We start from the raw sequence: 57,671 nt of genomic DNA, 5'->3' as shown, positions 1-57,671 counted from the left end.
TCTTCTCGGTGATGACGTCGAAGGAGACGAAGTGCAGCCGGTCCTGCGCCGGGGTGACGATGCCCGCCTGGTGCTCGCCATAGAAGGGGACCGCGTCGGAGACGGAGGCGACCGTGGTGGGCGCGGGCTCGCCACCGATCCCGCGCACCGCGATCACACCCGCGCCGGCGACCGCCACGCCGGCCGCGCCCATGCCGAACAGCTTCCTGCGGCTGATCCGCTCGCTCATCGAACCCCCTCTACGACAGGTCGCTCGTTACTTCGCCACCACCGCGGCGATCTTACTGATCGGCTCGGCGAGTGCGTTGATCGCGTCCGACAACTTCTTGAGGTCGTCCTTGGACAGCTCGGTGTGCAGCTTCCAGCCGTCGCCCTTCTGGTGCGCGCCGAGCGCGGCCTCGGCCCCGGCGAACTTCTCGTCCAGCGTCTTCACCAGCTCCGGGGCGCGTTCCTCCAGAACGGGGCGGAGCGCCTGCACCGCGGCCTTGGAACCCTGCAGGTTGGCGTCGAAGTCCCACAGGTCGGTGTGCGAGTAGCGGTCCTCCTCACCGGTGATCTTCCCGGAGGCCACCTCGTCGAGCAGGCCCTTGGCGCCGTTGGCCAGCAGCACCGGCGACAGCTCGGCGGAGTTGGACTGCTCCACGATGGTCTTGATGTCGGCCATCAGCTTGTCGGCGATCGGGCCGTCCTTGCTGACATCCTTCTTGACCCAGAGGTCCTTCTCGATCCGGTGGAAGCCGGTCCACTCCTCCCCCTCGGCCACGTCGTTCTCCCGGGCGTCGATGGCCGGGTCGAGGTCGCCGAAGATCTCCGCGACCGGCTCGATCCGCTCCCAGTAGGTGCGGGAGACCGGGAAGAGCGCCTTGGCCTTGTCGATGTCCTCGGCCTTGACCGCGTCGACGAACTCCTGCGCCTTGACCAGCAGCGTGTCGCTCTGCGACTTGATGTAGCGCTTGTAGCTGGCGGTCGCCTCGGCGAGCTGGGCGTCGTCGCTGAGCGGCTTGTGCTCGCCGGTGACCTTGAGCGGGCCGCGGACGCCCTTGCCGACCATGCCGGGCTTGCAGGCGGTCTCGTAGCTGCCGGCCGGCAACTCGACGATCACCTCGCGGGTCAGGCCCGGCACGATGTTCTCCACCTCCCCCATGACCCGGTCGCCGGGGGCGTAGACGTAGAACTCGGTCACCTTGGTGCCACCGTTGGTGATCGCGAATGTCGAGGTGCCCGCGGCCACCTCGGTGACGGCGACCTTGCACTCGGTGTCGGTGGCGGCCACCGCGACGGGACCGCCCTTGGCCGGAGCCGCGGAGGCACCCGCGTCCGTGGCCGGGGTGGGCTCGGAGGAGCAGGCCGCGAGGCCGGTGAGGGCGAGTGCGCCCGCGGCGATGGCAAGGGAAGTACGCATGATCGTCCTGTTCAGGCGGTTTCAGCCCGCGGGCTGCGGGTCGGTCGAGGGGGTGGCGGGTGAGGGGGTCGGGCGGCTGCGCCACGGCTGCAGGAAGAGGATGAGCGTGGGCACCGCGTAGGCGGCCCAGGCCACCGTCTCCAGCACGCTCGGCTGCGGGGTGATGTTGAACATCCCGGCCAGCAGGGCACCGTACCAGGAGTCGGCGGGCAACACGCCGCTGATGTCGAAGGCGTAGCTGGACAGGCCCGGCAGGACGGCCGCCTCCTGCAGGTCGTGCACGCCGTACTTGAAGATTCCGGCGGCGACCAGGATCAGCAGCAGGCCGGTCCAGGTGAAGAACCTGGTCAGGTTGATCCGCATCGCGCTGCGGTAGATGGCCCAGCCCAGCAGGACCGCGGTGATCAGCCCCAGGCTGATCCCGATCAGCGGGACCGCGGTGGTGGTGGCGCCCTGCACCGAGGCGAAGAACAGCAGCGCGGTCTCCAGGCCCTCGCGCGCCACGGCGAGGAAGGCCATCACGACCACCGCGATCGCGCCGACCTCCAGGGCCTCGCTCAGCTTGGCGCGCAGGTCACCGGAGATCGTACGGGCGGCACCCCGCATCCAGAAGATCATCCAGGTGACGAACACGGTGGCCAGCAGCGAGGTGACCGCCTCGAACAACTCCTGCTGCCGGTATTCCAGATGGGCGACGGTGAAGGTGAGCAGCGCACCGAACGCGATCGACAGCACGAGAGCGGCGCCGACCCCGGCCCAGACGAGGGGAAGCCGGTCACGTCGATCACTTTTGACGAGGAGGGCGACGAGCACGGAGACGACGAGCGCGGCCTCCAGACCTTCGCGTAGTCCGATGAGATAGCTGGCGAACACCGTCACTCCATGAGATGGAAAGGCTTGCCTAAATTAGGGCAGGGCAACCTTACTCTTCACAAGGAGATAATTCCCACTGGGGTACGAAAGACATGAACAGCCCGGTGATAATGCCGTATGCGTACGATCAAGCGGTTCACCCCGTCTTTGGGCGTTCCACGCTTGGCACCTCGTACCCTCTCCTACCTCGCCATCGGAGCCTCGGCGGCCCGCAGGGATCGCCAGATCCGCTCGGGAAGCAGTCGGGACGCCTCGTCCAGGTCGATGCCGGGGGCCCCGGCCAGCCAGCGGCGGGCCGTCTCCGCGACCGGGCCGACGACCAGCATCTCGATCAGCTCGTCGGGCAGCCCCACGACCAGCCCCGCCCTGATGTACGGTCGCAGCCAGCCCAGGATCCCGGCCAGCCTGGGCTCCTTCTCCTCCGCGATCAGATCCGCGTGCGCGGCCAGGAAGTCGGCGTAGGCGGAGGTGTGGACGAAGCGCGCGGCGGCCGCGTGCTCGCGGGTGAAACCGAGATATCCGGTGACCACGGCCCGGACGCCGGCGGCGGCCCGCGCCTCCGTGCCGTCGCGGGGGCTGCCCTCCCGCTCCTGCGGCACCGCGTCGAGTGCGGCGATGACGGCGTCGAGCAGGTCGGACAGGCAGCGCGCGTAGAGGGCGGCCGCCAGCCCGTCGAAGCTGCCGAAGTGGTGGTAGAGGCTTCCGACGCTGACGCCGCTGGTAGCGGTCACCGCCGTCATGGTGAAGCCGTCGGCGCCCTTCTCCGCGTAGAGGTCCAGTGCCGCCGCCAGCAGCCGCTCCCGGGTCTGCTCCCCGCGCCGCTGCCTAGGCGACACCGGTCAGCTCCGCGGCCTGCGCCCACAGTTCCCCCGCCCGTTCGGGATCGGCGGCCACCGGGGCGAGGGGCAGTTCGCGGTCGACGTCGAAGTACCGTCCGGTGCCGGCCCGGTCGAGCGCCAGCCGTACGACCGGGGCCGCACCGTCGGCCGGCGCCTTCCCCAGCCGCTTCGCGGCCCTCAGCAGCACCCCCGCGAGGCCGCTCCGGTCACCGAGCCCGGTCCTGATCACTCCGGGGTGGACGGCGTCGATCGTGATGCCCCGCGGCTTCCAGCGCTCGGCCCACAGCGGCATCAGCGCCAGGTTGCAGAGCTTGGTGTTGGCATAGGTGCGCAGCGGAGAGAAGTCCGCTCCGGCCGGGGTGCGCGCGAGGTCGACCCGGCCCGTGCCGTACAGGCCGGCGGTGACCTGGACGACCCTGCTCAGGCGATCTTCCAGCAGGTGGTTGAGCAGGAAGGGCGCCAGGTGGTTGACGGCGAAGGACTCCTCGAAGCCGTCCTCGGTGAGCCGCCGCGCCGATGGCCAGATCCCGGCGTTGTGCACCAGCACGTCGAGCCGCGGGCAGGTTCCGGCCAGCGCCTCGGCGACGGCCCGGACCCCCTTCAACGTCGAGAGGTCTCCGGCGACCAGATCGGCGCCGAGCCGTGCGGCCTCGCCCGCCGCGGCGGGGTTCCTGGCCACGACCACCACCCGGTGATCGCGGCGGGCGAACTCCTCGGCCGTGGCCAGGCCGATCCCGCGGTTGCCACCGGTGATGACGACAGTAGGTCCCATGGAGAAATCGTAGCCGATTCTAGAGAGACTCTCTAGAATCGGGAGGCCGCCGGACGGCATCTCGAAAAGGTGAGCGGCGGGGCCTCGCGGGAAGATCCGGCGGCCGTCGCCGGAGAGGCACGGGCCACCCTCATGTCGTCCATCTCACCGTGCCCGGCTCGTACCCGATCCGGTTCCTCCCGCAGGAGGAGGGACCGGGCAGAGGTGAAACACGGGTAGCACCGCGGGTTCCTCTCCGTGGAGGAGGGAACGGGCGGGCCGTTTCCCTAGATTCGGAAACATGAAGGACGAAGAGCCCCCGAACACCCGGGTACGGCCCGGCAGGTGGCGACCACGAAGGCTGCTGCTGCGGATCACCGCCTGGGGCGCGGGACTGGTCGTGCTGACGGCGGGGGCCGGGTTCCTCTACGAGACGGCCGCCCGGCAGGACGACGCAGGACGACACCTGCCACCGGGGCGGCTGGTCAACGTGGGTGGCCACCGCCTCCACCTGCACTGCACCGGGAGGGGCGCGCCCACCGTCGTGCTTGAGGCGGGACTGGCGGAGTCGAGCGCGAGCTGGGAGACGATCCAGCGCGGGCTCGCCACCGGCAACCGGGTGTGCTCCTACGACCGGGCCGGATACGCCTGGAGCGAGGACAGCCCCCTGCCGCGTACGGCGGAGCACCTCGCCGAAGAGCTGCGCACGTTACTGGCCGTCGCCGGGGAGGCAGGACCGTACGTCCTGATCGGGCACTCCTACGGCGGCAACACCGTCCGCGTCTTCGCCGACCGGTGGCGGAACCTGACCGCCGGGCTGGTACTGATCGACGTCACCGACGAGACGGCCGAGACCGCGCTGAGGATCTCCCGGCCGCTGATCTCGGCCCAGTTCACCCTCAGCCAGCTGATCGCCCGGCTCGGCCTGCTCCGGCTGCTGGACGACGTCTTCGTACCTGCCGACGCCACCGCGACGGCCCGCGCCCACGCCACCGTCGTCTACGGTTCCAGCAGCATGGCAGCCGGCCGCGCCGAGGCCTGGGCCTCGGTGGACAGCGCCGCCCAGATCCGCGCGACGGTCCGTCCGAAGGCCTGGGGCGACCTGCCGGTAGTGGTCATCTCCGCGGGAGGCCAGCCGCCCGAGGCCGTCGCGCACGCCCGGAGCCTGGCCGCGCTGTCGGCCCGGGGCCGCCTGGTCGTCGCGGACACGACCGAGCACTATGTTCAGAACGCCCAGCCCGACCTCGTCCTCGACGCGATCGGCGAGGTCGTCGCCGCCCACCGGAAGAGCTGACCCGCCCCGCGCCGCCGAACACACGCAGGCCGGCGACGAGGGAACCCTGTCCACCTCCGGCACCGTCGCCCTGCCGCGACGGACCGATCATGAGGATGCCTCTCGGTTCAGCGGGCGGCCCGGCGATAGACACCCGGGGTGATGCCGTACCAGCGGACGAACCAGCGGGTCAGGTGACTCTGATCGGCGAAACCGGTCTCCGCGGCGACGGCCGCGATCGGCGTGCCCCGCGACAGCAGCCCACGAGCCACCCGCAGACGAACCTGCCGCTGGTAATCGCTCGGCGCCATCCCGTACGCCGCCCGGAAGGCCCGGTAGACGGTGAACCTGCTGGATCCGGACACGGCGGCCAGGGAGTCGGCGGTGTGGTCGGTCCGGTAGTCGTCCTCGAGCAGTTCCGCCACCCGCCCGGCGACGCTCGCCGCGCCCCGGCTCCCCGCCCGGAACCGCGGGCCCCTCGCGGCGGGACCGCTGAGGGCCGCGCGGCGGACCAGGGCGGGGATGACCGCGTCCAGCAGCTCGTCGGCGACCAGGGCGGGGGCTCCGCCGAGAAGCGCGGCGTGCAGGCGGCCCAGCCCTCCGGCGAGCACCGGGTCGTGGACGACCGGCTCGGCGAACAGCGGCAGCCCGGCCGCGGCCCGCGAACCCGGCCAGCGCACCGGAGACGAGCTCGGGGCCGATGTGCACGATCCGGTAGGTGAAACCGAGCTCGTCGGCCGCCCGACCGTCGTGCGGGTCGTCCGGGTTGAACGCCAGCACCATCCCCGCCGTGCTCGTGTGGCCCGCACCCCGGCAGGTGAACGCCTGTCGGCCGTCGTCGGTGATCCCGAAGGAGTAGGTCTCGTGGCTGTGCCGGTGGTAGGTGTGCCGCTCGAAGTGGGCGTGCATCGCCTCCAGCCCCGGCCGGGGCCGGGGCCGGGGCGAGCACCAGTAGCGCGACCAGTCACCTGACATGGGGCCAGTCAGCTTCTCGGCCCTGAAGGGCCGAGCTTGCAGTTCCTCGCCGTCGATGGATTCGACGGTTCAGGCCACGTCGTCGGCAGCGTGACTCACTGCCCAGCTCGCAACGCCGCGTGAGGCGATGTTGCGGGCCGCGTTGACGTCGGCGTGCTCAGCGAAGCCGCACGACGTGCAGGCGAAGGTGGCCTGATCGGGCCGGTTCTTCCTGTCGATGTGGCCGCACGCCGAACACCCTTGGGAGGTATAGCGCGGGTCCACATAGACCACCGGCACCCCGGCCCGGGTCGCCTTGTAGGCGATGAAGGCGCCGAGCTGGGCGAAGGCCCAGGAGTGCAGCGTGACCCGCTGGGGCTTGCGGAGCCGGACCCTTTCGCGAAGGCCGCCCAGGTCTTCCAGGGCGATGCCGCGAGAGGTGCGTTGGGCCTCGGTCACGATCTGCTTGGAGATGCGGTGGTTGGTGTCGGCGGCGAAGCGTGCTTCCCGGCCGGAGAGGTTACGCAGGAGCCGCTTGGCGGATTTGGTGCCCTTGGCCTGGAGGCGCTTGCGCAGGCGGCGGTTGCGATGGCGGACCTGGTTCAGGTGCTTGCCCGCGTGGACGCTGCCGTCGCCGGTGGTGGCGATGTTGGCGATGCCGAGGTCGACGCCGAGGAAGCCGTTCGGCTCGATCGGTTCGGGCTCGGGAGTGTCGCAGGTGGCGTACAGGTACCACTGGCCGCCCCGGTAGACGAGGTCGCTCTCGCCCTGACGGTGCTCGGTGAGCGTCTTCAACTGCTCGGGGGAGCATGCGAAGGGGATGCGGCCGAAGCGCCCGCGCACGGTCCAGATCGAGACGGTGCGGGCGTCCATCTGCCAGGACAGGCATCGGTCGTCGAACGGCTGGGCGGCGTCCTTGCGGAACCGGATCGGCTTCGACTCGGCGGTCGTTCGCCGCTTCGATCCCTCGCTGCCGTAGTTCCCGGCCTTAGGTTCGCCTTCAGCGTCGCGTAGGCCCCGGCGGTCTTGCGGGCTGCGTGGATCGCGGGCTGAGCCGACAGGCCCATCTCCTTCAGCTCCCCGTACACGAGGCGCTGCAACGAGGTCTTGCCTTTTGTCCCGGTGTCGAACGCGCGGCGGGAGGCGTGGTTCGCGGCCTGGTTGCAGGCACGAAGCCTCTCCCGGAGGGCCGGCTCGGTGGCCTCGTCCGGGAGCGGCTTCACCTGCACCACGATCTTCACACCCGCATCGTAACGTCTTGTCCATGTCACCACGATGGGAATCAGATCCCCTGGTCAGGCGTGGCCGGAGCGTCGTATGCAACCTTCATGTGCATCTCGTCTTTGTCACGAAGTGCCGGCGGGATGTCCTCGACGACGCCATGCTCACCCGTTGCGAGGACGCCATACGGGGCGTGTGCGCCCAGCTCGGCGCAGAGCTGCGGGAGTCCGACGGAGAGGACGACCACGTCCACCTACTCGTGCACTACCCGCCCAAGCTCCCGATCACGACCTTGGTCAACCGGCTCAAGGGCGTCTTCGCGCACTACCTGCGTAAGGAGTTCACCGGCCGAATCAGCCGACACATCATGCACGGCCACCTGTGGTCACCTTCGTACTTCGCCGGATCCTGCGGCGGCGCACCGCTTCAGATCATCCGCGAGTACATCGAGAACCAGAAGCGGCCGCAATGACCGGTGGCACTGCGCGCCACCGGGACCAAGGATGCGATTCCTCCCGGCCCTGAAGGACCGAAATTCCTCGCAAAGATTCTTGTTGAATCGCTTCCCGGTCACGGTTCCGGTGTTCGGAACGGTCAGGGCTTGGCCGTCGCCCACCTCGACCGGCCGGCGCGCACGGAGCCGACCGCGGGTGTCCCTGGTTAGGGCACGACGACATCCCGGCCGTCCGGGCCGTACGAGCGGACGGGGTTCGGCGGGACACACGGTCGCCGTTGCCGCACCGCGGGGTGAGTACGGCTAGCGCGGCCAGTTGGCGACGGTCTCGGCACGGATGACGTCGACATGGCAGTGCGAGGTTCTGCGTCTCCCCCGGTCCAGCACGCAGACCCTGACGTCCACCCGGGTGATCTCCCCGTCCGAGGACAGCCTGAACAGGTCGTTCGCGTGGCAGGTCGAGCGCGGCCGGGCCCAGCCCGTACCGCCTCCGGTGTAGTGGAACCTGGCGCGGATGTAGGCGCAGTGGCCGCGGTGCCCGTCGCGGTCGTGGAGCGTCCCGGACACGGTGAACGTCTCGGCGCCGAAGTCCGTGATCCACACGTTGGCCCTGGCATACCCGCCGTGCCCGCCCGCCGACCGGACCGGCCCCCAGTGGAGCAGGTCCCCGCTCACCGCTCCCGCGGTGGCCTTCTCCGTCGTGGCCTCCGCCGCCACGGCCGGTCCCCCGGCGAGCAGCGCCGTCAACATCACACCGATCAATCCCTTACGCATGGCTAAAGGGATATCCCCGTCGACTTGGAAGCCCCTTGCGTCTGGCTTGTCCCGGGACGGGCTCCGGGACGAGAAGGTCTCAGCCCGGCCGGAGCCGTCCGGACGGCCGCACCGGGTGGCCGTCCGGACGGCCACCCGGTGTGCCGCCGAAAACCTCGCGGCGAGCTTTCCCCAGCGTGGACGGCACGATCACACGCACCCGGTCCACGATGTCCGGCTCCGCCTCAGGGCTTGGTGATCTGGGCGGGCGGTGTCCCCTCGGGCTTGGGAACACGGATGGTGTCGGAGGGCTTCTCCCCCTTGTTGCGCGCGGCCAGGGTCGGATAGCAGTCGTAGTAACAGTAGTAGGCGTCGCAGTACCGCAGGTAGCAGATCCAGCCGTCCGTAGCCGTGGGCGAGCAGGCGACCGCCGGCGTGACCTGGGACGACGCGGCGTGGGCACCGGTCACGGGAAGTACGCCGAGCAGGCCGACGCCGGCCAGAACCGCCCCTGCCAGGCCGATGCGGACACTGCGGGTGAAGGTGTTCATGATCCTCCTCGGTTACCTACGGAGCATGGCACCACCAAAGGTAATCAAGTGAACACATGGAGTCACGCAGCCGATCACCCCGTGTCGGGACGTTCCGCGCCCGAGCGGGCCGAGGAGTCCGGCGCCGCCTTCCGGAACGCCGGTTACGACTCGGCCCCCTGGGGGACCCCCGCCGAGCGCCGGGCGATGGAGCGCACGATCTCTCCGGTGCGGACGGCGGTCATGGACAGCAGCGAGGAGGCGATCCCGTGGGTGTCCTCGGTGGCTCCCTGGAGGTAGACGCCCCAGGTCCGGCCTGGGGCGGTGGCGACCCGGTAGTCGCGCTCCACCAGCAGCGCGCCCGTCTCACCCGTGAGGCAGTGCTCGCCCGCCTCGCCGAGCAGGTCTCGCGGATCGCGCTCGCGGTAGCCGGTCGCGCAGACGACAGCGTCGGCCTCGATCGTGCTCACCTCGCCCGTGGGCAGGAAGCACATCCTGACGCGGGCGCCGTCGCCGTCGCCGTCCACGCCGAGCAGACGGGAGGCGTTCAGCATGCGCAGCCGCTCGACACCGGCGACCTTCTCCGCGTAGGAACGCCGGTAGAGCTCGTCGATGAGGTCGAGGTCCACCACCGAGTAGTTGGTGTTCCTGGAGTAGGTGAGCAGCATGCGCTTCACCTCCTCGGGGGCGGCGAAGAAGTGGTCGACGGCCTGCGGGTCGAAGATGCGGTTGGCGAAGGGGCTGTCGTCGGCCGGCGAGTAGCCGTACCTGGTGAAGACGGCACAGACCTCCGCGGACGGGTAGGTGCGGTGCAGGTGCTCGGCGGCCTCGGCCGCGCTCTGCCCGGCACCGACCACGACGAACCGTGCCGGGACGCGCTCGCCGAGGGATTCGAGCCTGGCCAGCAGTTCCTCGGTGTGCCAGATCCGCTCGCCCTGCCGCACGCCGTCGGGCAGCACGGGTTCGAGTCCGGCCGCGATCACGAGGTTACGCGTCAGGCAGGTGTGCAGCTCGTCGCCGCGTTCCACGACGACCTCGAGGGTGTCGTCGTCGTACGGACGCACCGCGACGACCTCGGAGTCGTAGCGCGCCAAGCCGGCGAAGGAGGCGGCGACCCATTCCAGGTAGTCGTGGAACTCCAGCCGGGTGGGAAACATGGTCTTGTGGTTGATGAAGTCGACCAGCCTCCCCCTGTCCTGGAGGTAGGACAGAAAGGAGTAGGAGCTTGTCGGGTTGCGCAGGGTGACCAGGTCCTTGAGGAAGTGCACCTGCATTGTGGCGCCCTCGATGAGCATGTTGCGGTGCCAGCCGAACCTGGGTTGCCTCTCGAAGAAGACCGCGTTCACATCGGAGCCGCACTCCTCTTCCAGGGCCACCGCGAGCGCGAGGTTGGAAGGGCCGAAACCGATGCCCACGACGTCATAGACCGGGCTCGACATGTTCGCCTCTCACATATTGAGGAGATGGTCCCCGCCACCGAGGCGGCGGGGGGAGGGGGCGGGGTGTGTCAGGACGCGCCGGCGGCCTTGGCCGCCTCGGCGACCCGCGGCACGACCTGGTCGATCACGTAGGGGACCGCCAGCGGCGTCGGCGTGCGCAGCGGCCAGAACGCGGTGAGGTCCAGCGGCACGTAGGAGCCCCGCCTGACCACGTCGAGGCCGGCGAAGAGCTTGTTGGCCTCGATCTTCTTCTGCGTGGCGGCGTCGTCGTTGTAGTGGCTGAGCAGCAGGTCGACGTCGAGGACCTTGACCTTTTCCATGCTCAGCTCGGCCGCGAAGCCGTCGCCGGGAAGCGTCCTGATCTCCTCGGGCAGCACCAGCCCGAACTGCTCGAAGAGCTGGACGCTGATATCGGTTTCGGACTTCAGCACGCCGATGTTCCCCGAGGGGAAGACGCTGGTCAGCGCGAACTTCTTGCCGGACAGCTCGGGATAGGCGGTCTTGACAGAGTCGATCTTCGCTTCGACGTCGGTGACGAGCTTCTCGCCCTCGTCGGTCCTGCCGACCGCCTTGGCGACCTGGCGGGCCACCGTCTGCCAGGAGTCCTCGGCGGGGCCGGTCTGGTAGGCGGTGGTCGGCGCGAGCTGGGAGAGGTTGGCGTACTCCTTGTCGATGTAGTAGTCGCCACCCGCGAGGATCAGGTCGGGCTTGAGCGCGGCGATCTGCTCCAGCGAGAAACCCGACTCGCCGGCCTTCAGCAGCGTCGGCTTGGCTCCGGAGATCCTGGGCGCGGTCCAGGGGGCGAGCCCGTCGGCCTGGACGCCGGTCAGTTCGGCCATCGCGATCGGCTGCACGCCCAGGGCGAGCAGGGTGTCCTGGTCCACCTCGCCGAGGGCGACGATGCGCTGGGGGGCGGATTCGATCGTGGTGGTGCCGAGCTTGTGCGTGATGGTGACCGGGAACCCGGAGGCGTCCTGGGTCGCGGGGGTGCTCGCGGCGGGCTGTTCGCCGCCGTCACCGGCGCACGCGCCCACCAGGCCGAGGCCCAGCAGCAGCGTTCCTGTCGCGGCCAGGCGGCGCATCGTGTCGCGCATAGGTGTGGGTTTCCTTCCAGAGCCGGCAAAGGCTCTCAGCATTAGGTAAGGCTAACCTAACTTAGCAATCTTTGAGGGCCGTGTGAAGCGCCTCATTCCAGCCGGTTCACGAGTTCGGCGACAGTCTGGGCGGTCATGAGGGTCGCGATCCTCACTCCGGCGCAGCCCGGCTCCCTGCGGATCCGGCGCACCAGCTCCATGGCGAGCAGCGAGTGACCGCCCAGCTCGAAGAAGTTGTCGTGCGGCCCGACCGCGTCCACCTCCAGGACCTCGGCGAACGCACGGCACAGCAGCGCCTCGCGGTCGTCGTCGCGCCGGGCGGCGTACCCGGTGCCGGCCTGGGTGACCGTACGGGCCTGGAGCGCCACCGGCAGGTCGCTCAGCCGCGTCTCCGGGTCGTCCGCGACGGTCTCCAGCACGTCGACGAGCGCCCGGAGCATCGTGTCGATCGTGGCCGGGTCGAACAGGTCGGCCGAGTAGTCGACGACGAGATGGAGCTCCTCGCCCCGTTCCCTGAAGATGAAGTCCAGATCGAACTTGGCCGCGGGCGGGCTGAAGAGCGCCTCCCGCTGCCGCAGCCCGGGGAAGCGCACCTCGCCCATGGCCTGGTTCTCGTAGCCGACCATCACCTGGAAGAGCGGGTTGCGGCCGGGCACCCGGGGGGGCCGCAGCGCCTCGACGAGCGCCTCGAACGGCAGGTCCTGGTTGGCCAGACCGGCCAGGTCGGTGTCGCGGACGCGGGCGAGCAGCTCGGCGAAGGAGGGATCGCCCGAGGCGTCGGCGCGGAGCACCAGCGTGTTGACGAAGAAGCCGACCAGGTCGCCGGCCGCCTCGTCGGTGCGGCCCGCGACGGGACTGCCCAGCGGGATGTCATCCCCCGCGCCCGCGCGGTGCAGCAGCGCGGCGACCGCGCTCTGGCAGACCATGAACATGCTCCCCCGGGCCTCGCGCGCGAGCCCGCGGAGCCGCTCGACCAGCGCCTGGGGCAGCCGCCTGGTCACGGTCGCGCCGCGCTGGCCGACGGTGGCCGGCCTGGGCCGGTCCACCGGCAGCGGGATCTCCGCCGGCATGCCCGACAGCGCCTTCGCCCAGTAGGCGAGCTGGCGGGCGTGCGGGCTGCCCGGGTCGACCGGATCGCCGAGCAGCTCACGCTGCCAGAGCGTGTAGTCGGCGTACTGCACCGCGGAGGGCTCCCCCGCGGGCGCCGCTCCGTCCAGCCGCGCGGCGTAGGCCCGTGCCACGTCCCTGGCGAACGGCCCGAAGGACCACTCGTCGAACGCGATGTGGTGGAAGACCGCGAGCAGTAGGTGCTCGTTCTCCCCCTCCGGGATGAGTGCGACCCGCAGCGGGATCTGGGTGGCCAGGTCGAACGGACGCGCGATCACCTCCTCCGGCGAGCAGGCCGTGATCTCCAGGGCGGGGCGTGCCGACTCCGGCGGCAGGACCCGCTGGTACGGCACGCCCTCGTGCTCGGCGAAGACGGTCCGCAGGCTCTCGTGCCTGGCCGTCACGTCGCCGAGCGCGGCCTCCAGCGCGGCCACGTCGATCTCGCCGCTCAGGCGCACGGCCAGCGGCAGGTGGTACGCCTCGCGGGGCCCCTCGTCCTCGCGCAGGATCTGGTCGAGCAGCCAGAGCCGGCGCTGCGCGTACGACAGCGGGATGCGTTCGGGACGCCGCCAGGGAGTCAGCGGTGGCCTGAGCGCGACACCGGCCCTGTCGTGCAACCGGGTGGCGAGCTCGGCGACGTTCGGCGCCTCGAACAGGTCCCGGATCGCGAGCTCGGCGCGGAGCACCGCGCGGACCCTGCCGACCAGCCGGGTCGCCAGCAGCGAGTGCCCGCCCAGCTCGAAGAAGTCGTCGTCGATCCCGACGCCGGCGACGTCGAGCACCTCGCCGAAGAGCGTGCACAGCAGCTGTTCCACCGCGGTCCTGGCGGCGCGGCCCCTGCCGCGCGGCCCCTGCCGGTCGGGGGCGGGCAGTGCCCGCCGGTCCAGCTTGCCGTTGACGGTCAGCGGGAGCGCGTCCAGCGTCATGACCGCGCTCGGCACCATGTAGCCGGGCAGCCGCCGCCTGAGCCCCTCGCGCACCCGGGCGGCGAGCGCCCCGTGGTCGCGGGCCGTCGCCGGGTTGTTCGCGTACGACGCGGGCCTGCGTTCCGGATCGGCCGGCAGGAAGGCGGCCCCGCCGCCGAAGACCGCGTCGTAGTGACCGATCTCGGCCGAGGGGGTGGTCACCACGCCCGGGTCGAGCGCGTACAGCAGTTCGGGTTCGACGCCTCGCGGGGATGCCCGCAGCAGCTCGCGCGCCTCCTCCGCGAGGGCCCCGCCCTCGATCGCGCGTAGCGCGGCGAGCTCGGCGGAGAGCCTGGGGTCGGGGATGGCACGCACCCTGAGCGGCCCGGGAAGACCGCCGGACAGCCGGGTGGCCAGGTCGTCGAGGCCCGCCCAGTCCAGCACCGAGGTCTCGATGGGGGGCACGGCGGGTGACTTCCAGAGCGTCACGTCGTAGCGGTGCCTGCTGAGCTCGTTGTGGTGGACGCCGCGCTTGGTACGGACCTCCACCCGCGCGGCCAGGTCGAGGGCGGCGAAGAACTCGGGGTCGAGGAGGAGTTCCTTCTCCATCCGCACCGCCCGGTCGATCGCCGCCGCACCGATGCCGCCGCCGTCGCCACCGCCCCTGCCGAGCTGGATCGCCGCGTGCAGGCAACGCACCGACCGCAGGTCGCGCACATCGCCGATGAACAGCGCACCGCCGGGGGCGAGCAGGTCCATCGCGGCGGCGATCACGTCGGCGAGGTATCCGGCACTCGGGAAGTACTGGACCACGGAGTTGACGACCACCGTGTCGAAGTGACCGGCGGGCAACCCCGCGGTGTCGTGGGCGGGCCGGCAGCTCAGGCGTACCGGCGAGTCGGGGCCGAGGTCCGCCTGGAGCTTGGCGATGACGGGGGCCGCGAAGTCGGTACCCCAGTACTCCTGGCAGCCGGGGGCGAGCCGCGACAGCAGCAGGCCGGTGCCGACGCCGATCTCCAGCACCCGCCGGGGGTTGAGGGCCTGGACGCGGGCCACCGTGGTGTCGCGCCACTCGCGCATGTGCGCAAGCGGGATGGGCAGCCCGTCGTAGCTGCTGTCCCAGCCCGCGAAGTCCTCGGTGTGCACCGCCGTGCCGATCTCGGTGTACTCGGCGTCGTAGATCTGCCGCCACTCCGCCAGGTGCTCGCGCTCGGCGTCGGGCCGCGCGGCGCCGTCGGGCACCACGTAGCCGATGAGGCGCTTCACACCGGGCACGTCGGTGCCGACCGCGATGACGGCCGCCTGCCCGACGCCGGGCTCGGCCGCCAGCGCGCTCTCGACCTCCTCGAGCTCGACCCGGTAGCCGCGGATCTTCACCTGCTCGTCGGTGCGGCCCAGGAAGTCGATGTTGCCGTCCTGGCGCACCCGCACCAGGTCGCCGGTCCGATACATCCGGCCGCCGCCGAACGGGTCGGCCACGAACCGTTCGGCGGTCAGGCCGGGCCGGTCGAGGTAGCCGCGGGCCAGGCCCGCGCCCGCGATGTAGAGCTCCCCCGGCGCGCCCGGCGGCACCGGCCGCAGCCAGCCGTCGAGCACGTAGCCGCGGGTGTTCCAGATCGGCCTGCCGACCGTGGGCGTGGCGCTGTCCTCGGTGCCGCCGCCCAGCGTGTTGATCGTGTACTCGGTCGGGCCGTAGAGGTTGTAGCCGAGCACCCCCTCGGCCCGCGCGAGCCGGTCCCAGACCGCCGCGGGGACGGCCTCGCCGCCCAGCAGCACCAGCGGCGGGCGGTGCTCCCCTTCCAGCAGCCCCTCCTCCAGGAGTTGCTGCGCGTAGGTCGGCGTCACGTTGATCACGTCGATCCGGTGACGCCGCAGGTACTCGGTGAGCGCCTCGGCGTCGCGCCGCAACTCCTCGTCGCAGACGTGCACCTCGTGGCCCTCGATGAGCCAGAGCAGCTCCTCCCACGACATGTCGAAGGAGAACGACACGGTGTGCGCGATCCGCAGCCTTCGCCCGGCCGAGGCCACCACCGGGTCGAAGATGTTGGCCCGGTGGTTGAACTGCATGTTGGTCAGACCCCGGTAGGGGGTGACCACGCCCTTGGGGCGCCCGGTGGAACCGGAGGTGTAGATCACGTACGCCGGGTGGTCCAGCCGGCCCGGCACGCCCCTGCCGAAATCGGGCAGTTCCTCCCCGGTGAGCCCGGCGCCGGGCAACGCGGCCAGCCGCTCCTGTACGGCCGGGTCGTCGAGCAGGATCGAGGCCCCCGGGCAGGTCAGTCCGGCGGCGATGTCGCGGTGCGAGACCAGGCAGACCGGGGCGGCGTCGGCCAGCATGAAGTCCAGCCGCTCGGCCGGGTAGTCCAGCTCCAGGGGCAGGTAGGCGGCGCCCGTCTTGAGCACCGCGAACAGCGCGACGACCATCTCCGCCGACCGGGGCAGCGCCAGGGCGACCACCCGCTCGGGGCCCGCCCCGTACGCCCTGAGCAGCCTGGCCAGGCGGTTGACCGCGGCGTCCAGCTCGGCGTAGGTGAGCCGCACGTCGGGCTGGGAGACCAGGGCGGGCTCGTGCGGGGTGCGCTCGGCCTGCTCGGCGAGCAGCTCGGCGATGGTGAGGTCGGGCACCGGCCGTTCGGCCTCGGCCCAGTCGCGGCGCAGCCGGTCGTGCTCGTCGGGCAGGAGCAGGTCGAGCCGGTGGCAGGGGGTCTCGGGCGCGGCGGCGAGCGTCTCCAGGACCCGCACGTACCGGTCGGTGAGACGTTCGGTCTCGGCCTCGGTGAAGGCGTCGCCCTGGTACATGACGCGCAGGCCCGCACCGGGTTCGACGACCATGGTGATCGGGTAGTGGGTCGCGTCGCGGACCTGGCGGCCGAGCACCCGCACGTCGCCTCCGGGGCCGAAGCCGCGGTCGGTGGGCATGCCGGGGAAGTTCTGGAACACGAAGAGGGTGTCGAAGAGGGTCCCGAGGCCCGTCACCCGCTGCACGTCGGCGAGCGCGACGTAGGAGTGGTCGAACAGCTCCGACTGGAAGGTCTGCGTCCGTTCCAGTACGGCACGCAACGGGTCCGCCGCGGCGGCCCGCACCCGGACGGGGACCGTGTTGAACAGCAGCCCGACGACGGACTCGACGCCGTCCACGTCGGGGTGACGACCGGACACCGAGACGCCGAAGACCACGTCGTCACGGCCGGTGAGGCCCGCCAGCAGCAGCCCCCAGGCACTCTCGTACAGGGCGGCGAGGGTGAGCCCGGACTCTCGGGCGAGGGCACCGAGCCGGGCGGTGAGGTCCTCGGGCAGCGCGCGGTGGATCTCCCCGGCACCGGCGAGGTCGGCGGGACGGTCGGCCGACTCGGGCCTGAGCAGAGTCGGCTCGTCGATCCCGTCCAGAGCGCGGCCCCAGGACTTGGTCGCGGCCTGCCGGTCCTGCCCGTTCACCCAGTCGAGGTAGGTGTGGAAACCGACCACGGGACGGTTCCGCTCGGCGTCGGCGTCGGTGTAGAACTCCAGCAGCGAGGTGACCAGCAGGCCCCCCGACCAGCCGTCCAGCAGGATCAGCTCGGAGGTGAGCACCAGCCGGAAGTCGTCCTCGCCCACCCTGGCCAGCGCGAAGCGGATCAGCGGCGGGGAGTCGGGGACGAACGGCCGGGCGCGCTGTGCCTCGACGAACGCCTCCAGCGCCTCCGCCTCGCCGGTCTCGGCATAGGTCCAGTCGACCTCGAACCGCTCCGGGACGAACTGCACCGCCCGGCCGCCGTCGGTGCGGAACCCGGCCCGCAGGTTGGGGAACTTCAGCAGCACCTGGCGCGCGGCCTCGGCGAGGCGGCCGGGGTCGACGGGCCCCGACAGGGTCACCACGGCCTGCTGGACGTAGACGTCGCGGTCCCCGCCGGCCAGCATCAGGTGGAACAGCAGCCCTTCCTGCAGCGGCGAGAGCGGCAGTTCGGCGCGCGACTCGGACGACCCGCCCGAGGGTGCCGTCACGCTCTCGGGGTGGACCCGCGCGGCGTCGGCGGGCACATCGGCGGGCAGGGCCACCGCGATCCGGGCCAGGGCCTCGACGGTACGCGACCGGAAGACGTCGCGGACCGTGAAGGAGAGGCCCGCGCGGCGGGCGCGTCCCACCAGCAGGGCCGCGCTGATGCTGTCGCCGCCGGTGCGGAAGAAGTCGTCGTCGGCGTTGACGCCGTCCCGCCCGAGGGTCTCGGCGACGAGCCCGGCGAGGCCGCGCTCGGCGTCGGTCCGCGGCGCCCGGCCCTCACGGGCCGCCGGCTCGGGCAGCGCCCGCCGATCCAGCTTGCCGTTGGGTGTGAGCGGCAGCCGGTCGAGGCCGACGAGCACCGAGGGGACCAGGTGGTCCGGCAGGATCTCAGCGAGCCCGGCGTGCAATGCGTCGAGGTCGAGGCCGGTCTCACCCACGATGTAGCCGACCAGGCGCGGGCCCGGGCGGGCCGCCACGGCCGCCTGCCGCACGCCGGGCCGGGCGGCGAGCACCGCCTCGACCTCACCGGGTTCGACCCGGAAGCCACGTATCTTGATCTGGTCGTCGGCCCTGCCCAGGAAGTCCAGGCTGCCGTCGCGGCGGCGGCGCACCCGGTCGCCGGTGCGGTAGAGCCGCGAGCCCGGCGGGCCGAAGGGGTTGGCCACGAACCGCTCGGCGGTGCGGGCCGGGTCACCGAGATACCCGCGCGCCAGGCCGTCTCCGGCCAGGTAGAGCTCGCCGACCGGCGCCTCGCGAAGCCCGGCGTCCAGCACGTACTCGACGGTGTTGGCGATCGGGACCAGCCCGCCGCCGCCCTCGGCGATCAGGCTGTCCCCGGCCGCCTCCGAGCAGCCGTACAGGTTGACCAGCCGGGAGGGGACCCGCTCGGCCAGGGCGGTGGGCAGGGCCTCGCCGCTGCTCACCCACGTGGTCACCGAGCCGAACTCTCCGGTCTCCAGGAGCGCGGCCAGCAGACTCGGCACGACGGTCACCAGGTTCACCCCGTGGCCGCGGATCAGTTCGGCCAGGGCGAGCGCGTCAGTGGCGGTCTCGTCGTCCGCGACGACGACGGTGTCACCGGCGATGAGGCCGCCGAGCAGTTCGGTGCTGCCGTCGATGAAGGCCGGGGAGCTCTTGGCCACCCGCACGCCGACCGCGGCGAGATCGGCGCCCCAGGCGAGCCGGTTGGCCAGCGCCCGCTGGGTTCCGACGACGGCCTTGGGCGTCCCGGTGGACCCCGAGGTGAAGATCACGTACGCGGGGTGGTCGGGGTGGGGCCGGTGCCGGGCGCGGGGCGGCGCGTCCAGGGGCGGCTCGTCGGCGCCGACCACCAGCAGGGGCCGGGCGACTCCGAGCATCATCTCGATCCGGGAGCGGGGATAGGTCGTGTCGACGGGCAGGTAGGCCGCACCGGTCTTGAGCACGGCGAGCAACGCCACGACGAACTCGGCCGAGCGGGGCAGCGCGATCGCGACGATCTTCTCGGGGCCCGCTCCCGCCGCGGCGAGCCGGTCGGCGAGGGCCTCGGCCCGCTCGTCCAGTTCGGCGTAGTCGAGCACGGTGCCGCCGCAGACGACGGCCGTGGCGTGCGGGGTGCGCGCCACCTGTGCCTCGATCCGCTCGGCGACGGTGAGCGGGGGGAACTCGCGGACGGTGTCGGGCCTGGTGACCGGGGCACCGAGCGACGACAGGCGCCGCGCCGGGTCCTCGGTGACCCGATCGAGCAGTTCGCCGAGGTCGGCGAGCAGGCCGGTGACGGTCCCCGCGTCGAAGAGGTCGGTGGCGTAGGCGACGAACCCCTCGATCCGCTCCTCGCCCTCGGCGAAGTAGATGTCCAGGTCGAACTTGACGCCGCCGGTCTCGGGCAGGAACGGCTCGGCGCGCACGCCGGGCAGCCGCAGCCGCACGTCCTCCAGCCGCTGGTGGACGATCATCACCTGGAACAAGGGGCTGCGGGCGAGCGAGCGCTCCGGCGCGAGCCGCTCCACGACCTGCTCGAACGGCACGTCGGAGTTGGAGAACGCGGCGAGGTCGGTGTGCCGGACCCGCTCGAGCAGTTCGGTGAAACTCGGGTCCCCCGACAGGTCGGTGCGGAGCACGACGAGGTTGACGAACACCCCGACCAGGTCCGCGAGGTCCGCGTCCGCCCGGCCCGCGATGGGCGAGCCGAGCGCGACGTCATCGCCCGCGCCCGCCCGGTGCAGCAGCGCGGCCACGGCGGCGTGCAGGACCATGAACACACTGGTTCCGGTCTCCAGGGCCAGCCTGCGCGCACCGGCCAGCGGCAGCTCGAACGAGGCCAGCCCGCCCCGGTGGCTCGCCTCGGCGGGCCGGGGCCGGTCGGCCGGCGGCGTGCTCTCCTCGGGTGGTTCGTGGAGCGTCCGCTCCCAGAAGGCCAGCTGGTCGGTGAAACCGGTGGTCCGGCTCTGCCAGACGGCGTAGTCGGCGTACTGCACGGGCAGCGGGGCCCAGTCGGGCGCGGTGCCCGCGCCGCGGGCGGTGTAGGCGCGGGACAGGTCGGCGAGCAGCGGCGTGAACGACCACTCGTCGGCGGCGGCGTGGTGCTGGAGCACGACCAGGACGGACTCCTCGGCGGAGACACGCAGCAGGGTCGCCCGGATCGGCAGGTCGGCGCCGAGGTCGAAGACGTGCGAGGCGGCCCGCACCTCGGCGGCCCGCAGCCGCGCCTCGGTCCAGCCGCGCGCGTCCACCACGTCGAACGCGATCCCGCCGACCTCGCCGACCTCTACGACACGCTGGACCGGCAACCCGTCGGGGCCCTCCACCAGCAGGGTGCGCAGCGCCTCGTGCCGCGCCACGACGTCGCCGAACGCGGCACGCAGCGCGTCGACGTCGACCGGGCCGTACAGACGCAGGCCGAGCGGGAGCGCGTCGGCGGCCGAGGGGCCGCGCAGCCGCTCCTCGAACCAGAAGCCGCGCTGGGCCGCCGAGGCGGGGACGACCTCGGGTCTGGTCACGTCACGCACTCTCGGCCGGGTGCCCCGCACCAGCCTGGGCGCCAGCGTGGCGACGGTGGGCGCCTCGAAGACGTCGGCGATGGTGAGCTCGGCGTCGAGCGTGGCGCGCACCCGGCCGGCGAGGCGGGTGGCCAGCAGGGAGTGGCCGCCCAGCGCGAAGAAGTCGTCGTCGATTCCCAGCGTGTCCAGGCCGAGCGTCTCGGCGAAGACCGCGCAGAGCGCCGCCTCGCGGTCGTCGCGCGGCCCCCGGCTCGACACCTGTACCTCGGGTGCGGGCAGCGCGGTCCGGTCGAGCTTGCCGTTGACGGTCCGCGGCAGTTCCTCAAGGGTGACCACCGCACCGGGCAGCATGTATTCGGGCAGCACTCCGGCCGCGGCGGCCCGCAGGTCCGCCTCCCGGAAGCCGGGGCGCGGCACGACGTAGGCGACGAGTCTCCGCTCGCCCGGCCTGTCCTCGCGGACCACGACCGCGACCCGCGCGACACCGGGGTGGGCGGCGAGCACGGCCTGCACCTCGTCGGGCTCGATCCGGAATCCGCGGATCTTCACCTGGTCGTCGCCGCGCCCCAGGTACTCCAGCGACCCGTCGCGGCTCCAGCGGGCCAGGTCCCCGGTGCGGTACATGCGCTCGCCCGGCGGGCCGAAGGGGTCGGCGACGAAGCGTTCCGCGGTCAGCCCCGGACGGCCGGTGTAGCCGCGGGCCAGCTGCTCGCCCGCGAGGTAGAGCTCCCCGGGGACGCCGACCGGCGCGGGACGCAGCGCGGGGTCCAGGACGTACGCGCGGGTGTTGGGGAACGGGCGGCCGATCCCCGTCGCCGGCAGGTCGGCGGAGGTCGCCCAGACCGTCGCCTCGGTCGGCCCGTACACGTTGACCGCCGACGCCGCCACCGAGTGGAGGGTCCCGGCGAGCGCGGCCGGCAGGGCCTCGCCGCCGACGAGCACCCGCAGCCCGGCCAGGGCGGCCGGCTCCAGCGAGCCCAGCAGCGAAGGGGTGCCCTGGACGATGGTCGCCCCGGCGAGCAGGCCGCCCAGCGCCGCGGGGTCGCGCACGGTCTCACGTCCGGCCAGCACGACGGTCGCGCCGCTGATCAGCGGTACGTACAGCTCCAGCGCCGCGATGTCGAAGGCGATCGTGGTCACCGCGACGAGCCGGTCCGCCGCGCCCAGGGCCAGACGCTCCCGCATCGTGAGCAGGAACGCGGTGAGCGCGGAGTGCGGGATCGCCACGCCCTTGGGGCGGCCGGTCGAGCCCGAGGTGTAGATGACGTACGCCAGGTCGCCGCCTCGGGCCGGATGTGACGGCTCGGGCTCGGGCAGGGATCCGGACGGTGTCAGCACGGCGGTTCCCTCCGGGAGGAGGGCGGCGGTCTCCGGAGTCGCGATCACGCAGAGCGGGTCCGCGTCCCCGAGCATGTAGGCCAGCCGGTCGGCCGGGTGCTCGGTGTCCAGCGGCAGGTAGGCGGCGCCGGACTTCAGCACGGCCAGCAGCGCGACCACCAGGTCCGGGGTACGGGGCAGGGCCAGCGCGACGACCCGGTCGGGTCCCGCGCCGCGCTCGCGCAGCAGCCGGGCGAGACCCGAGGCCCGCCGGTCCAGCTCCGCATAGGTGAGCGCGCCCGGCTCACCGTCGACCCAGCCGTCGGCCCCGCCTTCGACGGCGACCGCGTCCGGGGTGCGCGCGACCTGCTCCTCGAACAGGGAGGTCACCGTCGTGTCCTGGACGGGACACCCGGTGTCGTTCCACTCCGCCAGCAGGGCCAGTTCGTCCGCGGCGAGCAACTCCAGGTCGGCGATCCGCAGGTCCGGGCGGCTCAGCGCGCTCTCAAGCAGCGTCTCCAGGTGGGCCAGGAGCGCGTCGACGCGCTCGTCGTCGAACAGTTCGCGCCGGAAGGTGGCCTCGACGGTCATGCCCTGTGGCCTGACGAACGCCTCAAGCGACAGGTCGAAGTGGGTGGTGCCGTTGTGGATGTGCGTCCAGCTCGTGGTGACGCCCGGCAGGTCCAGCTCGCCGATCTCCTGGGTGAGGAACAGCAGCATGGTGTCGAAGAACGGCGACCTGCCGCGCTGCCGTGCGGGCCGCAGCTCCTGGACGATCGTGTCGTACGGCAGCGTCCGGTGGGCGAACCCCTCGGTGCAGGTGTCGCGGACCCGGTGCAGGACCTCGCGGAAGGTGGGCGCGCCGGACAGGTCGGTGCGGAGCACGAGGGTGTTGCCGAAGTTTCCGGCCAGCCGCTCGATCTCGGTGTGCTCGCGGTTCATGACCGCCGAGCCGATCGCGATGTCGACGGCGCCGGTGTAGCGGTGCAGCAGCACCGCGTGGGCGGCGAGCATCACCATGTACGGGGTGACGTTCTCAGCGGCGGCCAGCCTCCGCATCCCCTCGGTGACCGTGTCGTCGAAACGGCGCGCCCGGCGTCCGCCCCGTTCGGAGGCGGTCGCGCCGCGCGGGCGGTCGGCGGGCAGGTCGAGGGGCGCGGGCGGCGGGTCGAGGCGCCGCCGCCAGTAGTCCATCTCCTTGGAGGAGCGCGGGCGGCCCTGCTCCCAGGCGGCGAAGTCCGGATACTGGACGGTCAGCGTGGGAAGGCCGTCGGGCTCCCCCAGGACGGCGGCCCGGTACAGCGCCGACAGGTCGCGCGAGAGCGAACCCCAGGTCATGCCGTCCCAGGCGATGTGGTGCACGACCAGGACGAGGGCGTACCTCCGCGTGCCGAGCCGGAGCAGTTCCAGCCGGATCGGCCTCTCGGCGCGCAGGTCGAAGGGGAGCGCCGCGAGTCGCCCGGCGCGTGCCTCGGCGTCGGCGCAGTCGCGCACCGGAAGGTCGAGGGAGTCGTCGGCCAGGACGTGCTGCACCGGCCCGTTCTCGTCACGGTCGTCGTAGACGGTGCGCAGCACCGCGTGGCGGCGGAGGAGGGCGCGCAGCGCCTCGCGCAGCGCCTCCGGGTCGAGCTCACCCGACATGTGCACCAGCAGGCAGACGTTGTAGGCCGGGCTGGTGGGAAACGTCCGGTGGTGCAGCCACATGCTCTGTTGCGCGTAGGACAGCGGTGCGGGACCGCCGGACCCGCGTGGCACGATCCGGTCCCTGCCGGGGCTGAGCCCCGCCTCGGCCATCATCCGCCGCATCAGTTCGCGCCGCCGTGCGACGTCCTGCTGTTCCCGCACGCTCAACTCTTTCTTTGTGGGTCCGGGGCCAGACGATCACCCCACCTGAAGGTAAGGTTAGCCTTGCCTATTAAATCGGCACAAGGTTAGCCTTGCCTAAATTGATCGGATTTTCCGGTCCCTCAGAGGGGTGGGTCTTGTGTCCTTTGGCATCGGTACGGATGAGGTGCGCACGGAGGTGGTCGTCGACAGCCCGGTCGATCCACTGCACCTGGTCACCCGCCTGGCCGGCTCAGGGCTGTTCGACGACTACATCGTGTACGAAAGACCTGGCCTGTGGACCTTCGCGGGCGGGGTGTCGGGCGAGGTGATCCTCGAACCCGGAGTCGTGCGCAGCCGCTGGCCGGACGGGCCCTCCGTGGAAGAGCCGTGGTCGGGCCGGCCGGCCGCGGCACTGGAGGCGGTGTTCGGCGCGGCCCCCTGGCCGGCCTGGAACGCCTACGGCTGGATCGCGTTCGAGTTCGCCGCGAGCGTCCCGGCGGGCCGGCTCGCCCATCTGATCGTGCCGCGCACCGAGGTGCGCGTCGAGGCGGGACGCGCGCTGGTGGTGAGCGCCGACGCCGGCGAGGCCGATCGGGTCGCCAGGCTGCTGTCCGCCCCCGGCCCGTCCCGGATCGCGGCACCGTCGCCGGTCGACGTGCGCTCCGGCGGCGAACACTACCGGTCGCGGGTCGCGCAGGCGGTCTCCGAGATCGCCGCCGGGCTCTACCAGAAGGTCATCGTCTCCCGCCGGCTGCCGATCCCGTTCCCCGTCGACGTCGTCGCGACGTACGTGTGCGGTCGTGTCGCCAACACCCCGGCCCGCTCGTTCCTCCTCGACCTGGACGGCTTCCAGGCCACCGGGTTCAGCCCCGAGGTACTGGCGAGCGTCGACGGGCACGGCACGGTCACGACCCAGCCACTGGCCGGCACGCGGGCCTTCGGCCGGGGGGAGAGCACGGACTCGCTGACCCGCCACGAGCTGGAGAGCGATCCCAAGGAGATCTTCGAGCACGCGGTCTCGGTACGCACCTCGCAGCAGGAGCTGTATCGGGTGTGCGCGACCGACACCGTCCGGGTCACCGGCTTCATGGCGGTGAAGGAGCGCGGCAGCGTGCAGCACCTGGGCTCCAGTGTCAGCGGCGAGCTGGCACCCGGCCGCACCTGCTGGGACGCGCTCGACGCGCTGTTTCCCGGCGTGACCGCCTCCGGCATCCCCAAGCCGGAGGCGATCGACGCGATCACCCGGCTGGAGGAGCGGCGCGGGCTCTACTCCGGGGCCGTCCTGACCGTCTCGCGGGACGGGTCGATGGACGCCGCCCTGGTGCTGCGCGCCCTCTACGCCGAGAACGGCCGGGCATGGCTGCGGGCCGGCGCCGGCATCGTGTCCGCTTCGACGCCCGAGCGCGAGTACGAGGAGACCTGCGAGAAGCTCTCCAGCATCGCCCCGTACGTGGTCGCGCGCGGGTGAGCGACGCCCCTGCCGTGCGCGCGAGGGCGCTTTTCCCAGGTCGCGGGGGGGCAGGGGCGCCGCACGCACGAGACGCCCGCTTCCCCGGCGTCTCGTGCGTGCGGCGCTCAGCGCAGACCGGCGGCGAGTTCCTTCTTGCTGACCTTGCCGACCGGGGTGCGGGGGAAGGCGTCGACCAGTTCGACACGGTCGGGCCACTTGTATCCCGCCACGCCGCGTTCCTTCAGGAACTGCTTGACCTCCCGCAGCGTCGGCGCCTGCTCCCGCACGATCAGGAAGGCACAGGTGCGTTCCCCCATCACCGGGTCCGGCATACCGACCACGGCGGCGTCGTGCACCGCGGGATGGGCCAGCAGGTGGTTCTCCAGTTCCTCGGCCGAGATCTTGTCACCGCCCCGGTTGATCTGGTCCTTGACCCTGCCCTCCACGACGAGATGGCCGGAGGGGAGCACCCGCACCAGGTCCCCGCTCCGGTAGAAACCGTCGGGGGTGAAGGAGCGCGCGTTGTGCTCGGGCGCGCGGTAGTAGCCGCGCAGGGTGTAGGGACCGCGGGTGAGCAGCTCGCCGACCTCGCCGGGGGCGACCTCCACGTCGCCGGAGTCGACCACCAGGATCTCGTCGGCCGGCGACAGCGGCCTGCCCTGTGTGGTGTCGACCAGCTCCCGGGGATCGTCCAGGCGGGTGAAGTTGAGCAGCCCCTCGGCCATCCCCAGCACCTGCTGCACCGCACAGCCCAGCACGCCGGGAACCTGCGCGGCCCGCTCGGCCGCGAACTTGGCACCGCCGACCTGCAGCAGCTCCAGCGACGACAGGTCCTCCTGCGACCAGGACGCCGCCTCCAGCCAGAGCAGCGCGATGGGCGGCACCACCGCGCACACGGTCGCCCTCTCCCGCTCGATGAGCGGGAACGCCTCGTCGGGCGCCCCGGAGGGTGCCAGCACGACCGTGCCGCCCTTGGCGAACACCCCGAGGACGCCCGGGCAGGCGAGCGCGAAGTTGTGCGCGACCGGGAGCACCACGAGGTAGACGGTCTCGGCGGTGAAGCCGCAGACCTCGGCGCTGGCCTCCAGGTTGTAGACGTAGTCGCGGTGGGTGCGCGGGATGAGCTTCGGAAGCCCGGTGGTGCCGCCGGAGAGCAGGAACACCCCCACGTCGGCGGGGTCGGGGCGCTCGTCGGACACGTCCGTCTCCGCACCGGTGTCGAGGTCGGCCAGCGCGCGGAACTCCTGGGCGTCCCCGTCCACCACGACATGCTCCACCGCCAGCGAACGGGCCAGGTCTCGGTAGTCGAACCCGCCGTGAGTGTCGGGGATGACGTACGCCCTGGCCTCGCTCAGCTCGCACAGGTAGCCGATCTCGCTCCCCCGGTGCGCGGGCAGGGCCAGCACCGGGGCGGCGCCGATCCTCACCAGGGCGAGGAAGACGACGACGAAGGAGGCGGTGTTGGGCAGCTGCACCACGACGCGGTCACCCCGCCGGATGCCCAGCCGCGCGAAGCCGGCGGCGGTGTGTCCGGCCCGGCGGTCCAGCTCGGCGTAGGTCAGCCGCTCCTCCCCGGCCACGAGCGCGGTCCGCTCGGGGTCGCCCCCGCTCAGCACGTCGCCGAGCAGCCGGTCGCCCCAGTACCCCTCGGCCTGGTAGCGCGCCGCGAACTCCTCGGGCCACGGAGTGAACCCCTCCATCGGTCACCGCCCCGCGATCTGGGCCGCCGCACCGGCGACCGGCTCGGCCGGATCGGAGCCGAGCGCGACGACGCGGTTGGCGCCGTCCACGTGGACGACCTTGGGCCGGTGCGCCTCCGCCTCCGCGGCGTCGAACGTCCCGTACGAGATGATGATGACCAGGTGCCCCGGATGAACCAGGTGGGCGGCCGCGCCGTTGACACCGATGACCCCGCTGCCGGCCTCACCGGTGATCGCGTAGGTGACGAGACGGGCGCCGTTGTCGATGTCGACGACGTGGACCTGCTCACCCTCGACGATGTCGGCGGCGGCCATCAACTCGGCGTCGATCGTCAGGGAACCCACGTAGTGCAGGTCCGCCTGGGTCACGGTGGCACGGTGGATCTTTCCATTCATAAGGACCCGCTGCACTGCTCTGTCCTCTTTCCCGAAGGTCAACTAAGGTTAGGCTCACCTTACTGATTTCGCCCGCCAAGGAGAAGCCCGAAGATGCTGCGCCGCCTGGCCATGGACGTCAGCCCGCTGAGAACCAGCAGGGCCTTTCGCGACGTGTTCGTCGCACGGACCGTGTCGGTCTTCGGCATCGGCATGCTCCTGGTCGCGGTGCCCGTACAGGTCTACGCGATGACCGGATCGACGGTACATGTCGGCGCCGTCTCCTCCGCCGAGGGGTTCGCCCTGCTCGCCGGGTTCCTGTGGGGCGGGGTGCTGGCCGACCGGCAGGACCGGCGCCGGTTGATGCTCCTGGCGCGCGGCACGGCCGGGCTGGGCTTCGCGCTGCTGGCGCTGAACGCCTTCCTGCCCTCCCCCTCGCTGGCCGCGATCTACGTGCTCGCGGCCTGGGACGGGCTGGCGACCGGCGTCAGCGTCACCGCGCTGCTGGCCGCGACCCCCGCCCTGGTCCCCCCGGACAAGCTCGTCGCGGCGGGCGCGCTCAACGCGCTGACCGTACGGCTCGGCTCGATGATCTCTCCCGCGCTCGGCGGCCTGACCATCTCGGCGTTCGGCGTCGGCTGGAACTACGCGGCCGCGGCCTTCGGCACCCTGGTCACCCTCGGCCTGCTGACGAGGCTCCCCGCCCTGAGACCGGCCGTCGCGGTCACCGAGAACCGGTCGCGGGCGATCGGCTCCGGACTGCGGTTCGTGGCCACCCACCGCGTCGTCGGCTCGCTCATGCTGCTCGGCCTGCTGTTCATGGTGGCGGGCGGCATTCCGGTGCTCATGCCCGCGTTCGCGACCCTGCAGCTGGGCGGCGGTCCCGCCACGATCGGCCTGCTCTACACCGCGCCGGCCTGCGGCGCGGTGCTCGGCTCGATCACCAGCGGGTGGGTCGTGCACTCACGCGCACCTGGCAGGGCGCTGCTCGTCGCGTCGGTCTGCGGCTTCGTGCTCCTCGCCTGCCTCGGGCTGGCCCGGCATCCCGCGCTCGCCGTCGCGATCCTCTTCGGGTACGGCTTCGTCGCGTCCATCGAGGAGATCATCCGCTACGGCCTCATCCAGGCGCACACCCCCGACGGTTACCTCGGCCGGGTGAACGCCCTGTGGGCCGCCCAGGAGACCGGCGGCGAGGCCGTCGGCGCGCTCGGCGCGGGCGCGCTCGGCCGTTACCTGGCCCCCGGTGCCGCGATCGTCGTGTACGGAACGGCCAGCGCCGCGCTGGCGCTGGCTCTGGCCCTCACGCTCACCGGCCTGCGCGGCGCGACCCTGGAGACCGAATCCCAGGACGCCTAGCCGCGCCGCCCGTGCCCGGGCGCGCATGCGGTGGCTCATCGCGTCGACAGCAGCCAGATCAGGTAGACGCCGCCCAGCACGCCGGTGACCACACCGACCGGCACCGCGACCGGCAGGTGCAGTGTCACCAGGTCACTGAAGACGAGCAGCGCCGCGCCCATCAGCGCGGCCGGCACGAGCTGCGTACCTGGCCTGCGGGTGAGCCCGCGCGCCAGCTGCGGCGCGGCCAGCGCGACGAACGGGACCGGCCCCACCGCCGCGGTCGCCACCGCCACCAGTCCCACCCCGATCACCACGAGCGCGGCCCGCGTCCGCTGGACCGGCACGCCGAGCGCCCGGGCCGCGTCGTCTCCGAGCTCGCCCATGCGCAACCGGCCCCCGAAGGCCAGCGCGACCGGTACGAGCACCGCCATGGCCAGGGCGAGTGGCCAGGCATGCTGCCAGCCCCTGCCGTTCAGGCTGCCGGTGAGCCAGAATGCCGCCTCGTACGCCTCGCGCAACTCCGCGCGGGTGACGAGGTAGGCGTTGAACGCCTCGAGCATCGCGGCCGCGGCGACCCCGACCAGGACCAGCCGGTAGCCGTGCACCCCGCCCCGGTAGGCGACCAGATAGACGGCGAGCGCGGTCAGCACCGCGCCGAGGACGGAACTGGCCGCGACGGCGACGGCGCCACCGCCGATGACCAGGATCTGCAACAGCGCGCCGGTGGCCGACCCCGTGGTGAACCCGATGATGTCGGGGCTGCCCAGCGGGTTGCGCGTGACGCTCTGGAAGACGGCCCCGCTCAAGCCGAGTGCCGCGCCGGCGAGCAGGCCGGTGAACACCCTGGGCAGGCGCAACGTGAGCACGATGAACTCCGTGGCCCGGTCCCCCTGCCCGGTCAGCGCTCCCACCACCTCGGCGGCGGAGACGGGGAAGTCACCGCTGCCGACCACCGACACGGCCGCCCCCAGCGTGACGGCCACCAGTGCGACGCACACCACGACGACGCGCGGCTCCCACCGCAGGGACATCGTCCCGACGCGCAGGACACGACTCGTGCTCACAGTTGGGGAACCCTTCCGCGACGGACCATCAGCGCCAGGAGGGGGGCACCCAGGAACGCGGTGACGATGCCCGTCTCCAGCTCGCCGGGCGCCGCGACCACGCGCCCGGCGACGTCGGCGGCGAGCAGCAGCACCGGCGCCAGCAGCAGCGAGTACGGCAGCACCCAGCGCTGGTCGGGACCGACCAGCGCCCGGACCACGAAGGGCACCGCCAGCCCGATGAACGCGATCGGCCCCACCGCCGCCGTGGCGGCACCGCACAGCACCACGACCGCCAGCGCCCCCAGCGCCCGGGTCCGGCCGGGCCGGGCGCCCAGCGCCCGCCCCGTGTCCTCCCCCAGGGCCAGGGCGTTGAGCGGTCGCGCCAGGCAGAGCGCCAGCACCGTTCCCGCCAGCAGGAACGGGCCGATCCGCATGAAGACGGCGAGGTCACGCCCGGACAGCGAACCCACCTGCCAGAAACGGAAGCCGTTGAAACTGCGCGGGCTGAGCAGCATCATCCCCGCCGACAGGGAGCTGAACACCGCGTTGATCCCGGCGCCCGCCAGGACCAGCCGCGCGGGTGTGGCGCCCGAACGGCCGCGCGACCCGATCAGGTAGACCAGCAGCGCGGCTCCGGCCGCCCCGAGGAACGCCGCCCACACGTAGACGAGGACATCGTCCACCCGGAACAGGCCGATCACCGTCACCACCGCCACCGCGGCGCCGCCGTTGACACCGAGCAGGCCGGGTTCGGCCAGGGGGTTGCGGGTCAGCGCCTGCATGAGCGCGCCCGCCAGTCCCAGCGCCGCCCCGACGGCGATTCCCAGCAGCGTGCGCGGCAGCCGCAACTCCTGGATGATCAGCGCATTCTCCGAACCGTCCGGGGAGAACACCCCGGCCAGGGCCTGGCCGGGCGGGATCTGCTTGGCACCGATCACGATTCCGGCCAGCACGGCGAGCAGCAGCAGGCCGCCCAGCAGGCACAGACCGGCCAGCCGTTTGGCGAGGTACACGCTCTTTACGGGAGGAGGCACGCGATTAAAGTTAGCCTAACCTAACCCAAGTGGCGAGGGAAAGATCTGGCCCCGGGGGCTCGGCCCGTGACCCGCGAGGTCGTACGGCGACGACTGGAGGCGCTGACGGACCAGGAGCGGCACACCCTGGAACTCATCGGCGAGGGTCTGACCGACCGGCAGATCGGCGAGCGGATGCATCTGGCCGAGAAGACCGTCAAGAACTACGTCTCCAACATGCTGTCCAAGCTCAGCATGGAGCGCCGCACCCAGGCGGCGGCCCTGTCAGCGCGACCGAAGTCCCACCGGCAGGGCTGACAGGACCTCCGCCCAACGCCGGGGTCACCGGCATCGGGCGGGATCGCCACCACTCCGGTCGCGCGGGACACTCCACCCCAGCCGGGTGCCACCCCGTTCCGGTGTCTCGGTGGCGAAGGACCCGCCGTGTGGGTTACCGGACGACCGCGAGGAGAGTGGTCGCGGCCGAGGTCAGGCCGAGGTCGCCGTGCGTGCCCGAGCGTCGTCGCGCCTCCTCAACGGTGATTCCCCGACTGGCGAGACGCCAGAGCACATCCTGATCCATCGTGACATGCGCGACTGGTTCGTCCACCGTGTCGCCAGGAGCCATGTGCCATCGACCGGCTTGTCGTGCGACAAACCAGACACCGCCTGCCGAGCCGGTGACGTCGAATCGCATGACCGTGCCCTCGGGGCGGGTCTCGGCCCGCAGGGTGTGGGGCAGCGCGCGCAGGAACGTGTCGATGACGGGACCCAGCAGATCCGGGTCAGCGGCGCCCGGGCGGGAGACGGCATCGCGTATCTGCTGCTGGTGGACCCAGAACTCCGTGTATTCGCGGGCGATGTCGAGCCAGGCGGGACTGGTCAGATCGGTGGCGGCCCAGGACACGTCCAGATCGGCGGGGGCGTCCAAGTCGCGGACCGACCACAGGGCGTCGAGCTCGGGGCCCAGATGGGCCAGCAGCTCGATCATCACCTGCGGGCTGCATTGACGAAACGCCCGGACGAACTCCTCATTGACACGTGCCAGGTAGGCGGGCAACGTCTCACCGCTGGCGAAAACGGCACCACCGTACCCGTCCCGACCGCCCGAGAGCCGACGCAGGTAGTCGTTGAGAACGTGTCCGACGACATCATGAACATTCCACCCCGGGCAGACCGTCGGCCGCTCCCAATCCTGCGGATCCAGTGATCCGAGCAGGTCGAGCAACGCGCGACGTTCGCGTGGGAACAGGGGCCGGGTGTCGATCACGGGACCGAAGATCTTCATGCCGTGACATGAAACCGCCTCGACACGACACCTGGCCACAGGTTTTCGGGCCGAAGGCTTCACGACACCGCGGGTGGGGCGCGTGCCGGATGTCGGCTGCCGCGCCGTGAACGGCCTCAGGGGATGCGGAGGAACGTGATGCGTTCGGCGGTTTCGATCATCTGGCGGGCGAAGGCGGCCGAGTCGAAGACGGAGGGAGACACCCTCAGGGTCTCCGCCATCGCGTTCGCCAGGGCCGTGACGGGCACCGTTCTGGACGCGCCGAGCGTCTGGGACGGGATCGACGGGCCCGGTGAGCCGTCGGCGGCGCGCAGGGTCTTGCCGAACCGGCCCGTGGCCTGGCCTTCGGGTGACGGCTCCACGCCGAAGTGCTGTTCCTCGGGAGGTTGGCGCAGGTCGAGGCGGCCCAGCACGCCTTTGAAGAGGCAGAGCAGGACCGTCGGCGACAGCCGTTCGAGTCGCAGCAGCGGCAGCGGCTCGCTCTCGTCGGCCGAGGCGTACCCGTCGACGAGCAACCCCGGATAGCCCGGTACGAGGTCGGAACGGATCAGCGCCCCGGTGACCTTCGAGGTGTCCACCGGCGGCGGCCTCAGCCGGTCCCGGTCGGCGTCGGCCCTGGTGACCCGGCCGACGCTCGTCGCCCCGTCCAGCAGATGGGCGATCCAGCGCGGGTCGAGCCGCAGGAAGCGGATCGTCTCGACGGGCAGCAGCCGCTCGTCCGGCACGAGGTAGCGGTAGGGCACCCCGCGCAACCGCGCGAGATCGTCGAGGAAGGACCTCACGTCGTCGGGCATCGCGTCGTCGATGCCGGCGATCTCCAGCGGGTGGCCGGACGGCTCGTCGCGCCCTTCGGCCATGGCCCGTCGCCGCTTCCAGGTGTAGACGCTTCTCGCCACCGCGGCGTGCTGCAGCGTGAGCAGCCGTCCCAGCTGCCACGCCGCGGCGTAGCCGATGTCGAGCATCCCGGCCGACGGGTGGTAGCGCAGCAGCTCGTCCGGCGTGCGAACGCCGAAGCGAGTGTCGGCTGGGGAGTCGCCGGTGACGAACGGCCCCCGGTACCACGACGCCGTCCGCCCGCCCTGCCGCAGCGTGTGCGCGACGGGCACGTACCCCTGGCGCAGGAACGGCTCGGCCGCCGGCTCCCCGCTGTCGGGCAGCCGGAATGGCCGCCCCTCGTGGGCCAGCGCCCGGACCAGGTAGGGGAAGGTGGACTCCTTCGCCACGCAGGAGAAGCGCCAGCCGGCCAGCGTCACCAGGCGTACCAGCGCTCCGGGCGTGTCCGGTCCCCCGTCGAACCCCGAGGCACCGTAGCGTCCCTCGACCGAGACGAGGTGGACGGTGGAGGAGACCCCCGGTGCGGGAAGCCGGTTGGCGATGACGACCGCGGTCTCCTCACCGGCCAGGCGGACGTGCGCGAGCCGTTCCAGGTCGCTGCGGCTCGGCATGATCGAGACCAGCAGGGAGCGCGGCACGTCGATCACGTTCACCGGGTCGGACCCGTTCTGTCCCCGCTCCAGGACCGGCGCCGGAATGTAGGCCCCTCCCGAGGCGAGCGTCCCGAGCGTGACGGTCTTGCGTATCGGCTCCTCGTCCCCGCTGAACACCAGCAGGGCGAGCCAGGGCGGTGCCGTCGCCGGCGTCCCGGTCTGCGCCGTCGCGCTCCGTTCCCACGGCAGCGTCGCCCGGTCGAGCACCATGTGGGGCAGCACGGCGGAGTGTTCGCCGAGGCTCCCGTTCGGCGGGAACACCGACCGCACCGTCCCCGGTGTCAGCGTGAACCTTTCCCCGCTCACGCTGAACGTCCGGGTCGTCTCGAAGGTGGTGGGATCCACTTTCGTCGCCGGAGCGACGCTCCTCAGGTCCTGCGTGGCCTTGATCGTGTAGTCGCCCAGCGGCAGGGACGGCCGCCGGTACGCCAGGAAGGTCAGGTCGTCAGCCATATGAGCCCACCTCCGGGGCCTGAAGGAAGTCGGTCGCGCTCAGCCCGTTCAGGTCGATCCCCAGGCCCGGTAGCAGCTTGCCCGCGATGGCCGAGCGGGCCCGCGCCCCGGCCGCCAGGTCCAGCCTCTGGTCGGCGGCCCGGGTGAACGCCGACGGCTTCGTCCAGGAGAAGGCCGGGTCGCTGAACAGGGACGTGGCGGCCCTCAGCCTCGACAGCGGAAGGCTCTGGATCGTCGCCGGTTCCCGTGGTGGGTTCGGCCGGACGACGTACCCGGTGAGCAGGTCGTCGCGCAGCGCGGGCTCGCCCAACGACGGGGTGAGCCGGTCGCCCCACAGCGCGGCGGGCAGGCTCTTGCCGACCGGCTCGAACCGGAAGGCGGAGTTCACCGTCTCCCCGCCACGGGTGACCTTGATCGTCTGGACCGAGGTGAACGTGCCGGGGGCGGCACCCACCGGCGCGATCCCGAACGGCGCGGCCCCGGTGCCCTCCAGCGCGGTCCCCGCGGAGGTGGCCGAGGTGGCGGGCACGGCCGAGTCGACGAGCAGTTCCAGGCCGGCCGGGTCGACCGTGCCCAGATGGGTGCCCGAGGAGTCCTTCGGCGAGCCGCCGCGCGACACGACCGTGACGACGTCGGCGTCCGCCGGCAGCTGCGCCGCCCTGAACCGGCCCCACGGAACGGGCCGCGCCGACGTGCCGGACGAGGACCCGAACGAGATCGTGAACGAGATGACGTCCAGGTCGATCGTGGCCGTGCCGCCGAACTCCGGCCCCCAGAACCGCACGTCGGTGCCGACGTGCGCGGTGATCGTGTGGGTGCCCAGGAACTCGAACGTGTAGGAGGCCCCGACGCCGATGCGCAGCCCGGCCTCGTAGTGGTAGGGCTGCCAGGCGATGAGGAAGTCCATCGCCGCGTCGAACCAGGCCCGCAGCGACCCGTCCTCGTAGACGGCGCTGAGCGCGGCCCCGGCCATCAGCGCGCCGGGGGTGAGCGCGTAGTAGGCCGAGCCCTTCATGCTGAGCTGCGGCGTGACCTGCCAGGAGAATCCCAGTCGCGGGACGGCCGGGTAGTGGTCGGGCACGTCGAAGTGCGGGTGGTAGCCGCCGACGCTGAGCACGAAGTCGCCCCGGTGCTCGTCGCCGAACCAGGTGACGAACGCGAACCCGCCCGTCAGGCGGCACGCTCGCGACAGCAGGTAGGAGTTGGACGTGAGCTGCGCCTGCAGCGAGAAGTACCCGTCGTCCGGCGCGAACCTCGCCCTCAGCGCGAGCTGGATCTCGGCGACGGGCGTGACCCCCGCCTGCGCCGCGTCCAGCACCGGCAGGACCAGGGTGGACAGGCCGAGCACGTTCATCTCGAAGCGGTGCCCGAACTGGGCCGTCACCAGCAGGAACGAGTCGATCATCTTGAACGAGGTGAAGTGGACGCCCGCCGCGAGGAAGAGGTCGCCGGGCGAGGGCGGCAGGTCCTCCTCCAGGCGGGCCAGCTCGGTCGCCAGGGTGCCCGGTACGACCGCGCCGATGGCCTCGGCCACCAGCGGGAAGTCGGCGATCCTCTCGACGGGGGGTGCGACGATCCTGCGGTTGTAGCCGAACCCGGCCGCGATCCCCTCGACGAAGAAGAACGCGGGTCCTCCGACCGGGTAGTCCAGGAAGGCGTACACGAACAGCGAAGGCCCCTCGGGCAGCTGCATGTAGGAGCCGAGCGCGCCGACGGTGAACGTCTCGGTGCCGATGACGGCCTTGCCGCTGTAGGCCGCCAGGCTCTTGCCCTGGTACGTCACGGTGTTCGCCAGGAACGCCCCGCTCACCGTGACCGGGCCGCCGCTGTAGGAGACGCCGAGCCCGGCCAGGCCGAACGTCGGCGGGGCGGTCGGGTCCGCGAGCGACACCGCCGCCGACAGCCCGTCGCAGGTCAGCGTGAGCCCGCCCGCCGAGATCGAGGCGTCCGCCAGCACGACGAGCCGCGCGGGCCGGTCCGGAACGTGCTCGTAGGCCAATCCCACCCGTTCGACGTGGACCGGCCCGAAGTCGGCCTGCGCCCTGTACCACAGCACGTCGTCGGCGGTCTTCGCCTGCGTCGGCGTCACCTGGGCGGGCGTGCCGACGGGCAGCGTGACGGCCCGCTCCAGCGGCCCGAGCCGCAGGTGTCCGCTGAAGGCGAACCCCTTGGGGTACTCCTCGGCCTCCAGCCGCGCCACGCCCGGCGGCAGGATCGCGTTCAGCGCGGTGACCTGCTCGGGGGTGAGCGTCCCCGTGGTGGCCAGGACGCGCAGCGGGTCGAACCCGACGACCTGGTCCCCGCTCAGGCGCGGCCCGACGACGGGCAGCTTGGACAGATCCACCGTGGCGGTGAGGTCGACCTCGAAGACGTGGGTGTCGCCCTCGACGGCGAGCAGCGCGTCGTCGACGCCCACCACGATGTCGTCCGGGATGCCTGCCGCGGCCGAGGGCACCAGCGCCGCGACGAGTTCCCTGAGCGTGGGCGCGGTGCCGCCCCGCCGGTAGGTGGCCGCGAACCGGTTCGCGTCGGCCTGCCGCGCGAAGTGCACCCCGAAGTCCAGCTCCAGGCCGGGCCTCACCAGGACCGCGATCGCCCCGTCGTACGTGCCCGCCGACGTGTCGATCGCGACGCTCAGGTCCACCTCGGTCGTGTCGATCGGGAAGCGCATGCCGGCGGTGAAGAGGAACCGCGCGGTCCTCGTCGCGAAGGAGGCCGCCAGGTCGTGCACGGTGAGCCCGGCCAGCGGCGCGGGCAGCGGCGGAGCGCCGAACCGCGCCGACAGCGAGCCGATCATCTCGCCGATCGGCAGTCGCTGACCTGGCCTGCTGCCGCCCTCGAACCTCCAGCCTTCGGCGGCGTCGTAGGTCGCCGAGACGTACACCCCGACGGTGGAGACCAGCAGCGCCGCCGAGGAGGCGAACGTGACGTCGTCCTCGATGTCGAAGGCGAACCTCAGATCCTCCAGCATCACGCCTTCGGCGATCCTCCACTGCCCGTCCACCTCGAGCACCGCCGAGACGGTCAGCGGGTTCGTCCCCGAGGGGAGCACAGCCGACAGGTCGAAGTGCTCGACCTTGAGGTCGGGCAGGTGGGTCGCGTCGGTCTCGTTCGTGAACTCCCGCCAGACCTCGCGGATGCTCAGCGGCGGGTCACCCTCGCGCAGGGCGCCGCCGAGGGCGAGGGAGTCGCCGAGCCCCGCGCCGATCTCCAGGGTGCCGTGCTCGCCGATCCCGAACAGGCCCGCCAGTCCGACGGTGACGCGGGCCTCGCCGAGCGGGTCGTCCACCCGGAAGGTGAGGTCCACGGCCTGCACGACGAACAGGCCGAGATCCCACTCGTGCGACGTCTGCAGGGTGAGCGAGACGTGGGAGATCATCCGGGTGGCCTTCGGCGTGACCCGGACGGTGAGGTCGCGGGGCACCACCGGGGCGGTGACCTCGACGTCGAAAGGGATGTCCAGCGAGCCCTGCCCGAGGAAGGCGGCGATCTCCTCGAAGGCGGCCTCGCCCAGCTCTCCGAGGTCGGCCTTGAACACAAGGCTCTCGCCCCAGCCGAAGACGTCGGCGCCGATGAGCACCTGGTGCGTCGTGCCCGACGCGGTGAACGGGATGGCGCCGGTCAGCGCGATCCGGCCTCGTGGGTCCATGTCGCCGGTCGCGTAGTTCAGCCACGGGTCGGCGAAGATCTCGTACCGCAGGTCGGTCAGGGTGAGCAGCCCGAGGTCGAGGGTGCGGTCTTCGGGACCGTAGAGCACGATGTCCGGTACGGGGGTGATGTCCAGGCCCAGCCCCTCGATCTCGGTGACCATCTCGATCTCGCCGGTCACCGCGTGGACCGCGCCGGGCATCATCAGGTCCAGCGGCGCCATCGGGGTGGTGATGATCAGCGTGCCGGTGAAGGCGAGCCCGGCCGAGGTCAGGTGGAGCGCCGGGCGCCGGAATCTGAGCGTCTCGAAGAGGGTGGCCTTGAGCACGGGGTAGGCCGTGACGAACGTCCAGCTCTCGTCGCCGGTCCCGGTGATGTCGACGGTGACCGCCGAGCCGTCGCTCGTGAAGGTGGCGGTCACCGCGAGGCCGGTGAACGGGCCGCTCGTGCCGGTGCCCGTCACGGTCACGCCGTTCGCGAGCTCGGTGCGGCCGGTGACGGCGCCGAGGGTGAACCGTTCCCCGAGGTGGGCCGAGAGCAGGGGCGAGCCGAGCGTCGCGACGTCCAGGTCCAGGGCCGTGCCCCCCGCGCGCAGGGCCGCTTTGAGCTGTTCGGGCGTCATCACTTGTTGTCCTTGGCGAGGATCGAGTACGGCCAGGTGCCGTAGGAACCGGTGATGTAGACGGGCAGTTCGGTCTTCATCGACTCGGCGTTGTAGCTGTTGAGGCCACCCGGAGCCCAGAAGTACAGGGTGTGTTCGGGGATCTTCTGCGCCGTCGCCATCACGGCCATGTACCGGTTCAGGACGGTCGCGGAGGGCAGGTGGTGCATCTTGATCTGCTTGCCCGCGCTCACCAGGAGCTGCTTGGGCTTGACCTTCTTCACGTACGCGGGCAGGGCGGAGGTGTTGTCGCTGGCGTGGTGGCTCGCGGTCGCCAGGTCGACGCCCTCGATCCTGGCCGAGTGGTAGTCCACCACGTACTGTTCGGTGTTGAGCGTGGCGTCCCCGGACATCAGCAGCCGCTTCTTGCCGAACACCTCGATGAGGACCACCAGGCTGCCCCGGTTCGCGGGCGTGCTGTGGTCCTTGTGCGTGATCGTGTTCACGTTGCCCGACAGCAGCGAGATCTTGCAGTCCGGCTCGTCGAGGATGAGGATGCCGCCCTTGCCGTCGAGCACGCCGCCCAAGGGCGGGTCCCCGCCCTTGGGCGGGGCGAGGACGGGCACGCCGTTGAGCGCGATCACCTGGTCGCCGCCGTTCTCGTGGTGGTCCACCTCGAAGATGAGGTTCGTGTCGGCGGCGTGGTTCACGATCCACCCGCTGGTGGACCCCTTGGCGTAGTCGACCCGTTTCTTGCTGTGGTAGACCTTCAGGAAGCTGACGCCGTCGTCCATCACTGCCGAGAGCTTGTTGTAGTGGTCGGCGTCGGGATGGGTGAGGATCAGCAGGTCCACGGTGTTGCTTCCCTTGAGAAACTTCTCGTGGTTGAGGGTCCCGCCGATGACCCGCCGCAGGGCCTCCTTGTCTCCCTCCGACTCCCCCTCCTCGTCCTCGTCGGCGTCCGGCAGGTCCTCCTCGTCCGTGATCACCTCGCGGTACGAGTCGGAGCCGCAGTCGACCATCACGATCCGGCCCTGGGGCGTGCACATGATCGTGCAGTCGCCCTGGCCCATCTGGACGAACGCGGCGTGGAAGTTGACGTCGTTCCTGGTTCCGGGCTTGGAGGCGGGCCGGGAGGCTATCTCCCTGGCGCGCATCTGCGCTATGAGCTTGGCCTTCTTCCTGGCCGCCTCCTCCTCTTCCTTCTTCATTCTTGTCACGTTCGGGCTTGGTCTTGCTGCGCGTCGAGATGCTTCCGTAGCCCTTGCTCGCGCTCTTGATGTCCGTACGGTCGCGGGAGTTCTTCGGCATGTCACACCTGCTCGGGAGGAGAGGTCTCAGGAGGGGAAGTCGATGCGCCAGCGGCCCTGGTTGATGCGGGTCTTCTGCCGCCAGGTGTAGACGTAGCGCCGGTCGTTGTCGCGCGGCTCGTAGTCGGCCGCGTAGGCGTACTCGCCCTGTTTGGTGTTGTAGAGGTCGAACTCCAGCTGTCCCGAGGCGAGGCGCTGCAGGATGCGCAGCTCGTTCTCGCCGATGGTGACGCCGCCGATCCGCAGGTTCTGACCGACGAAGGTCCTGGCGATGACGTCGACGAGCTGGTCGACAGGGATGTTGCCGTCCTTGAAAACGATGCCCTCGGGGCGGCCCTCGATCCGGTGCCAGAACTTGTTGGCGTGGTGGAAGCGGATCGTCGGGTACGTGACGGCCGTGCCCGGCGTGTCCTCCTGGAACAGCTCCAGATACAGCGTCTGCCCGCTCGCGCCCTGTGAGGTGTCCCTGCGCAGCTGCAGGTGACCGCTGTCGTTCCTGATCGTCACCTTGCCGCCCAGCGGGCCGGGCGTGCCGAAGCCGATCTGGTCGGTGCCGAGCGGGTTGATCAGCAGTGGCCGGGCGCCACCGGACTGGATCCAGGAGTAGGTCTGGTGGTGGCCGATGCGCAGGTGCGCCTGGTTGGTCGGGCCGACGATCACCGCGCCGCCCAGCGAGTCCTGGTTGACGTGGACGACGTGCAGCTTGCCCTGCGGGGAGCCCACCGGGCCGATGCCCACGGCGTCACCCCTGGGGTTGAGCAGCAGAGGCCTGGAGCCGTGCGACTGGATCCAGGAGTAGTCCTGGTGGTAGCCCAGGCGCAGGTTCGACTGGTTGGTCGGCCCCAGGATCAGCGCGCCGCCCCCGGCGTCCTGGTTGGTGTGGACGATGTGCAGGCGGGTCTCGGGGGCGCCGGTGCCGATCCCGACGAAGTTGCCCAGCGGGTTGATCGCGAGTGGCAGCCCGGAGTGCGACTGGATCCAGGTGTAGTTGCGGTCGTAGCCCAGGCGCAGGTTCTGCTCGGACTTGCGGCCGATCACCAGCGCGTCGCCGTTGGCGTCCTGGGGGGTGTGGACGATCTGGAACCGGGCCTCGATCCTGTCCGCGGCGACGTTCACCCCGGCGGAGGACCGCGTGAACAGCAGTGGGGTGCGGTCCACCATCACGGTCGCCGAGCCGTCGGCGTAGCCGGGGATGTTCTCGTACTCGACGAGGATCGGGGCGTGTCCCGGTTTGGGCAGGGCGAGGATGTTGGTGAGGTCGAGCTCGATGTACTCGCCGGGGGCGAGCACGGTGTCGGCGGTGGGAGTGATCTCCCACGTCCTGACCTTGTCCGGGCGCTTCCTCGCGCTCCACCGGGTGCCGGTGACCGAGAGTCCGACGCCCCCGGCCGCGCCCACCTTGGTGAGCGCCCAGGGCGTCTTGTCGGCGTCCGCGCCGCTGTCGGCCTCGGCGTCGAACGAGATCTGGAAGGTCGAGGTCGGCAGGCTCTTCCGCAGCGGGATGCCCTTGCCGGTGCGCATCGTGTTGGCGATGTGCAGTCTCAGGCTGTTGGGCGTCGTGCCGTCGCTGAGCACCCGGTCGCCGCCGACGAGGCGGATGTCCAGCGGAATGTTGTGCAGGCCCCGATGGTTGATCACGTCCAGGTACCGCACCCGGTTGCCGGCCAGCGGCAGGGTCTGGCCGGAGTACCTGATGTTGCGGTGCTCCAGTTCCACCTGGGTGCCGTGGGTGCCGTCCGTGCCGTCGGCGTTGAGACCCGCCACCTCGACCGAGACGGTGCCGTCCGGCGGGATCGGCCTGGCGTTCTTCCACTGGAAGTACAGGGCCGTGCCGTCCGCCTCGGGCGCCATGGCCCAGTCGGTGGAGTTCAGGGTGGGGGTGAGCCCGGCGGCGAGTGTCCCCTTCCGCAGGCGCAGCGCGAAGTGGTAGGTGCTGGAGGACACGCCGGTGAGCGGCATCGTCTCCACCGTGCCGCGCGAGCTGTTGGTGAGCCGCAACGTCATCGTCTGGAGCTTGACGTCGTCGATGTACAGCACCGGCTGGTCGTCCTCGTTGACGAAGGCGAAGTCCAGGGGGTGCGACCTGACGAACATCTCCAGGGGCGGCTCGTCGTCGGCCATGTCCCGCAGGATCTCCGCGGCGGTCAGTGCCCTGTCGTACACCCGGAACTGCGCGACCAGCCCGGTGTAGGCCGCCGTGGCGTTACCCCATCCCAGGCAGAAGTCCTCCTGGTCGGCCACGCGCGAAACGCCCTGCCTGACCTGCTCCGCGACGAGCTCGCCGTCCACGAAGATCCGCGCGCTGGTGTTGTCGTGGGTGACGGCGACGTGCTTCCACGTGTTCGGCGGGACCACCCCGGCGTCGGTCGAGTGGCTGTCCAGGCCCCGGGTCGTGTTGAACAGGTGCTCAAGGCGCCCGTCGCCCTCCAGGCGCAACCGGATGTTGGGCGACCGCTTGCCGAACACCGCCGTGGTGCCGCCCCCGGGCCAGTTGATCCACGCCGAGAGGGTGTAGGTGGTCAGGGCGAGGAGCGGCTGGCCCGCAGGCACGACCGCGTACTGGTTGCCGCCGCCCAGGCGCAGGCAGGCGAACTTCGGGTCGGTGACCATCGTCGGCGGCTCGACGAAGGTGCCCGTCAGCTGGTTGGGGCCGCTGTCGAGGACGGTTTTCTGCGGGGCCAGGGCGTCCAGCGGCCAGTGCAGGACCAGGGGGTCGCTCATCCGTGCCTCTCCTCGGGGACCGAGGCGAGGCCGAGCTGGCCCTGGGCCTGCTGCTGCACGGTGGCGACCAGTTCGAAGACCTGGGCGTAGGGGAGCGCGCCGAGCGCGTCGAGGATCTGGTTGACCTCGGGAAGCGTCAACGTCAGGTTGATCTTCTGCATGGAGGGGTTCCTCTACTCGGGGTCCGGGACTCGATGTCCGCGACATCGAGTCCCGGACCCGATGTCCGGGATTCGGGGGCCGGGATTCGGGGGCCGGGGATGAACTACTCGGTGTCCGGGATGAGCGTGAGCCAGCCCTCTCGGGCCGTCGGCAGGGTGGGGGCGCCCGCGTCGTCGTGGACGGGGTCGAGCGGCCTGTCGGTCCAGGCCGACGGGGTGCGCTCGCGCCAGCTCCACCGCTGCCCTGGGACGTCCGGCACGGGCAGCGCCAGGCTGTCGCCGTCCACGAGCACGGGTGCGGTGAACTCCGGGACGCGCAGCGCGTCCATCGCGGCGCGGTACTGTTCGGCGGGCAGGGTGGCCGTCTTGCCCGGCAGGAAGCCGGACGTGACGTGGATCGGGGCCCGGGGGTCGGCCAGCAGGGTGAGCGTGTACGGCGGCAGGTCGATCCCGACGGTGAGCGGCGGCGCCGTCGTGACGGGCAGGAACCCGCCGAGACCGGAGGCCGGAGCCGCTCCCTCGATCCAGTATCCGATGAGCCCGTCGTTCAGCCGGTCGGCCGCGCCGACCCGCACGGGCAGCGCGACGTTCTGGTAGCCGTTGGAGTCGCGGGTGCTGCGCCGCATGTCCTGCCGGAAGACGTTCCAGTCCTGGTGGACGGCGAGCGGCCCCATGACCTGGAGGTCGAGTTCGGCCCGCAGGACGGCGAGCGGCCGGGCGGTCAGCACGTCCAGGCTGTGGTCCTCGGGTTCGACGCCCGCCGTCAGCGTGTCTAGGCTCGACAGGAACTCCGCGAACGCGTCCGGGCCGAGCGCCTGGATCCGGGTGGCCACCGCCCGCAGGTGCGCGTTGCCGATCCCCGCGATGCCGGTGACCGTGCTGCCGGGAGAGGGCAGCCAGCGGGCCAGGTTCGCGTTGGACGGCTCCGGGCTCGCGGTGATCAGGCCGAGCCGGCCACCGTCGCCGTCGTAGAAGGCGAGGCCGTCGTCCAGGTCGTCGGGGACCAGCCAGCCGCACACCGGGGAGGTCACCGGCACGTCGTTCATCTCGCGCAGTTCGTGGTCGGAGTCCAGCCAGCGGAACGACAGCCGGGACGGCTGGGCCAGCCGCGGCGGCATCGCGGCCCAGCCGGGACGGTCGGGAACGCGCATCCGCGTCGTGGTGACCGCGGTGTCGGTGTCGATGTCGCAGGCCAGCCCGAAGTTGTCGACGATCCGCAGCCGGTTCAGGCGCATCACCCCGGCGCGGATCGGGTTGAACCCCGACAGCGGCTCCGGCGCGTGCCGGGTGTTCTCGCCGACGGCCCGCGCGACCTCCGCCGCGAACCTCTGGTAGTCGGGGAAGCCGAGCGGGTCGGCGATCGGGAGCTGGTGGGTGAGCCGCCGCATGAGCAGGGCGTCGTTGAAGCCGCCGAGCACCTGGGCGAGGTTGCCGCCCTCGTTCTCGGCCAGGTGCCGGTACATCGAGATGATCGTCTTGACACGGGTGTCCTCGCCGTTCTCGGCGTACCAGGTGATGACCGTGTCCGGGTCCTCCTGGAAGGCGGAGGGTTCGACCGTCGTCCCGTTCGCCTCGTTGTAGGCGGCGACGACGCTGCCCGCCAGGTACCGCAGGATGCGTGCCGACATCACCGGTCCGGCGCTCCGCGACAGGACCGTGGTGCCCGAGTAGACGCTCGCGCCCCGGGTCGGGGCCTCGTACCCGGGCCTGGTCCGCAGGTCCGCCTCGCCGGGGGCCAGCTCGTAGCCGTCGGTGACGAACGTCGGCGCGTAGACGGGGTCGTCCGGGTCGAGATTGTCACCGCCGCCGATGGCGAGAAACTCCGCCTCCCAGTGCAGGAGCACCGGGTGCCACGGGTTGTGCGCCCAGACGTCCGGCTTCAGGCCGAGCGCGGGCAGCTCCCGCTGGAGTGCGGTGGGGTCGCGCGGGTCGGCGACCGCGAGCACCCGGCAGGGCAGCAGGCCGTCCGGGCTGCCCTCGCCGTCCTGGCCGTGCCGGTCGGAGGGCGTGGCCACCTGGCCGGTCAGCAGCACGACCGGCTCGGCGGGCAGGTAGAACTGCGGCGCCGGGACGGTGCCGAGGACGAACGTCGCGCCGGACGGCCCCGCCGTCCGGGTGTTGTACGTCGCCAGGGCGGTTTCGAGGGCGGTACGGGCCGCGGTGACGGCGTCCCTCGGGCGGCTCAGGAGGTTGGTCCGCTCGTCCAGGTGGCCGATGTGCCGTTCGAGGTAGGAGCGCACCTCGTCGGGGTCGGGGTAGCTCTCGCGCAGGCCCGCGTTCGGGTAGGCGCAGATCATGTACCTGTACCAGTCGGCGAACAGCTGCTCGCGCAGGCCGGTCAGCGCCTCCTCGGCACGGTCGAGGTCCTCCTGCGCCGTGTTGAGCCCGTTGAGCAGGTCGCCGGCCTCGCGTGGCAGCGCCAGCGCCTCGCGCCGCTGGCGGGTGGCGGCGTCCGCGCCCGGTACGTCCTCCCGGTGGATCGTCCACAGCCGTCTCGGGGGCAGCGGCCGGAAGCCGTCGGCGTGCCGCTCCTCGGCCAGCTTGGCGCCGACGTCGAGCGGCTTGGCCTCCAGCTCGTCGGCGTAGGCGAGGGCTTCGAGCAGGTTCTCGGCCTCGTCGGGGGCGACCCCGTCGAGCACCGTCCCGAGGTGGGCGGCCAGCGCCTCGGTCGCGCTCGTGCCGACGAACACGCCGCCGTCCTGGTCGTACAGCAGCGGGCTGACGGCCCGGCCGTCCGGTCTGAAGATCAGCGACGCGTAGCACACCGTGGACGCCGGGCGGGCGCTGCCGTCCGGGACGCCCCAGCCGAACCCGTCCGCCAGCGCGGCCCGCCATCCGGAGCCGGTGGTCAGGCCGGCGAGGGTGTCCTGCGCGGCGGCCGAGAACCAGCCCGCGACCTCGTACTGGGTGCCGCTCGGCGGGCGGGAGCCGGTGAAGTCGGTGTCGTGGAAGCCGAACACGCTGTGGCAGCCCGGGTAGAAGGCCGCGAAGGCGGGATCGCCGTGCCCGGTCGCCGTCACCTGCGGCAGCCTGTCTCCCGGCAGGCCAGGCCGCCACGTCTCAAGGGGCACGGCCCGGCCTAGCCTGCGAAACGGGACGCCGCCGTCGGTCGCAGGGAACGCGATCCCGGCCGCGTCCGCCTCGTCCGGGGCGGCCAGGTAGTCGCTCTCGACCACCCAGGAACGTTCCAACGCCCCTTCCCGGCGACGCGTCACCAGCCACCGGTTCGGCACGGCGGGCACCCGCGTCCTCCCGTCCTCCTGGACGAGCCGGGTCAGCGCGTCCGGAAGCGACCAGTGCAGGTGCACTCCCGGCCCGAGCAGGAGGTCCTGGTCCTCGAAGGGGTCGGGGAGAATCTCCTCACTGATGTACGGGGTGCCTGGCCGGACGTCCCGTTTCGTAATGGGATCGACGTACGGCAGCCGGGTGAAGTCCACCGGCTCGACGACTCCGACCTCGTCCTTCAGATAGAGCGCCGCCAGACGCATCGGAACCACGAGCACATCAGCCATTACGCCCCTCTCGCCCCACTATCAGACCGACCGCCACACAATAACGATATGCACGTTATTCCGGGAAGACTGAAGTTCAAGGCTGTAACACGCAGAGAATTTCTCCGCAATTACCGAGAAGCCTCATTCACCTATCTTGCCCCGAGGGCCGGAGCCCTCCTCCAACACTTCTCACGACCCCTCTGAGCTGTGCCGACAATTCCCATCACCGACTTTTATGGATTCACCATTCGTCGATCCGCCCCCTACTGGTCTATCCGCTACAAATAGGATGAAAGCCTGACGCGGCCATTATTCACCCTTTTTGCCCGCACGGCGTTACGCGTCGCCCTGCGGCTCACGTCCGTGCCCGCCGTCCGGAGCATGACGAGCCCTCACGCCTCTTTCGTGAACGCGCTGGAAATCCCTGGAAACGAGGCGGCCCCGCCCATCCGTCATCGGCGCGTGCCCACTTTCAAAGAGGCAGAGGGGCGGGGCGTCAATGCGTCAGGGCGAAGACATCACCCGGTTCTCGACTCACCCGAGACACCGAGACGCGCTGAAATCATCGGGCTCGCCGGGGTCGCGGAAGTCACCACCGCACGCCACGTCAAGCCGGACGGCGTCTCCAGCCGCGAGCGGACCCCCACGGTCTCGAGCGCCCGGCGATAGGCGTTCGTCTGCCTCTGCGGTGATCCGGCCCGCCCCCAGAGATCGCCGATCTCACGCCAGAGCCTGGCCGACTGCCTGTCGGTGCGGGAGGCCGGCGTGGTGGCCGGATCGGCGAGCGCCTCCTGCGCCTCCGCCAGCGCCGGGCCGCCGTCCTTGGAGCGTGCCAAGGCGAGCTCGGCCAGGACCACGTACGCCATGGCCGGCACCGCCCCGCGCACACCGGTGAGCAGGCCGAGAGCCCGGTCCGACAGGTCGGCGGCGGCGTCCAGGTCACCGGCGCGCAACCGCACGCGGGAGAGCACGACCAGGCTCCGGGCGTGTTCGACCGCCCCGGGTGACAGGCGCGCGAGGACCTCGGCCGCGGCGGCGGCGAACCCGCCCGCCCGGTCAAGGCCGGCCCCCTCGGGACTCGCGGCGGTGATCCACGCCCAGCACATCGCGCTCCGGGCGTAGTCGGAGGCCATCCGGGTGGACCGGCCGGCTGCGATGGCGTCCTCCGCGAGCCGCAGGGCCAGTGCGGAGTCCTTCTCCGCCGCGGCCGCGCTGGCCTGCCACAGGCCGAGAACCTCCGGACCGCGGCCTGTGGCCTCGGGTACGCCGGACGCCGACAGCACGCGCTCGGCATATGCCAGGTCGATCTCCGTCTCGGCGAGCACCACGGCGAGGTCGAGAGCCAGGGCGCCCTGGTCGAGCCCGAGCCGAACGGCCTGCGTCAGAGCGTTCAGCCCGAGATCCCGGGCGCGTAGCGCGTCACCGGCCCGGTGGTAGCAGCGGCAGAGCGCCACGACGACCGGCAGGTCGGCAAGGCGCTCGGGATGCGCCGCGGCCTCGCGGCGAAGCCGCTCGTACGCCTCGACCGCCTGCGCCGTGTGCCCCTGGGCCTCCAGCGCACGAGCCTGGCCGAACCTCGCCTGCGCGGCGAGAGCGACGTTGTCGTCACCCGCGGCCCTGACCGTCTCCGCGAAACGATCGGCCGCCACGGCCGGATCCCCGTGGTACAACTCCAGTTCGGCGTGGCGCAGGGCGAGCCCGGTGTCGACGCGCTGGTGCGGCTCGATCCCGTGGAGCAGGAACTCGATGCCGCAGCCGAGCCGCTCGGCCAGCAGGCGCGTGACGTTCGGAGTGGGATTCCGCTTCCCCGACTCGATGAGCGAAACATAACTGTCAGACAGGTCGGGCCCGGCCAGCTGCGCCTGGGACATGTGCTTGCTCAACCGCAATCTGCGGATGCGGTCACCGATGCTTGCTTGACTGGCCATCAGCACACCTGTTCCGCCGGCGGCACGATGAGATCCACGCCCCACTCCTTACGCACGGTTTATTGTCAATTACAGTAGATCGTACTGCCCTTTGTGGCCAGCATTGTCGCGGTCCAAATGAGATCACGAACAGCTCACGGCCTCGCTGGGCGCCGCCATCGGATCGCAGCCGTGCGCGCGACCGCGACGGTCGTGGCCCGTCTCTGACTCCGTCTGAGATCCCCGGCGCGGACGAGCGGTCATGACCGGGTGACGGGTCCGGGACCTCAGGCGGGTGTGAGGATCACCACCGGGATGTCGCGGTCGGTCCTGCGCTGGTAGTCGGCGTACTCGGCGTGAATGCCGACCATCTGCCGCCACAGCGCGGGCTTCTCCTCGGCGGTCGCGGTCCGTGCGAGGGCCGTGAACGTCCGGGCTTCCACCTGCACCTCGGCCTGGGGCAGGACCAGCAGGTTGTGGTACCACAGCGGGTGGTCGGCGGCCCCTCCGTTGGAGGCGACGACCACGTAGGCGTCACCGTCACGGCCGTAGATCAGCGGGGTGCGCCGGCGCACCCCGGACCTGCGGCCGACCGTCGTCAGCAGCAGTGTCGGCCGGCCGTGATAGAGGTGGCCCTCCGCGCCGTTCGACTCGACGTACCTGCGGGCGTGCTTGGCGACCCAACCGGTGGGGGAGTCGGTGATCTCATCGCTCATGCCGCGCAACGCTATCGGCCACCGGTGACATTTCTTGATCCGGTCCTTCCCGCCCGCACCCGCCAGGGCGTTCACCCGGGGGCGGCCGAACACCGGGGAGCGCCACGGATCCCGGTGCGGATGTCATCCGGCCTGTTCTCCGGTAGCGCGGTCGTCGTGCCAGGAGGCCCGGACCAGTGCCCGTTCCGTGGCCGTGAGATGGACGGCGGCGGCGAGCCACGTCCAGGCGTACGGGTCTCCGCCGGAGTCGACCAGGCGGCCGAACACATCGCGGGTGCGGCGGTCGGCCTCCGCGGTGAGCGCGTCGGCGAGGTCTGCGGCGGTCTCGAAGCCCACGCGGCGGAGCGCGGCCCGCCGGGCGAGGGCGTCGCCGTGCGCGGACTCCGCGACCGTCCGCCGGCCACCGGAGACGGCCAGCTCCACCAGGCGGCGCGCCCGCCACAGAGGTGAGGCCGCCACCGGGTCGGGGCCGGCCTCGACCGCCTCCTCCCGGGGCCGGCAGTCCTCGCGAGACGGGAGGTGGGAACCTCGCAGGCGGTCGTATCCGAGATCGGCGCGGTCCATCCACTCGGCGGGCAGGCGCAACGTCGGACCGGCTCCGGGAACCGGCCCGATCGCGAGCGGGCGCAGGGTGGCGGCCCTGTCGGGGTCCAACCTGCCGATCACCCGTACCCTCAGCCCCGGCCTGGACGCGAGCTGCCGCAGGTTGGCGACATGGGCCAGATCGGGATGGGAGTCGGCCGGCGCGAGCCGGATCAGCAGTCCGCTGAGGGGGCCGTCGGCGCCGGAACGTCCGGCGGACGCGGGAAACGCACCCGCTTCGCCACCCGGCTCCGCACGGGGCGTCAGCTCGCGGGCGAGTACCCGGTCTCCCTCGGCACCGACGATCACCAGGTCGCATCCGACCGGCTGCCCCGCTCCCCCTCCGTCCCGCGGACCGTCCCAGGGGTCCCCGGAGAACATCACGCCGGCGGTCTCGGCGAGCGGCCTGGCGAACAGTGCCGCCAGCGGCGAGGCCGACCAGGACAGACCGGCGACGGGGTTGGCCCGCACGCCGCGACCCGCGCCGAGACGGCCCTCAGGGGAGATCTCCGCGCCGGAGATCAGCAGTCCTCCTCTGGCCAGCCCTGCGTGGTCGAGAGCTGCGGCGCCGAGCGCGACCGTGGCGGTGGCGGCACCACGGGCACGCGCCGATCCTCCGGGCCTGACGTCGGCGATGGAGAACCAGCGGCCGTCCTCGGCGACGAGGTGGGTGACCACCCCTCCGTAGCCGGTGGCGCTGATCACCGGTTCCCGGCAGACCCCGTACACCTTCAGTGCCCCGCCTTGCCGGTAGGCGCGGCGCGCGGTTCCCACCAGGGCTGGATCGGGGTCGGCCGCGGCGAGCCTGCCCGCGGTCAGCAGAAGTTCCCGGAGCGCGGAGACCAGGTCGGCCAGGCGGTGGCCGTCATGGCGTGCGCGAGCCGCACGCAGACCGCGCACGACGCGCAGGGCGGCGGCCTCGGCCCTGTGCAGGCCCGCCAGCCTGGCGGTGTGAGCCGCGCGGAGCAGCTCCGCCTGGGGTACCGCTCCGGCACCGGGCACCCCGCCCGTGAGCACCGCGGCAGCGGCGTCCCACAACCCGGCCGCGGCGGCCATCTGCCTGGGTCCGGGCCCGGCCTCCCGGACGGCTCTCCCGGTCGTGTTCTGTGCGGTTTCCTGGCCGGGAACCGGGTCGAGGGGCGCGCCCGCCCCCGCGTCCGAACCGGATGACGCGTCGGCGACCGGCTCGGCGGTCGCCGGCAGGTCGGCTTCCGCGACCGGGCAGACGCTCAGTACGGCGGCGCGATGCAGGCAGCGGGGCGCGAGCAGACAGCCGCACCGGACCGCATCGGGGTCGGCGATCCTGCCCGAAGGCCCCGGGCTGAGGGTGACCACCGCGTCCTCGCCCCAGCTGATGGAGACGGTCCGCCCCGAGGCGGTGACGGCAAGCCCGGCGCAGCGCTCGATCGCCGCGTCGAGTCTCCTCCGCAGCCTGGGAGTGAGCTCCTCCACCGCCGAGGCGACCACGTGCGGCTCCACCGGTGGCAGTTGCCCTGCCGGGGAGGCGGGGACTGGCAGGTTCAACGGTTCTCTCCTCGGAGGCGGTCGCCCACCCAGCGGGCGAGGGCGAGCGGACTGAGTGCCGCGACGGGCATCCCGGCCGCGACGAGCTGCCGCGCGACGGGCACCGAGTAGCGCGGGGCCCCGGTGTCGTCCAGGGCGGCGCAGCCCAGCAGGTGCACGCCGGAGGAGACGAGGGAGCGGACCTCGCCGAGCAGCCCTCCGAGCGGATAGCCCTCCTCGAAGTCGCTGACCACCACGACGAGCGTGCGACTCGGCACGGTGACCAGGGAGCGCGCGTGGGCGAGCCCGGCGGCGATGTGGGTGCCGCCGCCGACCCGCACGTCGAGCAGCAGTGACAGCGGATCGGCGACCCGGCCGGTCAGGTCGATCACCTGGGTGGAGAAGGCCAGGAAATGGGTGGAGAGGGTGGGAACGCCTCCCAGGACGGCCGCGGTCAGCGCGGACCAGACCACCGAGGCCTCCATCGAGCCTGAGACGTCGACCACGAAGACCAGCCGCCAGTCGGCCTCGTCGCGTACCCGCGTGCTGAAGACCGGCCGCTCCGGGACGACGAGAAACCTGCCGTCGCCGGTCCTGCGGGTGTGCGCCAGGTTGGCCCGGAGCGTGGCGGGCAGGTTGAGCCGGCCGCCGGGGCGGCGGGTGGGGCGCGGCGTCGCCAGGCCGGCGAGCGCCGGGCGCATCCGGGTGGTCAGCTCCCTGGCCAGCTCGGCGACCAGGCGGCGGACCAGCGGACGGAGCCGGGCCAGCCGCTGCTCGGGCAGCCCGCCCGCCAGGGACAGGACAGAGGTCAGCAGCTCGATCGACGGGCGTACCGTGTCGGGGTCGAGCTCGGACAGTACGTCGGTCCGCCCGCTGTCGGCCGCACGGGCCAGCACCTCCTCCCGCACCTCGGTTCCGAACAGGGCGTCGAGCTCCGCTGCCCACTCGCGGGCGGAGGGAAAGGACACGCCCTGCCCGCCGCAGTCGCCGCCGGGCCCGAAGTCGGCTGCCCCCTCTCCCCTTCCCATCCCGTACAGCTCGTCCAGGGCGTGCGCGTAACGCCTGGCGTCGGCGGGCAGCCGCCCGGACTCCCTGCCGAGGAGCAGCCGCCACCGATCGGCCGGAGCGAGGCGCCGCGAGGCGGCCTCCCGCTCCGCCGCGGGCACGGCAGGGAGCACCGGCTCCGTCCTTTCCGCAGGCACGGCCGAAAGGTCCGGCTCCCCGGCGACCGTGACCGCCTCGCCCGGCGGAAAGAGACCGGGTACGCGGAATCGCAGGGTTTTCAGCGCGGTCAGCCCGGCGACATCCGCGGCGGTCCAGAGGGCCAGGATCTCGGACGGGGCGCTCAACGCCAGGTCGAGCCGGTCGCCGAGACGGTCGGTCACGGCTCGCAGCAACCGGTCCCGTGCCGCCGGGGTGAGCGTGTCGAAACCACCGCGCAGTGCGGGAAGACGGTCCAGGAAGTCCTGGTCGCTGAGACCGTCGACGCGGTCGAGCAGCGGGTCGAGAGCCTCGGCGGCCGACTCCAGGAGCGGGCCCGCGGCGACCAGCAGGCCGGCGATCGCGCGGGACAGACGGTGGCGGCCCTCCGTACCCGTGGCACCGTCGACCCATCCCGCGATTCTGACCCCGAGGGTGCCGGGCGCGTCCAGGTCGAGCAGGATCCGGGCCGCGAGCGCGGCTCCCTGGACGAGCGGTGAGCCGGTGCGCGTGAGAGTGCTCAGCGCGTCGTCGAGACGCAGGCCGAGCCGGTGCTCGGCGGAGCGGGTGGCGAGCGCTGTCAGGGCGGTCGCGTCCTCGGGCCGGTCACTTCCGGCCAGCCCTGGCAGGGACCGTACGGCGGCCTCCAGCAGGGTGCCGAACAGCTCCGCGGCCCGCTTCCGGCTCTCCGGTGTGGTTCCTGGAAGATGCTCGCGGCGCAGCGCCTCCAGCAGGTCGAGGGCCCCGAGCAGGTCGGGCAGCCCCGCGGTGGCGGGGAGCACGGCGGCGGCGTCCTCGATGCGGTCCGCGACCAGGTCCCGCAGATCGCAGACGGCCGCGGCCCGCAGCCCCGTGAGAATCGCCGAGCAGGTGGGGCCGCCCTCGGCGGACTCCCCGCGGAAGGTCTCGCGCAGCGTCCCCGCGGCTGCCAGAGCCGCGGTGACGCCTCGGACGCCCGCCAGGTCCAGCAGTGCGGCGACCGAGGGGGTCCAGGAGAGCGACCAGCGGGTGGTGAGTGCCGTCGCGTCACCCGTGCCCGCCACCTCGGCCTGCCGACCGTACCCGGTTCCGCACACCAGCAGGCGTTGCAGCAGGATCTCACGGCGGCGGTCAAGATCGGAGCGGAGCGGGTCGAGACGGATCTCTCGGGGATCCGGATCACCTGGGTGGGGCAGCCGCAGCTCCGCCAGTTCGGCCTCGACCGCGGGGCCGAGCCCGGAACGGGGCGTGCCCGGCGCGATCCTGCCGCGCTCGGTGCCGACGAGCACCGTCTCAAGGGCGCGGGCGAGCGCCCGGCCGCGCCCGAGAGGTTCGCCCTGGCCGAGCACCGTCGTCACCGCCTCCAGCAGCTCGCCGCGCCCCGGCGCGGGCAGGCCGCGCAACCGGGCCAGGTCGCAGGCCAGCCGAAGCGTCTCCACGGCCTCGCCGGTGCCCGCCGTGTGCCCAGCGGCGCGCAGTTCGCGGCAGAGCTCGGTGATCGTACGGGCGGCGGCGTCCCTGACCTTTCCGGGGTCGCCGCCCGCGGCGAGAACCGCCTGCTGCCAGCGCGGGTCACGGATGCCCGCCGGGTAGCCGGACCTGGAGTCGAGCAGGTCGAAGGCGTACGGGACGAGGGACATGGCGGGCGAGGGATCCTTGGCCGCCGGCGCGTCGGGAGCGCCGGTGCGCCGCCCCGGGTCCGCCCGGTCGGGAGCGAGCAGGGCGGGGGCGTGGAAAGCGCCGATCACGGCGGCGACCCGCCGGCCGCCGGCGGCGGCCCCGGCGAGTACTCCGCGCATGTGCGCCTCGCGGACCAGGTCACCGGGCGGCACTCCGCCCGAGGCCTCCGCGTCCTGTCGCAGCGCCCAGCCGACACCCAGCGCCGCCCGGCGTACCGCCTCGGGCGGGCAGCCGGGGGCGAGCACCTCGACTGCGCGGTCCCACATGTCGTCCCCCTCCCGGCCCGTGACCGAGGCGGTGAGAGCGTCGGCGAAGGTCCTGGCCCGCGGCGCCTCCGTCGCGTCCGGCCGGGCCCGGTCACTCTCCGACCAGCCGGGGTCGGAGATCGGAAGGTCGCAGCAGAGCACCTCGGCCCCGCGTTCACGCGCCCAGCGAACGGCGGCCAGCTCCGGCGAGAAGTCGGCGAACGGGTAGAACCCGAGCCGCCCGTCGCCGCGTGTCCCGGCCAGGGCGACCGGTGCGAGGGTGGCCGGATCCGCCAGGTGGACCAACCACGGCTGGAAGTCGGCGGGCAGCTCGACGCAGACCACCTCCGCTCCGGCGGCGGCGAGCAGTGCCGGAACCGCCGCCGCCAGCGCGGGGCTGTGGTGGCGCACGCCGAGCAGGTAGGGCCGCGTGGCCCCGGCCAGCGCGTCGACCGCCTCCCGGGGATGGTGGCCGGTCTCCGCCCCGGTGCCGTCCTGCCGCGGGGCCGCATCCGAGACCTCGGAACCCTGAGCCGTCGTTTTCCGGATATGCGCATCCCTCGCGCTCTGAGCACTCCTCTGCCGGTCGCCTGTCAACGCAGGTTCTCCCGCAGGTCCCAGAGGCGACGCCACATCGCGGAACCGTCCTCGGCGCGGCGTCGCACCGGGCCGTCCCAGTAGCCGAGCAGTCGCGCGTGGTCGGCCGGGTCGTCCTTGCGAACCACACCGAGCAGGTGACCGGGCATCAGGTCGAGGACGTCCCCGCCGGGGAGATAGGCCGCCGCCACCCCGAGGGAGGCCGCCACCTGCACCGCCTCGGCGGTGGACATCACGGTCCCCGGCCGTTCCACGTCCCAGCCCTCGGCCGAGCGGCCGGAGCGCAGGTCCCGGAAGACGGTGACCAGGGCGTCCAGCACGGCGTCGTCGACGCCGAAGGCCGCGCCGGCCCGGCGCACCACGGCGGTGGCCTGTCCGCGCACCAGAGCGGCCTCGGCGGCGGGGTCGGCGATGGGGGCGACCGTCTCGAAGTTGAACCGGCGCTTGAGCGCCGCCGACATCTCCGAGACCCCCCGGTCGCGCAGGTTGGCCGTGGCGATCACGGTGAAGCCCGGGGCCGCCGAGGTCAGCGCGTCGGGCGTGCCGGCGAGTTCGGGCACGCTGAGACGACGGTCGGACAGGATCGACACCAAGGCGTCCTGCACCTCGGGCAGGCAGCGGGTGATCTCCTCGATCCGGACGACCCGCCCGGATCGCATGGCGGACAGCACCGGGGAGTCGACCAGCGCCTGGCGGCTCGGCCCCTGAGCCAGGAGCAGGGCGTAGTTCCAGCCGTAACGGAAGGCGTCCTCGCTGGTGCCCGCGGTGCCCTGCACGGTGAGCGCGCTCGTGCCGCAGACGGCGGCGGCGAGCAGCTCGGACAGCATCGACTTGGCGGTACCCGGCTCGCCGACCAGCAGCAGGCCGCGCTCACCGGCGAGGGTGACCACGCAGCGTTCCACCAGGGAGCGCTCGCCGACGAACTTGGGGGCGATGACGAGCCGGGCGGGCAAGGCGGAGCCTTCGTCCTTACTCGGCTGCCGGGATCTGGGCGGTTCGAGGGCCTGCCCCTCGCTGCCGCAGACGAACGTGACGACCGCGCGCGGGGTCAGCGACCAGCCGGGGGGCCGGGGGCCGTCGTCGTGGGCGGCGAGGAAGGCGAGCTCGGCGGCGTGCCGTTCCTCCGCCGGTAGCGTCTGCCGGCCGGAGGGAGCCGGGGAAACCGTCTGTTCGGTCATGGTCATCGGGGAAGATCCTTCTGTCTGTCGTGCTGCCCGGCCGGCTGGAACGCACAGGGCGATCCCAGGCGCGTTCCAGCCGGCCGGTCCGTTGGGAACCGGTGGTTTCCGGTGAGCGATCCGCGGGGGCGGGGCCCGCCCCCGCTCAGCGGCGCCTGCCGCGCCGCACCCGGAGTTCCTCGAATCGGGGAATGTCGCCGTCGCGGACCCGCTGCCACGCCCTGGCGTAGAGGTCGGCGGCGGGTTCTATGGGAACGACCACGCCGAGCGGCGCGCTCTCCGCGTCGAGCAGGTCGAGCATGGGGAGTTTCCACCGTTCGAGCGGGAGGTTCGGGGTCCTGAGGTCCGTCCAGGCTCCCGGCAGGAAGAGTGAACGACCGGCTCGGGCGCGGCCGGCCTCGACCACCAGGTCGGTGCCGGCCAGCTCGGCGCGGGCCGCCTTGAACCGCGCGGGCTTCCATCCGGTCCACCGGGTGACGTTCTTGTCCGTGGGGTCCGGCATCGCGAGCAGCGCCAGGTAGAGCGCGGCGGCGTCCTGACCCAGCCCGTACCGCGTCGCGGCCTCGGAGAGCAGCGCGGGCACGGAGCGGGAGGGATCCTGCGGCCACCAGGTGCCGTCGGCCGCGCGCTCCCCCGCCACGGGGTCTCCGGGGTCGGCGAGTAGCGCCTCGAAACGCGGGTCGCGAACGGTGCGCAGTGCCGTCTCGACCGGGAACGGCTGCCCCTGGTCACCGGTCAGGGCCCGCAGGGCGGGCAGGTAGGGGTCGCTCCCCGAGGCGTCGAGCAGGGCGGTACGCAGGCCCGGCGAAGGCTGGTTGTCGTAGGTGGCCATGACCACCGCGCCGTAGCGCTCCCAGCCCTCGGCGACTTCGGTGGGGGCTCCGGCGATCTTCCTGAATCCGGGAAGGTCGACGTAGCGGCCCAGGTCGAGCAGGAGCTCGGGGTTCGCCAGCCGGTCGGAGAGCACGGCCAGCACAGCGGGCAGCGCGGCCCGCACGGCATCGCCCGAGGGCAGCCGGTGGGCCAGCCACGCGGTCAACGCGACCGTGGAGACCAGCGTGGACTCGGTGAACCCGGTGCCGGCGCCGTCGACCGGGGAGACGCGGTCGCCCTTCACCCGCCATCGCAGGTCCGTGCCGAGCTCCGGCGCCGAGGCCGGGTCGAGCAGGGCGGGCAGCGCCCGGCCGGGCTCCCATCCGGTGCGCACCGCGCGGGCCGCCTCGCCGAGAAGCCACTCCGGGACGGCGGCGCGCCGTCCCACCCTGTCGTTCCACACCCGCGCGGCGGCGGCGACGTCCGGGCCTTCGGTCCACAGCGCGGCCGGGTTCTCGGGCAGCAGCGCGGCGACGACCTCGCGCCGGACGGCGGCGTCCAGCCGGCGCAGTTCGTCCTTGGCGACGGCGGCCTCCGCCGCCTTCAGGCCGAGCGCGGCCCGCACCTCGGCGGGCAGGAAGTTGCGCTGGTAGGTGTCCACGTACGGCAGCCCGGCGACGATCAGCCTGGCGGTCGTCGTGGTCACCCCGGTGAGCCGCGCGAACTCCTCGGCGTCCTTCACCCGCCAGGGCGCGGGACCGCGTCCGAGGAGTTCCCCGAGGAACTCCCCGAGCCAGCCCGGCTGCCTGGCCTCGCCGACCGGGCCCAGGGAGCGCACGGTGTAGGGGTGAGGGGTTTCGAAGCGGCCGGCCGGGTCGTGGAAGAGTCCCGTGAAGGTACAGCCGTCGCTCTCCGGGTCGGCCTTCAGGAAGGCGATGAAGGCGCCTCCCTCCAGCGGAAGCACTCCGCGCCAGAGGCTGTCGTACCAGCTGTCCCTGGCGTCGTCGAGCCAGCCGCTCTCCAGGTGCGCCACGAGCCGGCGCCACGGGGTGGGCTCGGCCGCGGAGACCAGTCCGAGCGCGTCGATCTCGGAGAGCAGCCTTCGCAGCGCCTCCGCCCGCTCGGGTTCGAGCGCCGACGCCGCCCGGTAGGCGATCGCGGCCGAGTGGCGGAGCAGTGGCTCCCAGCCCAGCCGGGACTGCGCGAGCTCCTGGCCGTCCAGATGGAGGCGGACGGCCGGGCCAGAGGGATCCAGCCGCTCGCGGCCGATCGTCCGCAGTTGCCGGAGGACCCCTCGGGACTGCTCTCCTCGCGACCAGTGGTCGGCCGAGGCGCCGAGGCCGTTGAGCGCCTCGATGAACAGCTGGTCATCGGGGCCGTCCGGCTCCTGCTCCGCCTGCCCGCCGGTGAGGGCGCCGGCGAGCCTGGCCGCCGCCGCGTCCAGAGTCGCCTGCTGTGCGGCGGCGAACGCCGTCACCCCGGCGACTCCG

At 72.1% G+C, this 57,671-nt stretch carries 32 protein-coding genes and 3 pseudogenes (2 of these 35 cut by a window edge); 5 read left to right on the top strand and 30 right to left on the bottom strand.

Translation table 11 applies throughout. The features are described 5' to 3' along the window. The 5 genes from efeB to AB0J58_RS09780 form a co-directional block, all read right to left on the bottom strand. Positions 1 to 229 carry the start of an iron uptake transporter deferrochelatase/peroxidase subunit gene (gene efeB, locus AB0J58_RS09800; protein WP_364212710.1) on the bottom strand. Its footprint begins 1,025 nt before the window's first position, so only the first 229 of its 1,254 coding nucleotides appear in the window; its start codon is at positions 227 to 229; the stop codon falls past the left edge of the window. Between the two features lie 27 nt (positions 230 to 256). Then, positions 257 to 1,402, bottom strand: coding sequence for an iron uptake system protein EfeO (gene efeO / locus AB0J58_RS09795; RefSeq protein ID WP_343978921.1), 1,146 nt, complete (start codon positions 1,400 to 1,402; stop codon positions 257 to 259). A 21-nt stretch (positions 1,403 to 1,423) separates the two neighbouring features. Beyond that, the gene (efeU, locus tag AB0J58_RS09790; RefSeq protein WP_364212707.1) at positions 1,424 to 2,275 is read right to left on the bottom strand and encodes an iron uptake transporter permease EfeU; all 852 of its coding nucleotides are present in this window, start codon (positions 2,273 to 2,275) and stop codon (positions 1,424 to 1,426) included. Positions 2,276 to 2,457: 182 nt separating this feature from the next. Continuing rightward, the gene (locus AB0J58_RS09785; protein ID WP_364212704.1) at positions 2,458 to 3,111 is read right to left on the bottom strand and encodes a TetR/AcrR family transcriptional regulator; all 654 of its coding nucleotides are present in this window, start codon (positions 3,109 to 3,111) and stop codon (positions 2,458 to 2,460) included. Then, positions 3,101 to 3,886: an SDR family NAD(P)-dependent oxidoreductase gene (locus tag AB0J58_RS09780; RefSeq protein ID WP_364212701.1), complete on the bottom strand. Its 786-nt coding sequence runs from the start codon at positions 3,884 to 3,886 to the stop codon at positions 3,101 to 3,103. Before AB0J58_RS09780 ends, AB0J58_RS09785 begins: the two co-directional genes overlap by 11 nt. A 280-nt stretch (positions 3,887 to 4,166) precedes the next feature. On the opposite strand from AB0J58_RS09780, the gene AB0J58_RS09775 reads away from it, so the two are divergent. Then, positions 4,167 to 5,159, top strand: a complete 993-nt coding sequence (locus tag AB0J58_RS09775) for an alpha/beta hydrolase (protein WP_364212698.1) — start codon at positions 4,167 to 4,169, stop codon at positions 5,157 to 5,159. Between the two features lie 107 nt (positions 5,160 to 5,266). Here the strand turns inward: AB0J58_RS09775 and AB0J58_RS09770 are convergent, their stop codons facing one another. From AB0J58_RS09770 to AB0J58_RS09760, 3 genes and pseudogenes are all read right to left on the bottom strand, one after another. Then, positions 5,267 to 5,818 (bottom strand): AraC family transcriptional regulator, encoded by a 552-nt coding sequence (locus AB0J58_RS09770; RefSeq protein ID WP_364212695.1) that lies wholly within the window; start codon positions 5,816 to 5,818, stop codon positions 5,267 to 5,269. 37 nt (positions 5,819 to 5,855) lie between these two features. Further along, a pseudogene (locus AB0J58_RS09765) lies at positions 5,856 to 6,047 on the bottom strand (AraC family ligand binding domain-containing protein); the annotation flags it as partial. Between the two features lie 135 nt (positions 6,048 to 6,182). Continuing rightward, a pseudogene (locus tag AB0J58_RS09760) lies at positions 6,183 to 7,333 on the bottom strand (transposase). Positions 7,334 to 7,356: 23 nt separating this feature from the next. Here AB0J58_RS09760 and tnpA point away from each other — a divergent pair. After that, on the top strand, positions 7,357 to 7,785 hold the full coding sequence (gene tnpA, locus AB0J58_RS09755) for an IS200/IS605 family transposase (protein ID WP_364212692.1): 429 nt from the start codon (positions 7,357 to 7,359) through the stop codon (positions 7,783 to 7,785). 285 nt (positions 7,786 to 8,070) lie between these two features. Here tnpA and AB0J58_RS09750 read toward each other — a convergent pair whose 3' ends face one another. The 5 genes from AB0J58_RS09750 to AB0J58_RS09730 all read right to left on the bottom strand — a co-directional run bounded on the left by AB0J58_RS09750 (position 8,071) and on the right by AB0J58_RS09730 (position 23,714). Continuing rightward, entirely contained in the window at positions 8,071 to 8,541 is a 471-nt protein-coding gene (locus tag AB0J58_RS09750; protein WP_364212689.1) for a hypothetical protein, read from the bottom strand. Positions 8,542 to 8,765: 224 nt separating this feature from the next. After that, on the bottom strand, positions 8,766 to 9,071 hold the full coding sequence (locus AB0J58_RS09745) for a hypothetical protein (RefSeq protein WP_364212686.1): 306 nt from the start codon (positions 9,069 to 9,071) through the stop codon (positions 8,766 to 8,768). A 143-nt stretch (positions 9,072 to 9,214) separates the two neighbouring features. After that, on the bottom strand, positions 9,215 to 10,489 hold the full coding sequence (locus tag AB0J58_RS09740) for a lysine N(6)-hydroxylase/L-ornithine N(5)-oxygenase family protein (RefSeq protein ID WP_364212683.1): 1,275 nt from the start codon (positions 10,487 to 10,489) through the stop codon (positions 9,215 to 9,217). Positions 10,490 to 10,557: 68 nt separating this feature from the next. Continuing rightward, on the bottom strand, positions 10,558 to 11,583 hold the full coding sequence (locus AB0J58_RS09735) for an iron-siderophore ABC transporter substrate-binding protein (RefSeq protein WP_364212680.1): 1,026 nt from the start codon (positions 11,581 to 11,583) through the stop codon (positions 10,558 to 10,560). A 92-nt stretch (positions 11,584 to 11,675) separates the two neighbouring features. Further along, positions 11,676 to 23,714: an amino acid adenylation domain-containing protein gene (locus AB0J58_RS09730; protein ID WP_364212677.1), complete on the bottom strand. Its 12,039-nt coding sequence runs from the start codon at positions 23,712 to 23,714 to the stop codon at positions 11,676 to 11,678. Between the two features lie 139 nt (positions 23,715 to 23,853). Between AB0J58_RS09730 and AB0J58_RS09725 the strand changes: the two genes are divergently transcribed. Next, positions 23,854 to 25,164 carry a salicylate synthase gene (locus AB0J58_RS09725; RefSeq protein WP_364212674.1) on the top strand — a complete coding sequence of 437 codons (1,311 nt, stop codon included), beginning with the start codon at positions 23,854 to 23,856 and terminating at the stop codon, positions 25,162 to 25,164. 107 nt (positions 25,165 to 25,271) lie between these two features. Here AB0J58_RS09725 and AB0J58_RS09720 read toward each other — a convergent pair whose 3' ends face one another. After that, a complete protein-coding gene (locus AB0J58_RS09720; protein ID WP_364212671.1) occupies positions 25,272 to 26,846 on the bottom strand; it encodes an AMP-binding protein in 1,575 nt (524 codons plus the stop codon). A gap of 3 nt (positions 26,847 to 26,849) precedes the next feature. After that, positions 26,850 to 27,257: an aspartate 1-decarboxylase gene (panD, locus tag AB0J58_RS09715; RefSeq protein ID WP_364212668.1), complete on the bottom strand. Its 408-nt coding sequence runs from the start codon at positions 27,255 to 27,257 to the stop codon at positions 26,850 to 26,852. A gap of 78 nt (positions 27,258 to 27,335) precedes the next feature. Here panD and entS point away from each other — a divergent pair, with 78 nt between their 5' ends. Continuing rightward, positions 27,336 to 28,577 carry an enterobactin transporter EntS gene (gene entS / locus AB0J58_RS09710; RefSeq protein ID WP_364212665.1) on the top strand — a complete coding sequence of 414 codons (1,242 nt, stop codon included), beginning with the start codon at positions 27,336 to 27,338 and terminating at the stop codon, positions 28,575 to 28,577. Positions 28,578 to 28,612: 35 nt separating this feature from the next. On the opposite strand, the gene AB0J58_RS09705 is transcribed toward entS, so the two are convergent. Continuing rightward, on the bottom strand, positions 28,613 to 29,623 hold the full coding sequence (locus tag AB0J58_RS09705; RefSeq protein ID WP_364212662.1) for an iron chelate uptake ABC transporter family permease subunit: 1,011 nt from the start codon (positions 29,621 to 29,623) through the stop codon (positions 28,613 to 28,615). Further along, complete coding sequence (locus AB0J58_RS09700; RefSeq protein WP_364212659.1) at positions 29,620 to 30,639, bottom strand: iron chelate uptake ABC transporter family permease subunit; 1,020 nt, start codon at positions 30,637 to 30,639, stop codon at positions 29,620 to 29,622. The genes AB0J58_RS09705 and AB0J58_RS09700 overlap by 4 nt, the downstream gene beginning before the upstream one ends. Before the next feature lie 87 nt (positions 30,640 to 30,726). Between AB0J58_RS09700 and AB0J58_RS09695 the strand changes: the two are divergent. Further along, a pseudogene (locus AB0J58_RS09695) lies at positions 30,727 to 30,936 on the top strand (LuxR C-terminal-related transcriptional regulator); the annotation flags it as partial. 133 nt (positions 30,937 to 31,069) lie between these two features. Here the strand turns inward: AB0J58_RS09695 and AB0J58_RS09690 are convergent. The 13 genes from AB0J58_RS09690 to AB0J58_RS09630 all read right to left on the bottom strand — a co-directional run. Continuing rightward, positions 31,070 to 31,906, bottom strand: coding sequence for a maleylpyruvate isomerase family mycothiol-dependent enzyme (locus tag AB0J58_RS09690; RefSeq protein WP_364212657.1), 837 nt, complete (start codon positions 31,904 to 31,906; stop codon positions 31,070 to 31,072). Between the two features lie 116 nt (positions 31,907 to 32,022). After that, positions 32,023 to 33,846 carry a hypothetical protein gene (locus AB0J58_RS09685; RefSeq protein WP_364212654.1) on the bottom strand — a complete coding sequence of 608 codons (1,824 nt, stop codon included), beginning with the start codon at positions 33,844 to 33,846 and terminating at the stop codon, positions 32,023 to 32,025. Beyond that, the gene (locus AB0J58_RS09680; protein WP_364212651.1) at positions 33,839 to 38,116 is read right to left on the bottom strand and encodes a DUF6603 domain-containing protein; all 4,278 of its coding nucleotides are present in this window, start codon (positions 38,114 to 38,116) and stop codon (positions 33,839 to 33,841) included. The genes AB0J58_RS09685 and AB0J58_RS09680 overlap by 8 nt, the downstream gene beginning before the upstream one ends. Continuing rightward, the gene (locus tag AB0J58_RS09675) at positions 38,116 to 39,306 is read right to left on the bottom strand and encodes a hypothetical protein (protein ID WP_364212648.1); all 1,191 of its coding nucleotides are present in this window, start codon (positions 39,304 to 39,306) and stop codon (positions 38,116 to 38,118) included. The genes AB0J58_RS09680 and AB0J58_RS09675 overlap by 1 nt, the downstream gene beginning before the upstream one ends. Positions 39,307 to 39,432: 126 nt before the next feature. Next, positions 39,433 to 42,126, bottom strand: a complete 2,694-nt coding sequence (locus AB0J58_RS09670; RefSeq protein ID WP_364212646.1) for a LamG domain-containing protein — start codon at positions 42,124 to 42,126, stop codon at positions 39,433 to 39,435. Then, positions 42,123 to 42,287: a hypothetical protein gene (locus AB0J58_RS09665; RefSeq protein WP_343965065.1), complete on the bottom strand. Its 165-nt coding sequence runs from the start codon at positions 42,285 to 42,287 to the stop codon at positions 42,123 to 42,125. The genes AB0J58_RS09670 and AB0J58_RS09665 overlap by 4 nt, the downstream gene beginning before the upstream one ends. Positions 42,288 to 42,391: 104 nt before the next feature. Further along, on the bottom strand, positions 42,392 to 45,799 hold the full coding sequence (locus tag AB0J58_RS09660; protein WP_364212643.1) for a hypothetical protein: 3,408 nt from the start codon (positions 45,797 to 45,799) through the stop codon (positions 42,392 to 42,394). A gap of 500 nt (positions 45,800 to 46,299) precedes the next feature. After that, on the bottom strand, positions 46,300 to 47,709 hold the full coding sequence (locus AB0J58_RS09655; RefSeq protein ID WP_364212640.1) for a helix-turn-helix transcriptional regulator: 1,410 nt from the start codon (positions 47,707 to 47,709) through the stop codon (positions 46,300 to 46,302). Positions 47,710 to 47,975: 266 nt separating this feature from the next. Next, positions 47,976 to 48,404, bottom strand: a complete 429-nt coding sequence (locus AB0J58_RS09650) for a nitroreductase family deazaflavin-dependent oxidoreductase (RefSeq protein WP_343976874.1) — start codon at positions 48,402 to 48,404, stop codon at positions 47,976 to 47,978. Positions 48,405 to 48,527: 123 nt separating this feature from the next. Then, a complete protein-coding gene (locus tag AB0J58_RS09645; protein WP_364212637.1) occupies positions 48,528 to 50,510 on the bottom strand; it encodes a hypothetical protein in 1,983 nt (660 codons plus the stop codon). Continuing rightward, entirely contained in the window at positions 50,507 to 54,190 is a 3,684-nt protein-coding gene (locus AB0J58_RS09640) for a DUF5682 family protein (RefSeq protein ID WP_364212634.1), read from the bottom strand. The genes AB0J58_RS09645 and AB0J58_RS09640 overlap by 4 nt, the downstream gene beginning before the upstream one ends. Next, positions 54,187 to 55,374, bottom strand: a complete 1,188-nt coding sequence (locus AB0J58_RS09635) for an AAA family ATPase (protein ID WP_364212631.1) — start codon at positions 55,372 to 55,374, stop codon at positions 54,187 to 54,189. Before AB0J58_RS09635 ends, AB0J58_RS09640 begins: the two co-directional genes overlap by 4 nt. 139 nt (positions 55,375 to 55,513) lie before the next feature. Next, a protein-coding gene (locus tag AB0J58_RS09630; RefSeq protein ID WP_364212628.1) for a DNA-binding protein crosses the window boundary here: on the bottom strand, positions 55,514 to 57,671 show its final stretch. It continues 2,831 nt past the right edge of the window; the window shows 2,158 of its 4,989 coding nt (coding positions 2,832-4,989); its start codon lies off the right edge, out of view — the gene reads right to left on this strand; the stop codon is at positions 55,514 to 55,516.

Source organism: Streptosporangium sp. NPDC049644 (assembly GCF_040675205.1).
In the GTDB taxonomy this organism is placed as follows: Bacteria; Actinomycetota; Actinomycetes; order Streptosporangiales; family Streptosporangiaceae; genus Streptosporangium; species Streptosporangium fukuiense.
The sequence above is the reverse complement of the archived record's forward strand: the minus strand, read 5'-3'. Positions and strand labels throughout refer to the sequence as shown.

Coding starts and splice junctions, on each gene's coding strand:
- efeO (WP_343978921.1), bottom strand. CDS start 1,402: ATGCGTACTTCCCTTGCCATCGCCGCGGGCGCACTCGCCCTCACCGGC.
- AB0J58_RS09780 (WP_364212701.1), bottom strand. CDS start 3,886: ATGGGACCTACTGTCGTCATCACCGGTGGCAACCGCGGGATCGGCCTG.
- AB0J58_RS09775 (WP_364212698.1), top strand. CDS start 4,167: ATGAAGGACGAAGAGCCCCCGAACACCCGGGTACGGCCCGGCAGGTGG.
- tnpA (WP_364212692.1), top strand. CDS start 7,357: ATGTCACCACGATGGGAATCAGATCCCCTGGTCAGGCGTGGCCGGAGC.
- AB0J58_RS09750 (WP_364212689.1), bottom strand. CDS start 8,541: ATGCGTAAGGGATTGATCGGTGTGATGTTGACGGCGCTGCTCGCCGGG.
- AB0J58_RS09745 (WP_364212686.1), bottom strand. CDS start 9,071: ATGAACACCTTCACCCGCAGTGTCCGCATCGGCCTGGCAGGGGCGGTT.
- AB0J58_RS09740 (WP_364212683.1), bottom strand. CDS start 10,489: ATGTCGAGCCCGGTCTATGACGTCGTGGGCATCGGTTTCGGCCCTTCC.
- AB0J58_RS09735 (WP_364212680.1), bottom strand. CDS start 11,583: ATGCGCGACACGATGCGCCGCCTGGCCGCGACAGGAACGCTGCTGCTG.
- AB0J58_RS09720 (WP_364212671.1), bottom strand. CDS start 26,846: ATGGAGGGGTTCACTCCGTGGCCCGAGGAGTTCGCGGCGCGCTACCAG.
- entS (WP_364212665.1), top strand. CDS start 27,336: ATGCTGCGCCGCCTGGCCATGGACGTCAGCCCGCTGAGAACCAGCAGG.
- AB0J58_RS09690 (WP_364212657.1), bottom strand. CDS start 31,906: ATGAAGATCTTCGGTCCCGTGATCGACACCCGGCCCCTGTTCCCACGC.
- AB0J58_RS09685 (WP_364212654.1), bottom strand. CDS start 33,846: ATGGCTGACGACCTGACCTTCCTGGCGTACCGGCGGCCGTCCCTGCCG.
- AB0J58_RS09680 (WP_364212651.1), bottom strand. CDS start 38,116: ATGACGCCCGAACAGCTCAAAGCGGCCCTGCGCGCGGGGGGCACGGCC.
- AB0J58_RS09675 (WP_364212648.1), bottom strand. CDS start 39,306: ATGAAGAAGGAAGAGGAGGAGGCGGCCAGGAAGAAGGCCAAGCTCATA.
- AB0J58_RS09670 (WP_364212646.1), bottom strand. CDS start 42,126: ATGAGCGACCCCCTGGTCCTGCACTGGCCGCTGGACGCCCTGGCCCCG.
- AB0J58_RS09665 (WP_343965065.1), bottom strand. CDS start 42,287: ATGCAGAAGATCAACCTGACGTTGACGCTTCCCGAGGTCAACCAGATC.
- AB0J58_RS09660 (WP_364212643.1), bottom strand. CDS start 45,799: ATGGCTGATGTGCTCGTGGTTCCGATGCGTCTGGCGGCGCTCTATCTG.
- AB0J58_RS09655 (WP_364212640.1), bottom strand. CDS start 47,709: ATGGCCAGTCAAGCAAGCATCGGTGACCGCATCCGCAGATTGCGGTTG.
- AB0J58_RS09650 (WP_343976874.1), bottom strand. CDS start 48,404: ATGAGCGATGAGATCACCGACTCCCCCACCGGTTGGGTCGCCAAGCAC.
- AB0J58_RS09635 (WP_364212631.1), bottom strand. CDS start 55,374: ATGACCATGACCGAACAGACGGTTTCCCCGGCTCCCTCCGGCCGGCAG.